55 protein-coding genes (1 of these 55 running past the window's edge) are annotated in these 54,512 nt (G+C 71.8%); 37 read left to right on the top strand and 18 right to left on the bottom strand.

Features of this window, described 5'->3' with window-relative positions:
* Window positions 1-201: 201 nt before the first annotated feature.
* Window positions 202-1,506, bottom strand: coding sequence for an ATP-binding protein (locus ABD709_RS17775; protein WP_344777897.1), 1,305 nt, complete (start codon window positions 1,504-1,506; stop codon window positions 202-204).
* Window positions 1,503-2,171: a response regulator transcription factor gene (locus ABD709_RS17770; RefSeq protein ID WP_344777903.1), complete on the bottom strand. Its 669-nt coding sequence runs from the start codon at window positions 2,169-2,171 to the stop codon at window positions 1,503-1,505. The genes ABD709_RS17775 and ABD709_RS17770 overlap by 4 nt, the downstream gene beginning before the upstream one ends.
* 207 nt (window positions 2,172-2,378) lie before the next feature.
* Between ABD709_RS17770 and ABD709_RS17765 the strand changes: the two genes are divergently transcribed.
* The 5 genes from ABD709_RS17765 to ABD709_RS17745 are packed head-to-tail and all read left to right on the top strand — an operon-like array spanning window position 2,379 to window position 10,112.
* On the top strand, window positions 2,379-8,060 hold the full coding sequence (locus tag ABD709_RS17765) for an Ig-like domain-containing protein (RefSeq protein WP_344777895.1): 5,682 nt from the start codon (window positions 2,379-2,381) through the stop codon (window positions 8,058-8,060).
* A gap of 26 nt (window positions 8,061-8,086) precedes the next feature.
* Window positions 8,087-8,587 (top strand): phage tail protein, encoded by a 501-nt coding sequence (locus ABD709_RS17760; protein WP_344777893.1) that lies wholly within the window; start codon window positions 8,087-8,089, stop codon window positions 8,585-8,587.
* A 9-nt stretch (window positions 8,588-8,596) separates the two neighbouring features.
* Window positions 8,597-9,118 carry a phage tail protein gene (locus tag ABD709_RS17755; protein ID WP_344777891.1) on the top strand — a complete coding sequence of 174 codons (522 nt, stop codon included), beginning with the start codon at window positions 8,597-8,599 and terminating at the stop codon, window positions 9,116-9,118.
* An 8-nt stretch (window positions 9,119-9,126) separates the two neighbouring features.
* Window positions 9,127-9,648, top strand: a complete 522-nt coding sequence (locus tag ABD709_RS17750; RefSeq protein ID WP_344777886.1) for a phage tail protein — start codon at window positions 9,127-9,129, stop codon at window positions 9,646-9,648.
* On the top strand, window positions 9,648-10,112 hold the full coding sequence (locus tag ABD709_RS17745) for a GNAT family N-acetyltransferase (protein ID WP_344777884.1): 465 nt from the start codon (window positions 9,648-9,650) through the stop codon (window positions 10,110-10,112). The genes ABD709_RS17750 and ABD709_RS17745 overlap by 1 nt, the downstream gene beginning before the upstream one ends.
* 17 nt (window positions 10,113-10,129) lie before the next feature.
* On the opposite strand, the gene ABD709_RS17740 is transcribed toward ABD709_RS17745, so the two are convergent.
* The gene (locus tag ABD709_RS17740) at window positions 10,130-10,444 is read right to left on the bottom strand and encodes a DUF6916 family protein (protein ID WP_344777882.1); all 315 of its coding nucleotides are present in this window, start codon (window positions 10,442-10,444) and stop codon (window positions 10,130-10,132) included.
* Between the two features lie 26 nt (window positions 10,445-10,470).
* Here ABD709_RS17740 and ABD709_RS17735 point away from each other — a divergent pair, with 26 nt between their 5' ends.
* The 7 genes from ABD709_RS17735 to ABD709_RS17705 all read left to right on the top strand — a co-directional run bounded on the left by ABD709_RS17735 (window position 10,471) and on the right by ABD709_RS17705 (window position 17,526).
* Window positions 10,471-10,902: a DUF6916 family protein gene (locus tag ABD709_RS17735; protein ID WP_344777880.1), complete on the top strand. Its 432-nt coding sequence runs from the start codon at window positions 10,471-10,473 to the stop codon at window positions 10,900-10,902.
* A gap of 155 nt (window positions 10,903-11,057) precedes the next feature.
* Window positions 11,058-11,867 carry an alpha/beta fold hydrolase gene (locus ABD709_RS17730; RefSeq protein ID WP_344777878.1) on the top strand — a complete coding sequence of 270 codons (810 nt, stop codon included), beginning with the start codon at window positions 11,058-11,060 and terminating at the stop codon, window positions 11,865-11,867.
* An 11-nt stretch (window positions 11,868-11,878) separates the two neighbouring features.
* Window positions 11,879-13,366, top strand: a complete 1,488-nt coding sequence (locus tag ABD709_RS17725) for a flavin-containing monooxygenase (protein WP_344777876.1) — start codon at window positions 11,879-11,881, stop codon at window positions 13,364-13,366.
* Window positions 13,363-14,322: an AurF N-oxygenase family protein gene (locus ABD709_RS17720; protein ID WP_344777874.1), complete on the top strand. Its 960-nt coding sequence runs from the start codon at window positions 13,363-13,365 to the stop codon at window positions 14,320-14,322. The genes ABD709_RS17725 and ABD709_RS17720 overlap by 4 nt, the downstream gene beginning before the upstream one ends.
* A gap of 7 nt (window positions 14,323-14,329) precedes the next feature.
* Window positions 14,330-15,751 (top strand): FAD-dependent oxidoreductase, encoded by a 1,422-nt coding sequence (locus ABD709_RS17715; protein WP_344777872.1) that lies wholly within the window; start codon window positions 14,330-14,332, stop codon window positions 15,749-15,751.
* A gap of 9 nt (window positions 15,752-15,760) precedes the next feature.
* Window positions 15,761-16,477 carry a TetR/AcrR family transcriptional regulator gene (locus ABD709_RS17710; protein ID WP_344777870.1) on the top strand — a complete coding sequence of 239 codons (717 nt, stop codon included), beginning with the start codon at window positions 15,761-15,763 and terminating at the stop codon, window positions 16,475-16,477.
* Entirely contained in the window at window positions 16,477-17,526 is a 1,050-nt protein-coding gene (locus ABD709_RS17705; protein WP_344777868.1) for a serine hydrolase domain-containing protein, read from the top strand. The genes ABD709_RS17710 and ABD709_RS17705 overlap by 1 nt, the downstream gene beginning before the upstream one ends.
* A 3-nt stretch (window positions 17,527-17,529) precedes the next feature.
* On the opposite strand, the gene ABD709_RS17700 is transcribed toward ABD709_RS17705, so the two are convergent.
* Window positions 17,530-17,898: a hypothetical protein gene (locus tag ABD709_RS17700; RefSeq protein WP_344777866.1), complete on the bottom strand. Its 369-nt coding sequence runs from the start codon at window positions 17,896-17,898 to the stop codon at window positions 17,530-17,532.
* A gap of 96 nt (window positions 17,899-17,994) precedes the next feature.
* Between ABD709_RS17700 and ABD709_RS17695 the strand changes: the two genes are divergently transcribed.
* Both ABD709_RS17695 and ABD709_RS17690 read left to right on the top strand, forming a co-directional pair.
* Window positions 17,995-18,864, top strand: a complete 870-nt coding sequence (locus ABD709_RS17695; protein WP_425575162.1) for an AAA family ATPase — start codon at window positions 17,995-17,997, stop codon at window positions 18,862-18,864.
* 4 nt (window positions 18,865-18,868) lie between these two features.
* Window positions 18,869-20,254: a vWA domain-containing protein gene (locus ABD709_RS17690; protein WP_344777862.1), complete on the top strand. Its 1,386-nt coding sequence runs from the start codon at window positions 18,869-18,871 to the stop codon at window positions 20,252-20,254.
* Here ABD709_RS17690 and ABD709_RS17685 read toward each other — a convergent pair.
* From ABD709_RS17685 to ABD709_RS17665, 5 genes are all read right to left on the bottom strand, one after another.
* Window positions 20,251-21,522 carry a hypothetical protein gene (locus tag ABD709_RS17685; RefSeq protein WP_344777860.1) on the bottom strand — a complete coding sequence of 424 codons (1,272 nt, stop codon included), beginning with the start codon at window positions 21,520-21,522 and terminating at the stop codon, window positions 20,251-20,253. The genes ABD709_RS17690 and ABD709_RS17685 overlap by 4 nt on opposite strands.
* On the bottom strand, window positions 21,519-22,448 hold the full coding sequence (locus tag ABD709_RS17680) for a hypothetical protein (RefSeq protein WP_344777858.1): 930 nt from the start codon (window positions 22,446-22,448) through the stop codon (window positions 21,519-21,521). The genes ABD709_RS17685 and ABD709_RS17680 overlap by 4 nt, the downstream gene beginning before the upstream one ends.
* Window positions 22,449-22,456: 8 nt before the next feature.
* Window positions 22,457-22,822 (bottom strand): putative T7SS-secreted protein, encoded by a 366-nt coding sequence (locus ABD709_RS17675; protein ID WP_344777856.1) that lies wholly within the window; start codon window positions 22,820-22,822, stop codon window positions 22,457-22,459.
* A 76-nt stretch (window positions 22,823-22,898) separates the two neighbouring features.
* Window positions 22,899-24,077, bottom strand: coding sequence for a pyridoxal phosphate-dependent aminotransferase (locus ABD709_RS17670; RefSeq protein ID WP_344777854.1), 1,179 nt, complete (start codon window positions 24,075-24,077; stop codon window positions 22,899-22,901).
* On the bottom strand, window positions 24,074-25,570 hold the full coding sequence (locus ABD709_RS17665) for an FAD-binding protein (protein ID WP_344777852.1): 1,497 nt from the start codon (window positions 25,568-25,570) through the stop codon (window positions 24,074-24,076). The genes ABD709_RS17670 and ABD709_RS17665 overlap by 4 nt, the downstream gene beginning before the upstream one ends.
* 73 nt (window positions 25,571-25,643) lie before the next feature.
* On the opposite strand from ABD709_RS17665, the gene ABD709_RS17660 reads away from it, so the two are divergent.
* A complete protein-coding gene (locus ABD709_RS17660; RefSeq protein ID WP_344777850.1) occupies window positions 25,644-27,149 on the top strand; it encodes a potassium/proton antiporter in 1,506 nt (501 codons plus the stop codon).
* Here the strand turns inward: ABD709_RS17660 and ABD709_RS17655 are convergent.
* The 3 genes from ABD709_RS17655 to ABD709_RS17645 are packed head-to-tail and all read right to left on the bottom strand — an operon-like array spanning window position 27,125 to window position 28,143.
* Window positions 27,125-27,628, bottom strand: a complete 504-nt coding sequence (locus ABD709_RS17655; RefSeq protein ID WP_344777848.1) for a LytR C-terminal domain-containing protein — start codon at window positions 27,626-27,628, stop codon at window positions 27,125-27,127. The genes ABD709_RS17660 and ABD709_RS17655 overlap by 25 nt on opposite strands.
* A 30-nt stretch (window positions 27,629-27,658) precedes the next feature.
* Window positions 27,659-27,955, bottom strand: a complete 297-nt coding sequence (locus ABD709_RS17650; RefSeq protein WP_344777846.1) for a type II toxin-antitoxin system VapB family antitoxin — start codon at window positions 27,953-27,955, stop codon at window positions 27,659-27,661.
* A 23-nt stretch (window positions 27,956-27,978) separates the two neighbouring features.
* Complete coding sequence (locus ABD709_RS17645) at window positions 27,979-28,143, bottom strand: hypothetical protein (RefSeq protein ID WP_344777844.1); 165 nt, start codon at window positions 28,141-28,143, stop codon at window positions 27,979-27,981.
* 160 nt (window positions 28,144-28,303) lie between these two features.
* Between ABD709_RS17645 and ABD709_RS17640 the strand changes: the two genes are divergently transcribed.
* The 6 genes from ABD709_RS17640 to ABD709_RS17615 all read left to right on the top strand — a co-directional run bounded on the left by ABD709_RS17640 (window position 28,304) and on the right by ABD709_RS17615 (window position 34,640).
* Window positions 28,304-29,104, top strand: a complete 801-nt coding sequence (locus ABD709_RS17640; protein ID WP_344777842.1) for an esterase/lipase family protein — start codon at window positions 28,304-28,306, stop codon at window positions 29,102-29,104.
* On the top strand, window positions 29,101-29,871 hold the full coding sequence (locus ABD709_RS17635; RefSeq protein WP_344777840.1) for a lysophospholipid acyltransferase family protein: 771 nt from the start codon (window positions 29,101-29,103) through the stop codon (window positions 29,869-29,871). Before ABD709_RS17640 ends, ABD709_RS17635 begins: the two co-directional genes overlap by 4 nt.
* Window positions 29,868-31,496: an AMP-binding protein gene (locus tag ABD709_RS17630; RefSeq protein ID WP_344777838.1), complete on the top strand. Its 1,629-nt coding sequence runs from the start codon at window positions 29,868-29,870 to the stop codon at window positions 31,494-31,496. The genes ABD709_RS17635 and ABD709_RS17630 overlap by 4 nt, the downstream gene beginning before the upstream one ends.
* On the top strand, window positions 31,493-32,923 hold the full coding sequence (locus tag ABD709_RS17625) for a wax ester/triacylglycerol synthase family O-acyltransferase (RefSeq protein ID WP_344777835.1): 1,431 nt from the start codon (window positions 31,493-31,495) through the stop codon (window positions 32,921-32,923). The genes ABD709_RS17630 and ABD709_RS17625 overlap by 4 nt, the downstream gene beginning before the upstream one ends.
* Complete coding sequence (locus ABD709_RS17620; RefSeq protein WP_344777833.1) at window positions 32,920-33,858, top strand: alpha/beta fold hydrolase; 939 nt, start codon at window positions 32,920-32,922, stop codon at window positions 33,856-33,858. Before ABD709_RS17625 ends, ABD709_RS17620 begins: the two co-directional genes overlap by 4 nt.
* Window positions 33,859-34,004: 146 nt before the next feature.
* Window positions 34,005-34,640: a CE1 family esterase gene (locus ABD709_RS17615; RefSeq protein WP_344777831.1), complete on the top strand. Its 636-nt coding sequence runs from the start codon at window positions 34,005-34,007 to the stop codon at window positions 34,638-34,640.
* Window positions 34,641-34,648: 8 nt separating this feature from the next.
* Here the strand turns inward: ABD709_RS17615 and arfB are convergent, their stop codons facing one another.
* Entirely contained in the window at window positions 34,649-35,104 is a 456-nt protein-coding gene (arfB, locus tag ABD709_RS17610; RefSeq protein ID WP_344777829.1) for an alternative ribosome rescue aminoacyl-tRNA hydrolase ArfB, read from the bottom strand.
* 45 nt (window positions 35,105-35,149) lie between these two features.
* Between arfB and ABD709_RS17605 the strand changes: the two genes are divergently transcribed.
* Window positions 35,150-36,217, top strand: a complete 1,068-nt coding sequence (locus tag ABD709_RS17605; protein WP_344777827.1) for a sodium:calcium antiporter — start codon at window positions 35,150-35,152, stop codon at window positions 36,215-36,217.
* 6 nt (window positions 36,218-36,223) lie between these two features.
* Here ABD709_RS17605 and ABD709_RS17600 read toward each other — a convergent pair whose 3' ends face one another.
* Window positions 36,224-37,648 carry a hypothetical protein gene (locus ABD709_RS17600; protein ID WP_344777825.1) on the bottom strand — a complete coding sequence of 475 codons (1,425 nt, stop codon included), beginning with the start codon at window positions 37,646-37,648 and terminating at the stop codon, window positions 36,224-36,226.
* A gap of 143 nt (window positions 37,649-37,791) precedes the next feature.
* On the opposite strand from ABD709_RS17600, the gene ABD709_RS17595 reads away from it, so the two are divergent.
* From ABD709_RS17595 to ABD709_RS17585, 3 genes are all read left to right on the top strand, one after another.
* On the top strand, window positions 37,792-38,304 hold the full coding sequence (locus ABD709_RS17595; RefSeq protein ID WP_344777823.1) for an RNA polymerase sigma factor: 513 nt from the start codon (window positions 37,792-37,794) through the stop codon (window positions 38,302-38,304).
* The gene (locus tag ABD709_RS17590) at window positions 38,301-38,996 is read left to right on the top strand and encodes a hypothetical protein (protein ID WP_344777821.1); all 696 of its coding nucleotides are present in this window, start codon (window positions 38,301-38,303) and stop codon (window positions 38,994-38,996) included. Before ABD709_RS17595 ends, ABD709_RS17590 begins: the two co-directional genes overlap by 4 nt.
* A 135-nt stretch (window positions 38,997-39,131) precedes the next feature.
* On the top strand, window positions 39,132-39,473 hold the full coding sequence (locus ABD709_RS17585; protein ID WP_344777819.1) for a YrdB family protein: 342 nt from the start codon (window positions 39,132-39,134) through the stop codon (window positions 39,471-39,473).
* A 7-nt stretch (window positions 39,474-39,480) separates the two neighbouring features.
* On the opposite strand, the gene icmF is transcribed toward ABD709_RS17585, so the two are convergent.
* Entirely contained in the window at window positions 39,481-42,633 is a 3,153-nt protein-coding gene (gene icmF, locus ABD709_RS17580) for a fused isobutyryl-CoA mutase/GTPase IcmF (protein WP_344777817.1), read from the bottom strand.
* 100 nt (window positions 42,634-42,733) lie between these two features.
* Between icmF and ABD709_RS17575 the strand changes: the two genes are divergently transcribed.
* On the top strand, window positions 42,734-43,231 hold the full coding sequence (locus ABD709_RS17575; protein WP_344777815.1) for a MarR family winged helix-turn-helix transcriptional regulator: 498 nt from the start codon (window positions 42,734-42,736) through the stop codon (window positions 43,229-43,231).
* Here ABD709_RS17575 and ABD709_RS17570 read toward each other — a convergent pair.
* The 3 genes from ABD709_RS17570 to ABD709_RS17560 are packed head-to-tail and all read right to left on the bottom strand — an operon-like array spanning window position 43,209 to window position 44,793.
* The gene (locus ABD709_RS17570; RefSeq protein WP_344777813.1) at window positions 43,209-43,724 is read right to left on the bottom strand and encodes a low molecular weight protein-tyrosine-phosphatase; all 516 of its coding nucleotides are present in this window, start codon (window positions 43,722-43,724) and stop codon (window positions 43,209-43,211) included. The two genes, ABD709_RS17575 and ABD709_RS17570, sit on opposite strands and share 23 nt — an antisense overlap.
* Complete coding sequence (locus ABD709_RS17565) at window positions 43,721-44,113, bottom strand: phage holin family protein (protein ID WP_344777811.1); 393 nt, start codon at window positions 44,111-44,113, stop codon at window positions 43,721-43,723. Before ABD709_RS17565 ends, ABD709_RS17570 begins: the two co-directional genes overlap by 4 nt.
* Window positions 44,110-44,793 (bottom strand): GntR family transcriptional regulator, encoded by a 684-nt coding sequence (locus tag ABD709_RS17560; protein ID WP_344777809.1) that lies wholly within the window; start codon window positions 44,791-44,793, stop codon window positions 44,110-44,112. Before ABD709_RS17560 ends, ABD709_RS17565 begins: the two co-directional genes overlap by 4 nt.
* Before the next feature lie 115 nt (window positions 44,794-44,908).
* Between ABD709_RS17560 and ABD709_RS17555 the strand changes: the two genes are divergently transcribed.
* From ABD709_RS17555 to ABD709_RS17505, 11 genes are all read left to right on the top strand, one after another.
* The gene (locus ABD709_RS17555) at window positions 44,909-45,838 is read left to right on the top strand and encodes a dimethylarginine dimethylaminohydrolase family protein (protein ID WP_344777807.1); all 930 of its coding nucleotides are present in this window, start codon (window positions 44,909-44,911) and stop codon (window positions 45,836-45,838) included.
* Window positions 45,839-45,856: 18 nt separating this feature from the next.
* A complete protein-coding gene (locus tag ABD709_RS17550; protein WP_344777805.1) occupies window positions 45,857-46,939 on the top strand; it encodes a histidinol-phosphate transaminase in 1,083 nt (360 codons plus the stop codon).
* A gap of 37 nt (window positions 46,940-46,976) precedes the next feature.
* Window positions 46,977-47,720 carry a hypothetical protein gene (locus tag ABD709_RS17545; protein ID WP_344777803.1) on the top strand — a complete coding sequence of 248 codons (744 nt, stop codon included), beginning with the start codon at window positions 46,977-46,979 and terminating at the stop codon, window positions 47,718-47,720.
* 40 nt (window positions 47,721-47,760) lie between these two features.
* Window positions 47,761-47,982 (top strand): hypothetical protein, encoded by a 222-nt coding sequence (locus ABD709_RS17540; RefSeq protein WP_344777801.1) that lies wholly within the window; start codon window positions 47,761-47,763, stop codon window positions 47,980-47,982.
* Between the two features lie 79 nt (window positions 47,983-48,061).
* A complete protein-coding gene (locus tag ABD709_RS17535; RefSeq protein ID WP_344777799.1) occupies window positions 48,062-48,916 on the top strand; it encodes an Rv0361 family membrane protein in 855 nt (284 codons plus the stop codon).
* Window positions 48,916-49,791, top strand: coding sequence for a fatty acid desaturase family protein (locus tag ABD709_RS17530; RefSeq protein ID WP_344777797.1), 876 nt, complete (start codon window positions 48,916-48,918; stop codon window positions 49,789-49,791). Before ABD709_RS17535 ends, ABD709_RS17530 begins: the two co-directional genes overlap by 1 nt.
* Before the next feature lie 51 nt (window positions 49,792-49,842).
* Window positions 49,843-50,595 (top strand): hypothetical protein, encoded by a 753-nt coding sequence (locus ABD709_RS17525; RefSeq protein WP_344777795.1) that lies wholly within the window; start codon window positions 49,843-49,845, stop codon window positions 50,593-50,595.
* 58 nt (window positions 50,596-50,653) lie between these two features.
* A complete protein-coding gene (locus ABD709_RS17520; protein ID WP_344777793.1) occupies window positions 50,654-51,595 on the top strand; it encodes a glutathione S-transferase family protein in 942 nt (313 codons plus the stop codon).
* Between the two features lie 127 nt (window positions 51,596-51,722).
* On the top strand, window positions 51,723-52,889 hold the full coding sequence (pdhA, locus tag ABD709_RS17515; protein ID WP_344777791.1) for a pyruvate dehydrogenase (acetyl-transferring) E1 component subunit alpha: 1,167 nt from the start codon (window positions 51,723-51,725) through the stop codon (window positions 52,887-52,889).
* On the top strand, window positions 52,886-53,863 hold the full coding sequence (locus ABD709_RS17510; protein WP_344777789.1) for an alpha-ketoacid dehydrogenase subunit beta: 978 nt from the start codon (window positions 52,886-52,888) through the stop codon (window positions 53,861-53,863). Before pdhA ends, ABD709_RS17510 begins: the two co-directional genes overlap by 4 nt.
* 17 nt (window positions 53,864-53,880) lie before the next feature.
* Window positions 53,881-54,512 carry the beginning of a dihydrolipoamide acetyltransferase family protein gene (locus ABD709_RS17505; protein ID WP_344777787.1) on the top strand. The gene runs 784 nt beyond the window's last position, so only the first 632 of its 1,416 coding nucleotides appear in the window; the start codon lies at window positions 53,881-53,883; its stop codon lies off the right edge, out of view.

The raw sequence follows: 54,512 nt of genomic DNA, 5'->3' as shown, positions 1-54,512 counted from the left end.
CCGCCTGGGTGAGGCCTTGGGTGGTGATGGCTGTGATGACCAGCCGCGCTCTCGACACGGGTGAGCATCACGGGCCCGTCTTGCAGATGTCGTGAGACATGCCTTGCAGATGTCCTGAACCAGCACACCACCGCCACCGCCACGATGTCGCAGGACGTCGGCAAGGTCCGGACCACGCACGAGGTCCGGACCTTGCTCGTCTCACCGTCTCGGCAGCCGTACGACGACCCGCGCGCCCGAGGCCCGGTCGGCGAAGGCCACGTCGCCTCCCGCGCTGCGCGCCACACGCCGGGCGAGCGGCAGGCCGAGGCCCGCGCCTCCGGTCGTCGTACGCCCGGGGAGGAAGCAGGCCTCCCGGTCCTCCGCCCCGACGCCCGGTCCGTCGTCGTCGACGATGATGTCGACCCAGTCGTCGACGGCGGCCGCCGTGATCCGGACGTGGCTTCCGTGCCGGGTCGCGTTGTCGACGACCGGGCCGATCGCCCGGACGGCCAGGGCGTCGTCCAGCGCGAGCCGCAGCGACTCGTCCACGTCGTAGGAGACCGCTCCCGGCCCGTGCGACCACGTCACCGCGTCCGCGAGCGCGTCCGCGAGGAGGCACGAGCCGCCCAGCGCCATCGGGAACTCCGCCCGAGCCAGCTCGAGCAGGCCGTCGATCGTCGCGCTCATCCGGCGGGCCGCGGCGAGCACCTCCTCCAGCGACTCCCGCGAGATCGGTCCCGCGTCGGCACCGGCGAGGGCGAGCTGGGCGTTCGCCTGCACCGATGCGAGCGGGGTCCGCAGCTCGTGCGCGAGCTCGGAGGTGAGTCGCTGCTCGGCGCGGATCGCCTCGGCGACCCGGTCCAGCAGCCGGTCGAGGGTGCGGCCGAGCTCGGTCAGCTCGTTGCCGCCCGGTCCGAGGTCGAATCGGTGGGTGAGGTCGTGCCGGCTCCAGTCATCCGCCGACCTGGACATCTCCACGACGGGTCGGAGCGCCCGCCGGCTCACCCAGGCCGACAGCCCGGCTGCGAGCAGCACCATCAGCGCACCGGCGCCGAGGCTGAGCCACAGTGCTTGGCGTTCGGCGCGCTCGTAGGGCCTCGCCGACTCCGTCACGACGACGGCGCCGCGGGTCCCGTCGGCGAGCGTGAACGGCCGCCCCAGGACGCGCGTCTCGTCGCCCACCTCGACCGAGCGGCTGTGGCTCGTCGTGGAGAGATCGCTGTAGACCTCGCGGAGCGACCGCGGTGCCGCTCCGGCCGCGAGCTCTCCCTGCTCGTCGTAGACAGCGACGCCTGCCTCGAGCTGCGCCTCGGGCACCTGCAGGTCGCCCTGCGGCCCGGTCGTCACGGAGCCGATGACCGCGTCGGCGTGGTCGGACAGCACGGTGTCGATGGTGCCCGCCGCCGAGCGCGCGAGCACCAGTTGGAGGACGAGGATCAGGACGACGACGCCGATGCCGGTGACGGCGGACGTCAGCACCACCAGCTGCGTGCGGAACGAGCCGCCCGAACGGAGGGCGATCACCGGAGCCGGTACCCCACGCCGCGCACCGTCTCCAGCGACAGCGGCGAGCGGACCTCGTCCAGCTTCTTCCGCAGCCGCCGGACGAAGGAGTCGACGGTGTTGTCGCTGACGATCGCTCCGTCCGGCCAGGCGGCTGCGACGACGGCGCGCCGGCGTACGACCTCGTCCGGCCGGGACGCGATCGCCGCGAGCATCCGGAACTCGGTGGGGGAGAGCGCGACCTCCGCGTGCTCGGTGCGGATGCTGTGCGAGGCGGGGTCGAGCTCCAGCCCGGAGCTCGGCCCGCCCCGGACCGCGCCCAGCTGCCGGCCGCGCCGTCCGAGCACCTCGACCCGCGCGACCAGCTCCTTGATCTCGAACGGCTTGGCCACGTAGTCGTCGCCGCCCGCCCCGAAACCGGCCAGCCGCTCGTGGGTGGCGTCGAGGGCCGTCAGGAACAGGACCGGCGCCTCCTGGCCGGCCGCCTTCAGCGCCTGGCACACGTCGCGGCCGTCGGCGTCGGGAAGCCCGATGTCCATCACCACGACCTCGATGCCGCTGTCCGGCCCGAACAGCCGCAGCGCCTCACCGCCGGTGTGGGCGAGCACGACGCGGTGGCCGGCGCCGCCCAGCGTCTGGTCGAGCACCCGGCGCAGCGCCGGGTCGTCCTCGCACACCCCCACCATGAACTGCACGGCCACATCGAACCACGCACCCGGGCGAGCGTCCTGGAGTGCGTTTCCCCAAAACCCTGCGGAGGTGCCGACGCCGTGCCAGTGTCATAGCGACCCATTGGGAGCGAGAGGGACGCGGCCGTGGTTACAGATTCATCTTGGCCGAGGCGCGTCGTTCCCGCGCTCACCGGAGCGGCGCTCTTCCTGGCGCTGTCGGTCGTGACCGTGGCCGCCCCGGCCGGAGCAGCCACGACGGACGACCAGCGGGCGGGTTGCACGCTCGTCGGGACGGGCGGCGCCGATCACCTCGTCGGCACCCCCGGCGCGGACGTCATCTGCGGCCGCGGCGGCGACGACGTGATCCGCGGGCGTGGTGGCGCCGACATCGTCCGCGGGGGCAGGGGCGACGACACGCTCAGCGGCGGCCGTGGCGATGACGAGCTCGTCGGCGGCAAGGGCGACGACGAGCTGCGCGGGGGCGCCGGCGACGACCTCCTGAAGGCCAAGGGCGACCCGGCGTACGTCGACCGCCTCGGCTGCGGCACCGGCACCGACCGGGCGAGAGCAGACAGCGTCGACGTCGTCGCCGCCAGCTGCGAGGACGACGGCACCCCCGGAAACACTGCACCTGTCGCGGTGGACGACAGCGTCACGGCGACCGAGGACACACCCGTGGACCTCCCGGTCGCCGGGCCGGGGAGTCCCGCGGCCAACGACACCGACGTCGACGGTGACACGCTCACGGTCATCGCGGTCTCCGGGGCGACGGGCGGCACCGTGGCGCTTGCTGGGGGCACGATCACGTTCACGCCCGATGCCGGCCTCTGCGGCAACGGTGCCGGGCGGTTCGACTACACCGTCGCCGACGGCCACGGCGGCGAGGACACCGGCACGGTCACGGTCGACATCACCTGCGTGGACGACCCGCCGCGCGCGGTCGACGACGCCAAGACCGTCGACCAGAACGACCCGTCCACGGCGATCGACGTGCTGGCGAACGACACCGACGCCGACGGCGGCCCGATCTCGATCGCCTCGGTCACCCAGCCGGCCCACGGCACCGTGGTGATCACGGGCGGCGGGTCCGGCCTGACCTACGAGCCGGAAGCCGGCTACTGCAACAACCCTCCCGGCACTGCGCTCGACACGTTCGGCTACACCCTCGCCCCGGGCGGCTCGTCGGCGACCGTCACGGTGACGGTGAGCTGCGTCGACCAAGCGCCGCACGCGGTCGACGACGCCGCCTCTCTCACCGAGGACGACCCTGCGACGGCGGTCGACGTGCTCGCCAACGACACCGACAGCGACGGTGGACCGAAGGCCATCGCGTCGGTGACCCAGCCCAGCCACGGCACGGCCACGATCGTCGGCGGCGGAACCGAGGTGACCTACGCGCCCTTCGACAACTACTGCAACGCTCCCGGCGGCCCGCTCGACACCTTCACGTACACGCTGTCGCCCGGCGGCTCGACCGCCACCGTCTCGATGACGGTCTTCTGCGTCGACGACCCGCCGCACGCGGCCGACGACGCGAAGACCGTCACCGAGGACGACGCCGCCACCGCGATCAACGTGCGCGCCAACGACACCGACGTCGAGGGTGACCCGATCTCGATCGCCTCGGTCACCCAGCCGACGCACGGGACGGTGGTGATCACCGGCGGCGGGACCGGGCTGACCTATGCGCCGAACGCGAACTACTGCAACACCCCGCCGGGCACCGCCCTGGACACCTTCACCTACACGGTCAACGGCGGCTCGACCGCGACGGTCAGCGTGGCGGTCACCTGCGTGGACGACCCGCCGCACGCCGTCGACGACGCGAAGACCGTGTCCGAGGACGACGCAGCGACGGCGGTGGACGTGCTTGCGAACGACACCGACATCGACGGCGGTCCGATGTCGGTGGCCTCGGTGACCCAGCCGGCCAACGGCACGGTGGTGATCACCGGCGGCGGGACCGGGCTGACCTACGCGCCGAACGCGAACTACTGCAACAACCCGCCGGGCACCTCGCTCGACACCTTCACCTACACCCTCAACGGTGGCTCGTCGGCGACGGTGGCGATCACGGTGACCTGTGTCGACGACCCGCCGCACGCGGTCGACGACACCAAGACGGTGTCGGAGGACGCCGGCGCGAGCGCGGTGGACGTGCTGGCCAACGACACCGACTCCGACGGTGGCCCGATGTCGGTGGCCTCGGTGACCCAGCCGGCCCACGGCACCGTGGTGATCACCGGTGGCGGGACCGGCCTGACCTACCAACCCTCAGCGAACTACTGCAACAGTCCGCCGGGCACCTCGCTCGACACGTTCACCTACACCCTCAACGGCGGCTCGACCGCGACAGTGACCGTGACCGTCACCTGCGTGGACGACCCACCGCACGCCGTCGACGACGCCCAGATCTTCACCGAGGGCGACGCAGCCACCGCGGTGGACGTCCTGGCCAACGACACCGACGTCGACGGCGGTCCGATGTCGGTGGCCTCGGTGACCCAGCCGGCCAACGGCACGGTGGTGATCACCGGCGGCGGGACCGGGCTGACCTACGCGCCGAACGCGAACTACTGCAACAACCCGCCGGGCACCTCGCTCGACACCTTCACCTACACGCTGAACGGTGGCTCGTCCGCGACGGTGACGATCACGGTGACCTGTGTCGACGACCCGCCGCACGCGGTCGACGACACCAAGACGGTGTCGGAGGACGCCGGCGCGACCGCGGTGGACGTGCTGGCCAACGACACCGACTCCGACGGTGGCCCGATGTCGGTGGCCTCGGTGACCCAGCCGGCCCACGGCACCGTGGTGATCACCGGTGGCGGGACCGGCCTGACCTACCAACCCACAGCGAACTACTGCAACAGCCCTCCCGGCACCACGCTCGACACGTTCACCTACACCCTGTCCCCGGGCACCTCGAGCGCGACGGTCACCCTGACCGTCACCTGCGTGGACGACCCGCCGCACGCGGTGGACGACGCCACGACCGTGCTGGAGGACTCCGGCGCCACGGCGGTCGACGTGCTGGCCAACGACACCGACATCGACGGCGGCACGAAGTCCGTCGCCAGCGTCACGCAGCCGACCGACGGCACCGTGGTCATCACGGGCGGCGGCACCGGCCTGACCTACGACCCCGACCCGAACTACTGCAACGACCCTCCCGGCAGCACGCCCGACACGTTCACCTACACGCTGAACGGAGGGTCGAGCGCCACGGTGGGCGTCACGGTCACCTGCGTCAACGACGCCCCGGTGGCCACCGACGAGTCGATCAACGGGACCAGCTCCGCGGTCGGCAACACGGTCCTGGTCGTCGACGACCCGACCGACGGAGCACCGTCGGCCGGCGGACCGCACAAGTCCGTCAGCGGTGACATCCTCGCCAACGACACCGACGTGGACGGCCCGGCTCCGCTGACGATCACAGCCGGCACCTTCTCGACGAACGACGGCGGATCGGTGACGGTCCAGGCGGACGGCGACTTCGTCTTCACGCCGGCGGCAGCCACCAGCTGCACCGACAGCTCCGACTTCTTCGACTACACCGTCGCCGACGCCGACGGCGCGAGCGACGTCGGCCGGGTGACGATCGCGATCGCCGGCTGCGTCTGGTACGTCTCCAACAACGCTGCCGGCAACGCAGGCACGTCGGACGCACCGTTCAACACGCTCGCGCAGGCCGACGCTGCCTCGGCCGCCAACGACACCATCTACCTCTACGAGGGCGACGGCACAACGACCGGCTACACCGCGGGCATCACGCTGAAGAGCGGCCAGAACCTGGTCGGAGACGGGGCGCAGCTCAAGGTGGGCTCCGACGTGCTGGCCGCCGGGACGGCGGGCAACCGTCCCACCATCACCAGGACCGGCGGCGACGTCGTCGTCCTCGCGGCCGGCAACACCGTGCGCGACCTCGCCATCGACCCGAACGGTGCGGGCTCCGGCATCGCCGGCGCGGCCTCCGCCGTCGCCGGGACGATCGCCGACGTGCAGATCCTCGACACCGGGACTTCGGGCACCCAGCCCGCACTCGACCTCGTCGGGACGTCCGGCACGTTCGCGATCTCGGACCTGGTCGTCGACAACACGGCCGCCACCGGCCAGACCTCCGGCTCGGAGGGCGTCCACCTGTCCAGCGCCGGCACCGTCACCTTCGACCCGACCAGCACGATCACGATCGCGGTCAAGGGGGCGAAGGGACTCGACGTCTCGAGCACCGCCCTCGGCACGAGCACGTTCGACAGCGTCACCGTCACCGGCTCGGGCAGCGGCGGTGTCTCCCTGGCGACCGTCACCGGGACGGTCACGTTCGGCGGCCTGGCGTTGACGACGACGTCCGGAAGCGCGGGCGGGTTCGTCGTCTCCAACTCGGGCACGGTCAGCGTGACCGGCACGACGAACACGCTCTCCAGTGTCGGCGGGCCCGCGCTGTCCTTCGCGCACTCGACGATCGGTGCCGCGGACCTCAACTTCCAGAAGGTCAGCTCGAGCGGCGCCAGCAACGGCATCGTGCTCGACACCACGGGCAACTCGGGCAGCCTGGTCGTCACCGGCAACGGCGGCACCTGCACCAACGCCGACACCAGCGGCTGCACGGGCGGGACGATCGCCGGCACGACCGGCGGCGACGACTCGTCGTCGCTGCCCGTCGGCACCGGCATCGTGCTGAACAGCACCCTCGCGCCGTCGTTCACCCGGATGTGGATCCACGACCACAGCAACTACGGCGTGCGGGGGACCGGCGTCAGCGGCTTCACGCTCGACACCAGCGTGGTGAACGGGAGCAACGGGACCAACACCGTCTCCCCGTACAACGACGCGGGCCTCGCCTTCGACAACCTCACCGGCTCGGCGTCGGTGACCAGCACCTACATCAGCGGCGGGATCGCCGACAACCTCAGGATCCAGAACACCACCGGCAGCCTCGACCGGCTGACCCTGACGAGCGTCACGTTCGGCACCAACGGCACCTCTCCCAACAACGACGCACTCGACATCGAGAGCTCGCCGGTCGCAGGAGCGCTCAAGGCCACCATCACCAACAGCACGTTCACCAGCGCGGCCGGCGACCTGATCGACTTCAACCACGACGGAACCGGCCTCGGCGACCTGGTGATCACCGGCAGCACCTTCTCCAACGCGCATCCGGCCATCGCCACGGGCGGCGGCGGCCTGTCGCTGTTCCAGGGCGGGACCGCCGGTGCCACGACCATGCAGATCAACGGCAACTCGTTCCGTGACGCGGTGGGCCCCGGCATCCTGGTGGCGAAGCTCTCGGGCTCGTCCACGCAGCAGGGCAAGTTCTACAACAACACGATCGGCGTCAGCGGGGTGGCCAATTCCGGCTCGCGCGAGGGCTCGGGCCTGAAGATCCAGGACGTGGGCGGCGGCACCGACGCCTGGTCGGTCGACGGCAACACGATCCGCGGCTACAACAACTTCGGGGTCGAGGTGCTGGCCGGCGGTGGCGGCAGCCCGGTGGGCGGCGCCTTCGACACCCGGGTCACCAACAACACGATCGCTGAGCCGGGCACCTACGCGGGCACGATCGCGATCGTGAAGAACGGCGTGCACTACAACATCGGCACCACCCCCGGCGACACCTTCGCGGCCTGTGCCGCGATCACGTCCAACACCCTCGACCAGAGCGGGGCCGACGGTGTGCCGGCGACGGGCTTCGATTCCGACATCCGGCTCCGGCAGCGGCAGGCGACCACCATCCGGCTGCCGGGCTACGGGGGTGCCAACAACGACAACACCGCGGTGCAGAACTTCCTCTCGGGCAACCAGAACAACTCCGGAGGCACGACGTCGCAGGCGTCCAACACGGTGCCCACCGGCGGCGGGTTCACCGGCGGCGCCGCGTGCTCGACGCCGACGGTGCCGTGACCGAGACAGACCGAGAAGGATGACCCATGGCTGACCCGTTCTACGGCGAGATCCGGATGATGTCGTTCAACTTCGCCCCCAAGGGCTGGGCGCAGTGCAACGGCCAGACCCTCCCGATCAACCAGAACCAGGCGCTCTTCTCGCTGCTGGGCACGAACTTCGGCGGCAACGGCCAGACGACCTTCGCCCTGCCCGACTACCGCGGGCGGGTCCCCGTCCACGTCGGGGCCGGCCACACGCTCGGCGAACGGGCCGGGCAGGCCAGCCACACCCTGACCATGGGTGAGACGCCGCAGCACCTCCACGCCGTCCAGGCCTCCTCCCAGGCCACGGGCGGGTCGGCGTCGCCGTCCGGTCGCTACCTCGGCGGCGCCAACAACGCCTACCGGTCCGGCGCGGGGACGACGACGCTTGCCGCCTCGACGATCGGCAACGCCGGCGGCAGCCAGGCCCACGAGAACAGGCAGCCGTACCTGGTCGTGAGCTTCTGCATCGCGCTCGTGGGCATCTTCCCGAGCCAGAGCTGAGGAGCTGAGATGGCACAGCCCTATACCGGCGAGATCCGGATGTTCGGCGGCAACTTCGCGCCGGTCGGCTGGCTGATGTGCAACGGTCAGCTGCTGCCCATCTCCGAGTACGAGGTCCTGTTCCAGCTGATCGGCACCACCTACGGCGGCGACGGCCAGGAGACCTTCGCACTGCCCGACCTCCGTGGCCGCCTGCCCGTCCACCAGGGCACCGGGTCGGACGGCACGACGTACGTCATCGGCGAGGCCGCGGGCGTCGAGTCGGTCACGCTGACGACCAACCAGATCCCCGTGCACACCCACGCTCTGACCGCCAACGACAGCCAGCCCGGCAACGCCGTGACGCCGGGCGGGAACCTTCCCGCGATGTCGTTGAACGTCGTCCCCTTCATCCAGGACGCGACGTCGGGCTCGTTCAACGCGGCAGCGATCGGGCCGGCCGGAGGCAGCCAGCCGCACACCAACCTGCAGCCCTACCTCTGCGTGAACTTCATCATCGCCTACGACGGCTTGTTCCCGTCCCCGACCTAGGAGCCACGGTGGCCGACCCCTTCCTGGCGGAGATCCGGATCTTCGCGTTCAACTTCGCCCCCCGCGGCTGGGCCTGGTGCGACGGCCAGCTCCTGCCGCTCTCGCAGAACACGGCACTCTTCTCCCTGCTCGGGACGACCTACGGCGGCAACGGGCAGTCGAACTTCGCGCTGCCGGACCTGCAGGGTGCCGCACCCATGCACCCCGGCCAGGGCAACGGCCTCAGCAACCACTCGCTCGGCGAGACCGGCGGCGTCGAGAACGTGACCCTGCTGACCTCGGAGATGCCGGTCCACTCCCACAGCATGTCTGCCGACATCATCGACCTCGCCGACACGTCCACGCCCGGGCCGGCCGCAGTCTACGCGCAGTCCGCCAGCGGCACCCTCTACCAGAGCTCCGCCGACACCCAGCTCGCCGCGACGGCGCTCGCCCCGGCCGGCGGCAGCCAGCCGCACAACAACATGCAGCCCTACCTGACCTGCAACTTCAACATCGCCCTCGAGGGCATCTACCCGGCGAGGCCCTGATGGAGACCCTCCGACCCTCGACCGAGGAGGACCTCCCGTTCCTCCGGGAGGTCTACGCCGCCTCGCGCGCCGAGGAGCTCGACCAGGTCGAGTGGCCGCCGGGCCAGCGCGAGGCCTTCGTCCGGATGCAGTTCGACCTCCAGGACGCCCAGTACCGCGGCGGCAACCCGGACGGCAGCTTCGACGTCGTCGAGGTCGACGGCACGCCCGCCGGCCGGCTGTACGTCGACCGCCGACCCGACGACATCCGGATCATCGACATCGCCCTGCTGCCGCGGTTTCGTGGCGCCGGCATCGGCGGGCGGCTGCTGCAGGCCCTGCTCGACGAGGCGGCGGCCTCACGCCGGACCGCCAGCATCCACGTCGAGGTGCACAACCGCGCCGCACGGCTCTACGAGCGACTGGGCTTCCGGCCCGCCGCCGAGCGGGGGCTCTACCGGCTGATGGAGTGGAGCGCCGCGTGACCCCTCAGCACCTGACGTCAGGCGAACACGGCCTCGTAGCGCACCCCGTCCGCGTCGGCCCCGATCGGCACCAGGAACAGCGCGAGGTCGCCGAGCGCGCCGTGGCTCAGCTCCTGGGTGCCCTGCCCGAGCAGCGGGTCGGACGGACCGAGGAAGACGACGGAGAACTGCTCGCGCGGGGTGCCGTCCGGACCCGCCCCGCCATCGCGACCCAGGGCGCTGACCTCCTCGACGGTCAGCGGCACCTTGCGACCGTCAGGCAACGCGAGGGTGAACACCTCGCCGACCAGGCCGGTGAAGTCCGCGTAGGTGAGCCAGGGGGTCGCTGCCACGACCCGATGCTAACGAGGAGGAGCAGATGAGCGACGTTTCCCGCCGCAGCGTGATCGCTGCCGGCGCCACCGGGCTGGTAGCGGGCGGTGTGCTCGCCCAGGGCGTCCCGGCCGACGCCGCGCCCAACGCGCTCCCTTCCGCCGCCCCTGCCCGACCCTTCACCACGAGCGGCCAGCTCTACTCGCGTGCGCGGTTCACATCGTTGCGGCACGCTCGCTTCTCCGTCCAGGGTCCCGGGGTGTCCACCACGATGGTGCTTGTCGCGATCGACGACCTGGTCGGCTCTCCCCATGGCGACAAGCACCACTACCAACTGACCTTCCGGGCGAGCTCGCGCGGCCCGGAGCAGGGCACCTACACGCTGCAGCGACGGCACTTCGACGCCACCTCGATGTTCCTCGTCCCCACCGACGAGGAGCGTCGCCGCTACCTGGCCATCGTCAACCGCGGCCACTAGCGCTCAGCGCCCCGCACCCGGAGCCGTGCGCTCCGTCACACCTCCGCGCCACGATCCGGCGAGGGGGTTTACACGAGCGCCATCTTTGTCCAGACTGCCTAGTACACAGTGTCGTGCTAACTATGGGCAGCAGTGCTCAGGTGACGGAGGTTCGGATGTTGGCTCACGAGCGGATGGGTGCGGGGGAGCCGCTGGTCCTCGTGCACGGGATCAGCCACCGACGCCAGGCCTGGTACCCCGTCGCCGAGCGGCTAGCCGAGCACCGCGAGGTGATCCTGTTCGACCTGCCCGGCCACGGCGAGTCGCCCGCGCTGGTCACGAACGGCCGTCCGGTCAAGGAGGTCCTCCAGGAGGTCCTTGTCGAGCTGTTCGACGAGCTCGACCTGCACCGCCCGCACATCGCCGGCAACTCGCTCGGCGGCCGGATCTCGCTCGAGGCGGCGGCCGACGGCCTGGTGAGCAGCGCGACCGGGCTCTCGCCGGCGGGGTTCTGGCAGGGCGACCTCGACTTCGCCTACATCCGGGCGCACTTCGCGGCCCTGATGACCACGGCGCGGGTGACGCGCCCGGTTGCTCCGACGCTCGCGCGCTCCGGCCTCGGCCGCAAGGTGATGCTCGGCTCGCTGATGACGCACGGCGAGCGGGTCGACCGCGACCACCTCCTGGGCGACCTCGAGCACATGGTCGCCGCGCGGCCCGCCCTGAAGACGATCATGTCCGCGGCCTACCCGTTCGTGACCGACATCCCCGCCGAGGTCCCGGTGACCATCGCCTGGGGCACCAAGGACCGCGTCCTGCTGCCCTACCAGGCCGAGCGCGCCCGCCGGCAGCTGCCCGGAGCCGAGCACGTGCGGCTCGAGGGCAGCGGCCACGTGCCCATGTCCGACGACGTCGACGGGGTGGTCGACGTCCTCCTGCGTGGATCCAGCCACGGCCTGCGCTCGGTCGCCTCGGCCGTCGCCTGAGGAGGAGCACCATGACCGAGACCGACTTCGACGTCCTCATCATCGGGGCGGGCATCTCCGGCATCGGCGCCGCCTGCCACCTGGTGCGCTCCGGGTCCGGCAAGACGTACGCCGTCCTGGAGCGGCGCGCCGCGGTCGGCGGCACCTGGGACCTGTTCCGTTATCCCGGCATCCGCTCCGACTCCGACATGCTGACCTTCGGCTTCGGGTTCCGCCCGTGGAACGGCACCAAGGTGCTGGCCGACGGCTCGAGCATCAAGCGGTACGTCGCCGAGACCGCCGAGGAGTACGGCGTCAGCGAGCACATCCGGTTCGGGCACCAGGTGACGAAGGCCAGCTGGTCGACCGCGGACGGCCGGTGGACGGTCGACGTGCTCGTGGACGGGCGGCCGGAGACCTACACCAGCCGCTTCCTCGTCGGCGCGACCGGCTACTACGACTACGACCAGGGCCACCGCCCGGTGTTCCCGGGCGAGGAGGACTTCGCCGGTCAGGTCGTCCATCCCCAGTTCTGGCCCGCGGACCTCGACCACACCGGCAAGCGCGTCGTCGTCATCGGCAGCGGCGCCACCGCGATCACCCTGGTGCCGACGATGGCGCCGGCCGCCGAGCACGTCACGATGCTCCAGCGCTCGCCGAGCTATGTGATGACGGTGCCGGCGACGGATCCGGTCGCCTCTCCGCTGGCGAAGGTGGGCGTGCCCGCCGGCCTGATCTACCGCAGCGGCCGGATCCGCAACATCCTGCTCCAGCAGGCGGTCTACAAGCTCTGCCGCACCCAGCCCGCCCTCGCCCGCAAGGTGCTGCTCCGGGCGGTCCGCGCCCAGGTCGGCCCCGACGTCGACATGAAGCACTTCTCGCCGTCCTACGACCCCTGGGACGAGCGGCTCTGCGTCGTCCCGAACGGCGACCTGTTCCGGGCGCTGCGCAGGGGCGAGGCCTCGATCGTCACCGACCACATCGACACCTTCACCGAGACCGGCATCCGCACGCGCTCGGGTGAGGAGATCCCGGCCGACATCGTGGTCGTCGCGACCGGGCTCAAGATCCAGCTGATGGGCGGCGCCGAGCTCGAGGTCGACGGCGAGCGCATCGACACCCACGACCGGCTGCTCTACAAGGGCGTGCTGCTGGAGGGCGTGCCCAACGCGATGTACGTCATCGGCTACACCAACGCGTCCTGGACGCTCAAGGCCGACCTCGCGAGCGAGTACTTCTGCCGCCTCATCCAGCACATGGACGAGCACGGCCACACGAAGGTCGTCGCCGTCGCTGACGACGACGACCGCACCGAGGTGTCCGTGATGGGCGACTCGATGCGCTCGGGCTACATCCAGCGCGGCGACGCCGTGATGCCCCGCCAAGGCCGGCGCGCACCATGGCTGATCCGCAACGACTACCTGCGCGACGCGCCGCTGCTCCGCCGCGGCCGCGTCGCCGAACCCGCCCTGCAGTTCACCACCGACCGGTCCGACGCCCTGACGGGAGCATCACGATGACTGCTGTGCAGACCTACGACGAGAAGCTGCAGACCCTGAGCGAGGGCTCGGTCCGGCTCTCGTTCAACGCCTTCAAGGACATCCCGTGGGACGACCCGGCCTACGCGATCGTGCCGAACGACCGCCGCTGGATCCTCCCGACGGTGGACCCGCTCGGCAGCCACGCCTGGTACCAGGGGTTGCCCGAGGAGCGTCAGATCGAGATCGGCATGGCCCGGATGGCGAACATCGCCAAGGTCGGCTGGCAGTTCGAGAACGTGCTCATCAAGGGCGTGCTCGAGTACCTCATGGACGTGCCCAACGGGACCCCGGAGTTCCGGTACCTCATGCACGAGGTCACCGAGGAGACCCACCACATCCAGATGTTCCAGGAGTTCGTGAACCGCACCGGCTCGGACATCCCCGGCGGCGCCCGCTGGTTCCGCGTGGTCCAGTCGGTGCTGCCCGTCTTCGGCCGGCTGCTGCCCGAGATCTTCTTCACCGGGGTGCTCGCCGGCGAGGAGCCGATCGACCACCTGCAGAAGAGCATCCTGCGGTCCGGCGACGACCTGCACCCGCTGATCGTGCGGATCATGCAGATCCACGTCGCCGAGGAGGCACGGCACATCTCCTTCGCGCACGAGTTCATAGCACGCAAGGCGCCGACGCTGGGCCGCGCGCGCAAGGCGCTGCTCTCGGTCGCCTACCCGGTGGTCATGCGGCTCCTCTGCGACGTCATCGCGACCCCCTCGCGGGAGTTCATCAAGCGCTACGACATCCCGAAGCAGGTGATCGACGACCTCTACTGGGACGCCCCGGAGTCGCAGAAGCTGCTGCGCGACCTGTTCGCCGACGTGCGGGTGCTCGCCGGCGAGGCCGGCCTGATGAACCCGGTCTCGCGCGTCCTCTGGAAGCGGCTGCACATCGACGGCCGTCCCGCCCGGTTCCGGAGCGAGCCGGCCCCGAAGGCCGCCTAGGACCGTCATGCCCTACGTCGTCACGCAGTCCTGCTGCAGTGACGGGGCCTGTGTCGTCGCCTGTCCCGTCAACGCCATCCACCCGGCTCCCGGCGAGCCCGGCTTCGCCACCGCCGAGATGCTGTACGTCGACCCGGTCACCTGCGTCGACTGCGGCGCCTGCGCGACGGCCTGCCCGGTGGACGCGCTCCTTCCGGACACCAAGCTGACCGACAAGCAGCTTCCGTTCATCGAGCTCAACGCGGCCTACTACCGCGAGCACCCGCACGCCGACCGCACACCGCTCGCACTCGTGCCCCCGCACCGCGAGTCCGACACCCTCGGGCTGCGGGTCGCGGTCGTCGGCGCCGGCCCGGCCGGCATGTACGCCGCCGACGAGCTGCTCAAGCTGCCCGGTGTCGAGGTCGACGTCTTCGACCGGCTCCCGACGCCGTACGGCCTGGCGCGGTTCGGCGTCGCCCCCGACCACCCGCGCACCCGCCAGGTGATCGAGCTGTTCGAGAAGATCGAGCGGGAGCCAGGGTTCCGCTACCGACTCGACGTCGAGGTCGGCTCGGACGTGAGCCTCGACGAGCTGCGCGTGGGCTACCACGCCGTCGTGTACGCCGTCGGCGCCGCGACCGACCGCCGGCTCGGCGTACCCGGCGAGGAGCTGCCCGGCAGCGTCTCCGCGACCGAGCTGGTCGCCTGGTACAACGGTCATCCCGACGCCGCCGAGCGCGACTACCCGCTCGACACCGAGCGCGCCGTGGTCATCGGCAACGGCAACGTCGCCCTCGACGTCGCGCGGATCCTCACCGCAGAGCCCGACCGGCTGGCGGAGACCGACATCTCCCGGCGGGCGCTCCTCGGGCTGCGGGGCAGTGGCATCCGCGAGGTCGTGGTCCTCGGCCGGCGCGGTCCGGCCGAGGCCGCCTTCACGCTGCCGGAGCTGGTCGGCCTGGCCGGGCTCGACGACGTCGACGTCGTGGTCGAGGGCGAGGTCGCCGTGACCGACGCCAAGACCGGGATCCTCGCCGACATCGCGCGGCGCACGCCCGTCCCCGGGCGGCGGCGGATCGTGCTGCGGTTCAACCGCGCGCCGGTCCGGGTGCTGGGGGACGACGTCGCGGACGGTCTCGAGGTCGAGCGCACCGAGGTCCTCGACGGTCGTGCCGTGCTGACGGGGGAGACCGAGCGGATCGACGCCGGTCTGGTCCTGCGCGCCATCGGCTACCGCGCGCAGCCGGTGCCGGGGCTGCCGTTCGACGAGCGGCGGGCGCTGGTTCCCAACGACGGCGGCCGGGTCGAGCCCGGCGTCTACGTCGCCGGCTGGATCAAGCGCGGCGCCACCGGCTACCTCGGCACGAACAAGACGTGCTCGAAGGAGACCGTCGACCGGCTGCTCGACGACCTCGACGCGGGACTGCTGCGAGTGCCCGCGCACTAGCATTCGGCCATGCCGCACGTCCCGCACGTCCCCCGGCCCCGCGTGCCGGGCATCGACGGGCGGAGCCTGCGCTGGGAGAGCCACAACGCCGAGCGTCGCGAGCAGGTGCTGGCGGCGGCCGTCGAGCTGCTCGAGGAGCAGCCGCCGGGCGCCGAGATCCATGTCCAGCAGATCGCCGAGCGAGCCGGTCTCGCCCGCACCGTGGTCTACCGGCTGTTCAACAGCCGGGCCGACCTCCAGCGCGCCGTGCAGCTGCGCGTGGTCGAGATGATCCGCGGCGTGCTCGAGGTGAACTTCGAGCTCACCGGCAGCGCCGACGAGATCATCCGCGGCATCGTCGGCTCCTACGTCGACTGGGTCGCCGAGCACCCGCAGCTGCACGACATGGCCGAGCGGGAGCTGGGCGACGGGGAACCCGGCGAGCTCGAGCGGGCCATCGACGTGCTCGGCAAGGAGCTCTCGGAGCTGCTGCAGGCGGGTGCCGCGCTGCTCGACAACGACCTCGACGACACCCTCATCGCCATGCTCGACCTGCTCGTCGTCGGCCTGATCGGGCAGGTGCGGGGCGCGGTCAACCAGTGGGTACGACGCCCCGACCGCACGCCGAGCGCCCGGACCCTGACCGGGCTCCTGAGCCGGTGGATCTGGTACCAGATCGACGGCCAGGCGCGCGAGCTCGGCGTCGTCGTCGACCCGACCCGACCGATCGAGCAGGCTCGGGTCTGATGCTGGAGCGGCTGCACCGGGAGGGCCGCGAGCCCGGTGGGGCGGTCTGCGTGATCCGCGACGACGTGGCCGAGGAGACCATGGTCGGCGACCGCGGCGACGGCACCCCCTGGACCTCTGACACCCTGGTGATGACCTACTCGTGCGGAAAGCCGATGGCCGCGCTCGCGGTGCTGTCGGCCGTGGCGGAGGGCGCGCTCGGGCTGGACCAGCCGGTGGCGGAGGCATGGCCGGCGTACGCCGCGAACGGGAAGGGCGCGACCACGGTCCGCCACCTCCTCAGCCACCAGGCCGGTCTGCCGTTGTACCCGGAGGCCGCGGCCGCGCTGGAGTACGACGACCGCGAGGCCCTCGTCGAGCTGCTCGCCGGCGCCGCGCCGGTCCACGAGCCGGGGACCCGGGTCGCCGAGCACGCGCTCACCTACGGCCACCTGTGCGACGAGCTGCTGCGGCGCACGGCCGGCGAGCCCGTCGACGAGCGGTTCGCCCGGATCGCTGCCGCGAACGGCTGGGATCTGCACCTGTCCGTGCCCGCCGACCAGCTGCACCGGGTCGCCGACGTCGTCCCGGTCGACCCGACCTGGCCGCAGCACTACCTGCAGGACCCTCGCTGGGGGCCGGCGCTCGGCCGGCCGCCCGGGCTGCTCGACCCCGTCGTGCTGAACTCCGAGCGCTGGCGGCGTACCTCGTTCGCGGCGATCTCGCTGCACGCCTCGGCGCGCGGCCTGGCGCGGTTGTACGCCGACCTGGTCCCGGCCGACGGGCCGGTCGCCGAGCTGCTCGGCCCCGACCTGCACGCCGAGCTGCTCCGCCCGCAGCGGACCGGGGTCGACGGCGTGATCGGCCGCGAGGTCACCTGGACCCTGGCCTTCCAGCGCGACGACCTGCCCGGCGGCCGCTCCGAGATCGGCATGGGCGGTGCCGGCGGCTGCAGCGGCTGGGTCTCGGTCGGGTCGGACGGCACGCCCGGGTACGCGGCGGCGTACGTCACCCGCGGCCTGGGCGACCACGACCGCGGCGACCAGGTGTGGCGCGCCCTCGAGCCGTGAGGCTCAGCGCGGCTGGCGGGAGCGGCCCAGGCAGACCGCGACCAGCTCGCCCGGCTTCTCGCCGTTGAAGACCTGCCAGCCGGCGTCGAAGGACACCAGCTCGGTGGTGCCGCTCGGGTGCCGGACGATCGCCTTGGCCGGGATCACCCCGGAGCCGAAGCCGGTCGTCGAGCAGTGCTGCCGCTCCAGCATCCGGTCCAGGCCGTGGGAGGAGAGGCCGAGGTGCTCGGTCGGAGGCGTCGCCTGCGGCTGGCCGAGGACGCTCATGGCGCCGAGCCCGACCAGCAGGGTGAGACCGCCGGCGGTCAGCGCGCTGCGGAGGGACATCACCGTGGTCTCCACGCGAGACCGCTCCGGAACTGCGACGGTCATCCAGTCACCCCCTTGGCTGTGCCGAGCACCGTCCTTCGATCTCGTCAACGAGACGCGCGGGATCTGGTCACGAGGCGGACGTGTGACGATGTGCCCATGACCTGGTTCGAGTCCCCGGCCGACGTCGCCACCCGGCTGCAGGCCGCCGGCTACCTCGCCGACGCCGCGACGGCGACCACCGCGTTCCTCGCCGGTGCGCTGGAGAAGCCGCTGCTGCTCGAGGGCCCCGCGGGTGTCGGGAAGACCGAGCTGGCCAAGGCCGTGTCCCGGGCGACGGGCGCCGACCTGGTCCGGCTGCAGTGCTACGAGGGCCTCGACGAGGCGCGGGCGCTCTATGAGTGGAACTACAAGAAGCAGCTGCTCCGCATCCAGGCCACCAACGCCGACGACCTCGACTGGACCCGGACCCACGACGAGATCTTCACCGAGGAGTTCCTGCTCACCCGGCCGCTGCTCACCGCGATCCGGCGCGACGAGCCGACCGTGCTGCTCATCGACGAGGTCGACAAGACCGACGTGGAGGTCGAGGGCCTGCTGCTGGAGGTCCTCTCCGACTTCCAGGTCACGATCCCCGAGCTCGGGACGGTGGCCGCCGTACGTCGCCCCTACGTCGTGCTCACCTCCAACGCCAGCCGCGAGCTGTCCGAGGCCGTCAAGCGGCGTTGCCTCTACCTGCACCTGGACTACCCGGACGCGGCGCGGGAGCGGGAGATCCTGCTGTCGCAGGTCCCCGACCTCGACGACCGGATCGCCGAGCAGCTGGTGGCGACCGTCGGCCGGCTGCGTGACCTCGAGCTGAAGAAGGCGCCGTCGATCGCCGAGTCGGTCGACTGGGCCCGCACCCTGCTCGCGCTCGAGATCCGCGACCTCGACGAGAAGGCGGTCGCCGACACCCTGGGCGTCGTGCTCAAGCACGCCTCCGACCACGAGCGCGCGGTCCGCGAGCTCAAGCTCGCGAAGAGCTGACCCGATGAGCTCCGGCCTGCTCGACCGGCACCTCGGCTTCGTCGAGGCGCTGCGCGGCGCCGGGCTGTCCGTCTCGCTCGCCGAGGACCTCGACGCCGTGGCGGCGCTCGGCACCGTCGGCTGGGGCGATCGCGACCAGGTCCGCGCGGTGCTGGCGGCGACGATGGTGAAGAAGCAGGCGCAGCGCACGACGTTCGACACGCTCTTCGACGTCTACTACCCGGCGATGGTCGGCGAGGGCGTCGAGGGCCGCTCCGACGAGGCCGACGAAGCTCCCGCGACCTCGCGTGACAACGCCGCTGCGCTGGAGGCGTTCCGCCAGCAGCTCACCGAGGCACTCGAGGCCGGCGACGAGCAGCAGCTGCGGCGGATGGCCGCGGAGATGGTCGCCCGGTTCGGGGCGATGCCCGGCCGCGGGCCGGGCATGTCGTCGTGGTCGGCGTACACCGCTCTCCAGCGGGTGGCACCGCAGGACCTGGTCGACAAGGTCGTCAGCGGCCTGCTCGCCGAGGGCGACCTCGACGCCGCCGACGTACGGCGGACCGTCGACCGCCGGGTCGGCGCGTTCACCGGGATGGTCGAGAACGACGCCCGTCGCCGGATCGCCGAGGAGAAGGGACCCGACCACGTCGCGGACGTGACCGTGCGGCCGAGCATCGACCGCCTCGCGTTCATGGCTGCGCGCCGCTCCGACCTCGACGAGATGCGGCGCGAGATCTACCCGCTCGCCCGGCGGCTCGCGACCCGGCTCACCAAGGAGCACCACGCGAAGCGGCGCGGGCCGCTCGACTTCCGGCGGACGGTCCGTGCGTCCGTCGCGACCGGCGGCGTGCCGCTGTCGACCTACCACCGGCCGAAGCGCGCGCACCGCAGCGACCTTGTCGTGCTCTGCGACGTGAGCGGGTCGGTCGCCAACTTCGCCTCGTTCACGCTGCTGTTCATGTTCGCGCTGCGCGAGGTGTTCCAGAGCATGCGCGCGTTCACCTTCATCGACCACGTGCACGAGGTGACCGGGCACTTCCGCCCGGGCGCCGACCCGGTCGACGTGCTCACCGACCTGGCCGCCGCGACCAGCCACGCGGCGCTGTGGGGCCGCACCGACTACGGCCGCGCGTTCACGAAGTTCGAGGAGTCGTTCGCCGACGCCCTCGGCCCCCGCACCACGCTGCTGATCCTCGGCGACGCCCGGTCCAACTACACCGACCTGTCCGAGGACGTGCTGAAGCGGCTGGCCGGGTCGGTGCGCCGGTCCTTCTGGCTGAACCCCGAGCACGAGCGCAACTGGGGCACCGGTGACTCCGCCGCGCCGACCTACGGGCAGGTGGTCCCGATGGTCGAGTGTCGCAACCTCACCCAGCTCAGCGACTTCGTGCACGACCTCGCGCTCTAGCTCGCGAGGTAGCCGAGCTCCCTGATCCGGTCGAGCTCGGCCCGCAGGTCGGGATGCTCGGACCGGTCGGCCGCGCGACCGCCGGCGACGTACGGCCCGACGCCGTCGGCGCCCAGCGCCGCCGCGTCGAAGACCACGGTCACCCGGTTGGCGGAGCCGGCGTTGACGAGCGAGCCGAACAGCGCGACCGGGTCCGAGCGGTCCTCGAGGGACAGGACCCGCACCTCGGCGGGCACGCGCGGGACCTGGGCCGCCGGCGAGCTCACGGTGACGACCTGGTCGACGACGACGCCGCCGAGGTCGCGCCCGGTCAGCGCGACGGCAGCCGCGCCGCCGACTCCGGCGCCGACGACCATCACGTGGGTGCCGGCGCCGAGTCCGGCGAGTACCGTGGCGATGTCGTCGACGTACGTCGAGAGGTCGCCGGACACGAGGCGCAGCTGCCCGGGCGCGGGCACGCCGGCGGGACACGTGAGGTAGACGATGTGGCGGCCGTCGGCCAGCCGCTGCACCCGGAGCGGGTCGGTGGTGGCGGCGAGTCCGGCCATCAGTGCGCCGAGGCCCTCGGGGGCGCCGTCCTCGGTCAGCGCCACCGGGAGCTCCTCGTCCTCGGAGCCGTCGTCGGTCGCGACCGCGGTGTCCCTCAGCGCCGCGCCGAACGACGTCTCGACCGCGGGCACGCCCGCCGCTCGCAGCCCGCCCGCGCGGGCCTGGCGACCGGAGTCGCCGGAGAGCACGCCGGCGGTGAGCAGCGCCCGCATCTGCAGGCTGTCGACCAGGCCGCCGCCGGTGGTGACGTGGTCGAGGAGGTCGGGGTTCGACTCGGCCAGCTCCGCGAGGTAGGCGGCGACGCCGTCCCGGTCGAGCGCGTCGGTCTCGATCAGGCCCGCGGACACGATCGCGCCGCCCAGCTCCACCTGCGGCGCGAGGTAGCCGATCGCCTTGCCGGCGATGCTGCCGAGGGTCTCGTACGCCGCGGCGCGCAGCTCCTCGATCCACCGGTAGGTCAGCACCGTCGCCCGCAGGACGAGTGCGTCCGCGTCGAGCTCGATCGACCGGCTGAGGAGTCCGTGCCGCCCCGAGATCGCGGCACGGATCTCCTCCTCGGCCTCGCCCCAGGTCTGCGGGCTGAGCGGCGCCGACTCGTTGACGGCCGGGTCGGCCAGCACGTCGCCGCCTAGCTTGGCCCAGGCACGCATCTGCGCCCCGGCGTCGTCGAACAGTTCGGCGAGCCGCAGCATCTCCTCCAGCGTCGCCTGGTCGGTCATGCCTGCACCTCCGCCAGCAGCGGGGCGAGCACGACGGCCAGTGCCGACGGCTCTGCCCGCGAGACCTCGACGCGCAGCCCGCTCCGGGCCCGGTGCGGTCGCAGCGCGTGCCAGCCGTCGGCGAGCAGCGTCCACGAGACGACGCCGACCGCGGCCGGCACCCGCTCCACGGGCACGTCGGCGACCATCGCGCGCAGCCGGCCGCGGGCCTCGGTGCTGAGGGCGGTGATGACCCGGGTGACCTCGTCGTCGGGGAGCGCGCGGCCGTCGGCACCGCGCACGTCGCCGGAGTGGCGGCCGGCGAGGACCGGCAGCAGGTCGTTGCGGTTCGTGCGGATCGCCTCGGCGCCGGCGTCGGCGAGCTCGAAGGGCAGGTCGACGTACGCCGGGACGGCCGAGTCGTCGAGCGTGAGCTCCTCGGAGATCGCGGCGACCCGGGCGAGCTCGGCGGGCCAGGCCTCGGTCCCGAACCAGGCGAGCTCGAAGACGATGCCGTCGACGGTCGCGAGCGAGGCGACGGCGCCGTCGGCCTGGCGGTACCACGCCTTGGCCTGCACGTCCCCGAACGCGATGTCGATGTCGAGCGCCAGCCGTGGCGTGGCCAGCAGTCCCACGGCGCCCGCGATGTTCGCGTCGAGGACGCCGTCGGACACCAGGCCCCGGCGGTAGAGCGCGGCGACCGGGTTGGGCAGGCCGTCGACGACGGCGCGGTAGGCCTGGTCCGCGGTGGTGGTGCGGGACTGTCCCAACCGGCTCTCGAGGCCGCCCGACTCGGCCGGGGCTGCGACCTCGAACGGCAGCGGTGCTCCGCCGGCGAGCTCGGCGACCACGCCCAGCTCGGAGAGGGTCAGGCCGATCCGGCGCGGCGCGGCGTCCAGGGCGCTCGTCACCACCGGCGGGGCGGGGGTCAGGTCGATGGTCGGCACGTGTCTCCTCAGCGACCCGGCAGCTCGGCGGACAGCCAGTCCTTGTGCCCCGGCGCCGGCGGCACGAAGCCGTCCCGGGCCTCGGCACCGGCGGACGCGGCGCGGCGCTCGGCCTCGGAGATCTGCTCCTTGGCCTCGTCCACGGCAGCCGCATGGCGGTCGAGGGCGTCCGCGCCGCGGTCGTGCCGGTCGGCGGCACCCCACAGGTGCGTCGCTCGATCGGCGACCCGGACCTGCATCGCGTCGGCGGCCCGTCCGGTCCAGCCGAGCGCCTCGGTGCGGGCCACCAGCTGGTCCGCCAGCGCGCGCACGTCGGCGGCCTGGTCGCGGAGCTGGTCCACCCGCTTCCGGATGACGTCGCTGTCGCCGTACACGCTCGATGCCCTCCTCGGCCCGATCCGACAGGTCATCAGGTCGGGTTCCCTGGGAGCGGGGCGCTAAACGTCCGGGCTACAGATACTTACCCAGTCGCGCGAGGGCCTCCTCGATCTCGGCGGCGGTGCCGGCGAAGCTGAACCGCAGGTAGCGCCGGCCGTCGACGGTGTCGAAGTCGATGCCGCTCGCGACGGCCACGCCGGTCGCGGCGAGCAGGTCGCGGGCGAAGGCCATCGAGTCGTCGGTCAGGTGGCCCACGTCGGCGTACGCGTAGAACGCGCCGTCGGCCGGCGCCAGCCCGGTGATGCCGAGCTCGGTCAGCCCGTCGAGCAGGATCGCGCGGTTGTGGGCATAGCGCTGCACGTGGCCGTCGAGCTCGGCGTACGCCGCGTCGTCGAACGCCGCGAGCGCCGCGCGCTGTGCCAGGACGGGCGGGCAGATGCTGAAGTTCCCCGTCAGTACGTCGACCGCGCGCACCAGCCGCTTCGGTGCGAGCATCCAGCCGAGCCGCCAGCCGGTCATCGAGAAGTACTTGGAGAACGACCCGAACACGATCGCCTCGCGGCTGGTCTCCCAGGCGCTGCGAGCCATGCGCGGGTCGCCGTACTCGATGCCGTGGTAGATCTCGTCGGAGATCAGCTGCACGCCGGTGTCCTCGCAGAACCTGGCCAGCCCCGCCAGCTCGGAGGGCAGCAGCATGGTGCCGGTCGGGTTCGCGGGGCTCGCCACGATGAGGCCCTTGAGGCCGCCCGGTCCGGCCGCCTCGTGCGCGGCCGCGACCTCGTCGACGGTCGGCTGGAACCGGTTGGCCGGCCCGGTGGGGATCTCGACCACCTCGCAGCCGAGCGCGGCCAGGACGTTGCGGTAGCAGGGATAGCCGGGCCGTCCGATCGCGACCTTGTCCCCGACCTCGAACGCCGCGAGGAACGCCAGCAGGAACCCGCCGCTGGAGCCGGTGGTGACGACCACGTCCTCGGCCGATACGTCCACGCCGTGCGCGCGGCGGTGGTGGTCGGCGATGGCCGCACGGAGCTCCACGATGCCGGTTGCCGGCGTGTACCCGAGCGGGTCGCCGGAGCCGAGCAGCCGGATCGCCTCCGCGTTGACCGGCCCGGGAGCGCCGCTGCTGGGCTGGCCCGCGAGCAGGTTGACCACGTCCCCGTGCGTCCGCTGCCGCTCGGCCGAGAGCGCGAGCAGGTCCATCACGTGGAACGGTGGGACGTTGGCGCGCTGGGCGGCGGCGAAGCGGTTCACCTCGACATTGTCGCGCCCGACGCCACCTTCGCCGCGTGGGCTCCAGCCCGCCTGCCGAAGTAGGAGCCCTCGCCCAGCTGGGTGCCGGAGCAGTAGCCCGCACCGTCCTGGGCGATGTTCGAGGCGCACGCGCCGACGGCGTACAGTCCGCGCACGACCGAGCCGTCGCCGCGCAGCGCCTCGCCGTCGACGGAGGTACGGATGCCGCCGATCGTGAACCCGGCGTAGAGCGCGACGCCGAGGGAGAGGTCGAGGACGGCCCACGGTCCCTGGTCCTGCGGCTCGAGCCAGTCCGGGTGCTTGTGGAAGTCGGGGTCCTCGCCGCGGGCGGCGTGCTCGTTGTAGCGGTCGATCGTCGCCCGCAGGGTCGCGACCGGGATCCCCAGTCCCTCGGCCATCTCCTCGACGGTCTCGTAGCCGTCCTTCAGCGGGACCAGCGGCATGTGGTCCTCGCCGAGGTGCTCGCTGTCGACGATGAGGTACGCGACCGAGTCGGGCTGCTTCAGCACGTAGTAGGAGGTCCGCGCGTGGTAGCTGTCCTCGGCGACGAACCGCTCGCCGTGCTTGTTGACGATCAGCCCCTTCACGCGTGAGGACGGGGGGTAGAACGGCGCCGTGATGAACGGCTCCTCCATGTGCTCGAGGGCCGCGCCGGCCGACTCGCCGAGCCGGATGCCGAGCCCGTCGTCGTACGTCGACCCGAGCGTGAAGAGCTTGGAGCCGAGCGCGGGGGTGTACCTCGCGACCATGTCGGGATTCATCACGAAGCCGCCGGCGGCGAGCACGACGGCGCCGGCGCGGACGACGCCGGTCTCGTCGAACGACTTCCAGCCGACGCCGACCACGTCGCCGTCGCCGTCGACGACGAGCTGTGCGGCGCCGGTCTCGAAGCGGACCTCGACGCCGGCCTCCTCGACCCGCTCGCGGAGCAGGTCCATGACGATCCGCGTGCCCTCGGTGTCACCGGGCACCGGCACCTTGTGGCCGCGGGGAGCCGGTGCCACCTGGTCCCGGTAGGGGAAGACCTTCTCGTTGCCGGTGAACATCAGCCCCTCGGTACCGGGCTGGATCACGGCCTTGCCGGGGAAGTAGGACCGCTCGAACTCGAAGCCCAGCGCCTCCAGCCAGTCGAAGTGCTCGACCGACGCCTCGCAGTAGGCGCGGATCTTCCTCTCGTCGGGATCCTTGGTGCTCGCCATCAGGTAGGCCGCCATCGCCTCGGCCGTGTCCTCGTGGCCGGTGGCGCGCTGCACGGCGGTTCCGCCGCCGAGGTAGAAGTGCCCGCCGGACATCGACGACGTACCGCCGTGGACCGCGGCACGCTCGAGCAGGAGCACCCGGCCCCCGTCGCCGAGCGACCGCGCGGCCTCGAGCGCTGCGCAGCCACCGGCGATGCCGAAGCCGACCACGACGACGTCGTAGGACGGCGCGTCGTCGGGCACCTCGGTCGCCGGGATCGTCTCCGGGATGGTCAGGCCGGGTGGTGTGCTCACGAGCCAATGCTAGAACACGTTCTAGTCGGGCGGGCCGATAGACTGCGGACCCGCGCCCCGACGACCAGCCGAGGTGACTGTGAGCTTCGACGTCCACCAGCTCGACACGTTCGTGCTGGTGGGGTCCGCCGTCACGCTGCTCGCGGTGCTCGCGGTGCGGCTCTCCTCGCGCGTGGGGCTCCCCAGCCTGTTGATCTACCTGCTGATCGGCGTGCTCCTCGGCGAGTCCGTGATCGGCATCCAGTTCGACGACGCCGAGGTGGCCCACGCGATCGGCTTCGGGGCGCTGGCGATCATCCTGGCCGAGGGTGGTCTCACCACGAGCTGGCGCGAGATGCGCCAGTCGGTCCGGCTCGGCCTGTCGCTCGCGACGATCGGCGTCGCACTGTCGGTCGGGATCGTCGCGGTCGCCGGCCACCTGCTGCTCGGGCTGCCGTGGTCGGCGGCGGTGCTGCTCGGAGCGGTCACCTCGCCGACCGATGCGGCGGCCGTCTTCTCGGTGCTGCGCGTGGTGCCGCTGCCGAAGCGGATCACCGGCACGCTGGAGGCCGAGTCGGGGCTCAACGACGCACCGACCGTCGTCCTGGTGACGCTGGTGTCCTCCGGCGCGGCCGCCGACCACGGCGTCCTCGCCACCGGGGGCATCGTGGCCTACGAGCTGGTCGCGGGCGTGCTGGTGGGGCTCGCCGTCGGATTCGCCGGCGCCTGGGTGATGCGGCGTGCCGCGCTGCCGGCCTCCGGCCTCTACCCGATCGCTGTGCTCGCGCTCGCGCTGCTCGGGTACGGCGGCGCCGCCGCGCTGCACGCGAGCGGGTTCGCGGCGGTCTACATCGCCGCGCTCGTGCTCGGCAACAGCGACCTGCCGCACCGTGCGACGAGCCGGTCGTTCGCGGAGGGCCTGGCGTGGATGGCGCAGATCGGGCTGTTCGTCATGCTCGGCCTGCTGCTGTCACCGGGTCGGATCGGCTGGGGCACCGTGGCCTCGGCCCTGGTCGCCGCGGTCGTCCTGACGGCGATCGCGCGACCGGTCTCCGTCGCGGTCAGCGCCCTGGTGCAGCGGCTCCCGTGGCAGGAGCTGGCGTTCGTGTCGTGGGCCGGCCTGCGCGGTGCGGTGCCGATCGTGCTCGCGACGATCCCGCTGGCCGAGGACGTCCCCGACGCGACCCGGCTCTTCGACATCGTGTTCGTCCTGGTCGTGATCGACACCGTGCTGACCGGTCCGACGCTGCCGCTGGTGGCGAAGTGGCTCCGGGTCGCCCGCCGGTCGGAGCCGCGCGGGATCGACATGGAGATCGCGCCGCTGGAGCGGCTCGGCGCGGACCTGCTGCAGGTGACGATCAGCCCGCGGTCGCGGCTGCACGGCGTCGAGGTGGGTGAGCTCCGGCTGCCCCAGGGCGCCTCGGTGTCGATGGTCGTCCGCGAGGGCCAGGCCATCGTCCCGGAGCAGCGGACCGTGCTGCGCACCGGGGACGACCTGCTCGTCGTCACCCCGCGCAAGCTCCGCGAGGCGACCGAGGAGCGGCTGCGCCGGGTCAGCGCGGGCGGCCGCCTCGCTCAGTGGCTGGGGGAGCAGACGTAGGTGTCGTCGTCGACGGCCTCGTCCGCCGCGCCCTTGAGGACACCGGTGAAGTCGTCGTTGACGACGACCGTGATCCCGGGCTTGGAGCTGTCCTGGTCGACGATGGGAACCCGCTTGCCGAGGTAGGACGCGACCAGCCGGGCCGCCGGCGCGTTCGGGTCGGGCGCCCAGACCTGGGCCGGGACGCGGATGCGGTCGGTGTCGCCGATCTCGCCCTTGCCGAAGCCCATCCGCACCAGGTGGCTCATCGTGTCGCTCGCCAGGCCCGACCGGTCGCCGGCGTTGAGCACGCTCACGAGCACGTCGCCGGGGACGATCTTGTCGCCGGCCGCGAACAGGGTGTCGTTGCACGCGGGGTCGGAGGCCTTGTCCGGGAACGGCTCGGTGACCTTCCCCCACGCCCAGGCGAGCCCAGCCACGAAGATCACGGCGAGCACGAGGAGCGTGGCGGCGGAGCGGGCGCTGCGGGTCATGTCCATGGCGCCGCCGAGCCTAAGCCATGCCCGGGATCAGCCGTCGATGCGCACGACCCGGGCGTGCAGCACGTTGCGCTGCTGCAGGGCGGCGCGCAACGCGCGGTGCAGCCCGTCCTCGAGGTAGTACTCGCCCCGCCACAGCACCACGTGGGCGAACAGGTCGCCGAAGAACGTCGAGTCCTCGTCGAGCAGCGCCGCGAGCTGCAGGGTGTCCTTGGTCGTGACCAGCTCGTCGAGGCGCACCTGGCGCGGCGGGACCGCGGCCCACGCCTTCGCCGTGAGGCCGTGCTCGGGGTAGGGGCGCCCGTCGCCGACCCGCTTGAAGATCACGGGCCGGAGTGTAGTTGCGCGGTTCAGGCCGTCCAGCGCACGGCGTCGTCGACGAAGTCGGCGAGGGCGTGCACGCCGCGGAGGTCGGCGCGCTCCTCCATCAGTCGGGTGAGGCCCTGCGCGTGGCGGGTGCGGAGCGCGGCGCGGCGCTCGAGGCGCCGGTCGATGTCGTCGGGGTTCTGGTCCATGGCTCCACTGTCTGCGACCGACGTCGCGCACAGGTTGACCGCCGGTTACGCCTCGGTGACCGAGCCCGTGATTGCGGTTACATCCGCGCTCGAGCGCTGGCATCCCGGGCGCGGGCCGCGCATACTCGGTGAAAAGTAGAACGTGTTCTAGGGAGTTCCCGTGTACGACTTCGAGGCCGAACGAGAGGGCCAGGCCGGCCCGTCGCCGGTGGGCGCGCCAGCGCGAGCACTGCTCTACCTCGAGCTGCCGCGCTGGATCGGCGAGTACGCCGCCTCGCGCACCCTCGACCTGGTCACGCCTGCGCGCGACGTCGGAGGCGGCCGGCCGGTCCTGGTGCTGCCGGGGTTCTCCGCGAACGACGCGATGACGGGCCGGCTCCGCGGTCACCTGCGGCGGCACGGCTTCCGGGTCCACGGGTGGAAGCTCGGCCGCAACCACGGCCTCACCGACCGCCTGGTCGACGGTGTCGAGGACCGGTTCACCGCTGTCGCGGCGCAGTACGACGAGCCGGTCAGCATCGTCGGCTGGAGCTTCGGCGGGCTGCTGGCCCGCTGGCTGGCGCACGAGCACGCGGACGGCGTACGCCAGATCGTGTGCCTCGGATCGCCCTGGCGCGCCGAGGGCGAGCGCACGCGGGCGACGGCGATGTTCGAGCGGTCCCGCGAGCGGCACGGCATCTCCGAGCGCGCCCGCGAGATCGTCGAGACCGCGCGCGGCCCGGTACCGGTGCCGACGACGGCGATCTGGTCGAGGACCGACGGGATCGTGCCGTGGAAGGGCTGCCGCGTCGACGACGCGACCGACCCGGCGCCGGCCGAGAACGTCGAGGTGCTCAGCTCGCACGTCGGCATGGTCGCCAACCCGCTGGTGCTCGCGACCGTGGTCGACCGGCTGGCGCAGGACCCCGCGCACTGGCGGCCGTTCAGCTGGAAGGGCCTGATCCCGGGGGTGGCCTCATGAGTGCGCTCGAGGACCGCGACCCCGGCTACATCGCGACGGTGCTGCCCTTCCTCAAGCTCGCGATGAAGGGGTACTTCCGCTCCGAGGTGCGGGGCATGGAGCGGGTGCCCGAAGGCGGCGCGCTGATCGTCGGCAACCACTCCGGCGGGCTGATGGCGATGGACGTGCCGATCATCGCGGTCGCGTTCGCCGACACCTTCGGTGCGGACCGGCCGCTCTACTGCCTCGCCCACGACATGCTCTTCACCGGCGTCGCCGGGCCGTTCTTCCGCAAGTTCGGGTTCGTGCCGGCTCACCGCGGCAAGGCGCTCGAGGTCCTGCGGTCCGGGGCGGTGACGATCGTGTTCCCGGGCGGCGACTACGACACCTTCCGGCCGACCCTCAAGGCGAACGTCATCGACTTCAACGGCCGCACCGGCTACGTCAGCACGGCGCTCGAGGCGGGCGTGCCGATCGTGCCGGTGGTCAGCATCGGGGGGCAGGAGGCGCAGTTCCACCTGACCCGCGGGCAGTTCCTGGGCCGGCTCTCGCCGCTGCGCAAGCTGATGCGCAGCGACCTCCTCCCGCTCACCATCGGCTTCCCGTTCGGACTGACGGCCGCGGGCGTGCCGAACCTGCCGCTCCCCACCAAGATCGTGACCCAGGTGCTCGACCCGATCGACCCGGCCGGCATGGAGGTCGCCGAGGCCGACGCTCTGGTCCGGGCCCGGATGCAGGCCGCGCTCGACGACCTGGCGCGCAAGCGGAAGATCCCGGTGCTCGGATGAGCTGGCTGACCAGCCTCCGCCTGCAGCTCTGGGCGTTCCGCCAGCTGGTGTCGAGCGGGATGCTCACCCTGCTGCGCCCGGACAAGTACGTCGGCATGGCCCGCGTGGTGCGGCGCTACGGCACCAGCGCCACCACGGGCTTCGCCCTGGCTGCGGTACGCCGACCGGACGGCACGGCGATCGTCGACGAGCGTGGCTCGATCACCTGGGCGGGGCTGCAGCAGACCTCGGCGGCACTCGCCGTCGGCCTCGCCGACCTGCCCGGCCCGCCGATCACCTCGGTCGCGGTGCTCGCCCGGAACCACCGCGGCCTCATCCAGGCGCTGATCGCGAGCGCCCGGCTCGGCGTACCGACCCTGCTGCTGAACACCGGCTTCTCCGGCCCGCAGCTCGCCGAGGTGATGGAGCGCGAGGGCGCCGACCTGGTGCTCTACGACGAGGAGTTCGCCGGCCTGCTCGACGACGTGCGGGCGCGGGTCCCGGGCCTGCGCGAGGTCGTGGCGTGGACGGACACCGGCGTCCCCGGCACGACGACCGTCGACGGGCTGATCGCCCAGTACCGCGGCCAGGAGCCGCCTCCGCCGACCGGACCGGGCCGTGTGGTGCTGCTGACCTCCGGGACGACCGGTACGCCCAAGGGCGCGCGGCGCAGCGGCGGCGGGACCCCCGAGCTCGCCGCGATGCTCGAGCGGATCCCGTGGCGCGCCGAGGAGACCGTGGTCGTCGCCGCGCCGATCTTCCACGCCTGGGGCTTCGGCCAGGCGGTGGTCGCGGCGACGATGACCTGCACGATCGTGATGCGCCGCCGGTTCGACCCCGAGACGACGCTGCGCCTGGTCGACGAGCACCGCGCGACCGGGCTGGCCGTCGTGCCGGTCATGCTCGAGCGGATCGTGGACCTGCCCGAGGAGGTGCTCGCCCGCTACCCGCTGCGCAGCCTCCGGTTCGTCACCGCGAGCGGCTCGCGGATGCGCGGCGACGCCGTCCTCGCGTTCATGGACCGGTTCGGCGACGTGGTCCACAACAGCTACAACGCCACCGAGGCCGGTCAGATCAGCGTCGCCCGGCCCGCCGACCTGCGGGCCGCGCCGGACACGGCCGGGCGCCCGGTGACGGGCACCGACGTCGTCCTGCTCGACGACGACGGCCGGCCGGTGCCCACCGGCGAGGTCGGCCGGATCGCCGTCCGAGGGGCCTCGCCGTTCGACGGCTACACGCACGGCGGCAGCAAGGACTTCGTCGGCGAGCACATGGTCTCCGGCGACGTCGGCCGCTTCGACGAGGACGGCCGGCTCTACGTCGTCGGTCGTGACGACGACATGATCGTGTCCGGCGGCGAGAACGTGTACCCGATCGAGGTCGAGCGCACCATCGGCGAGATGCCGGAGGTCCGTGAGGTCGCCGTGGTCGGCGTACCGGACGACGCCTACGGACAGCGCCTCGCTGCGTACGTCGTCCGAGCGCCCGGCGCGGACCTCGGCGTGGACGCCGTGCGCACCCGGGTACGCGACCAGCTCGCCGGCTACAAGGTCCCGCGGGACGTGGTGTTCCTCGAGGAGCTGCCGCGCAACGCCGCGGGCAAGGTGGTCGCGCGCGAGCTCCCGGCTGCGGGGAGCTCGCGATGACGCGCCGTACCGAGGCCCCCCGGATGAGCGGCGGCGACGCGAGCTTCCTCTACCTCGAGACGCCGTCCGTGCACATGCACACGCTCAAGATCGCGGTGGTCGAGCCCAACCCGGACATGACCTTCGACAACCTGGTCGCCGGCACGGTCGCGCGGCTGCGCCAGATGCCGGCGCTGCGGCGGCGGGTGGTGCCGGTGCCGTTCCGGCTCAACCACCCCGTGGTGGTCACCCAGCGGCGGATCGATCCAGCGCGGCACTTCTTCCGTCACGACCTCGGTGGGGACGCGACCTTCCGTGACGCCGAGGTCGAGATCGGACGGATTGCCGGTACGCCGCTGGACCGCGACGTCCCGCTGTGGCAGATCCACATTCTCGAGGGACTCGCGGACGGCCGGGTGGTGATCGTCGGCAAGATCCACCACTCGCTCGCGGACGGCAACGCGGCCAACGCGATGCTCGGCAACCTGACCGACCTCCGCCCGGCCGACGGCTCGGCCGGCCGCTGGGAGGACCCCGCCGGCACGACCGCGCTGCCGTCCCGCGCCCGGCTCGTCGTCGAGGCGCTCCGCGACGCGATCCTGCAAGTCGGGCTGCTGCCGCGGTTGCTGCTCGCGACCGCGAGCGGGCTCACCTCGATGCTGCGCTACCGGCGCAGCACCACGACCGGCGTACCCCTCCCGGTCGCGCACGCGCCGCGGGTCTCCTTCAACGGGCCGCTGACGCCGCGCCGCTCGTTCGCGACGGTGACGCTGCCGCTCGAGGCTCTCAAGCAGGTGCGCCGGGAGCAGGACGTCACCCTCAACGACGTCGTGCTCGGGGTCGTCTCCGGCGCGCTGCGCCGCTGGATGGCCGAGCACGGCGAACGTCCCTCCGCATCGTTGACCGCCGGTGTGCCGGTGGGCCTCGACACCGGCGACGGCGGCCCGCGGCTGACCGGCAACGCGGTCTCCAACCTGTTCACCACGCTCGCGACCGACGTCGAGGATCCGGTCGAGCGGCTGCACCGGATCTCCCGGACGACGGCCCACGCCAAGGAGCTGAACCGTCGCCTCGGCAGCAGCATGCTCACCCAGTGGAGCCAGTTCGCCCCGCCGGCGCCGTTCTCGTTCGCAGTGCAGCTGTGGAGCCGCTACCGCCTCACGCGCTTCCATCCCTCCGCGTTCTCCGCGATCGTCTCGAACGTCCCGGGGCCGCGGCAGCGGATCAGCATCGGCGGGGCCCGCCTCTCCGACATCTTCAGCGTCGGCCCGCTCGTCGAGGGCATCGGCCTCAACGTCACCGTCTGGTCGTACGTCGACCGGATGAACTTCTCGCTGCTGGCCTGCCCGGACCTGCTGCCGGACGTCGACGTGCTGGCGTCCTACCTCCCCGCCGCCCTCGACGAGCTCCGCGGGCACGAGCCTGCCGAGCACCAGGAGACCGCATGACGTTCCGGAGGATCGGCCGCGTGGCCCTGCCGCTCGTGGTCCGGGGGGTCGCGCTGCTCGCCGGCCGCGGGCGGCCGATGCCGGACGTCGGGCCGGTCCCCGCCGGGACGGTGGTCGACCTGCCCGGACGTGGGAAGACCCACGTCGTCGACCTCCCGGGGCCCCGCCCCGACGCGCCAGTGATCCTGCTCCTGCACGGGATCGCGACCACGGGCAGCCTCACCTGGTTCTCGGTGATGGCCGAGCTGGCGCGGGACTACCGGGTGATCACCTACGACCAGCGCTGGCACGGGCGCGGGATCCCGTCGGAGACCTTCCTGCTCGACGACTGCGCCGACGACGGAGCCGCCGTCCTCGACGCCCTCGGAATCGATCGCGCCGTCGTGGTCGGCTACTCGATGGGCGGGGCGACCGCGCAGGTGCTGTGGCACCGGCACCCGGAGCGGGTCGCCGGGCTGGTGCTCTGCTCGACGGCTGCACGCTGGCAGGGCCACCTGGGGGAGCGGGCCTTCTACGCCGTGCTCTCGGGCGTCAACAAGCTGTTCCTGTCCGGCGTCCCCGACCGGGTGCGGCTGCACGCCGAGGACCTCCCCGAGCTGCCGCTGGACAGCCCGCACCTTGGGGCCTGGGCGCTGGCCGAGCTGCGCAGCACCAGCCCGTGGGTGCTGCCGCACGTGCTCTCCGAGCTGGGCCGCTTCGACGCGACGCCGTGGATCGGCGAGGTCGCCGTACCTACCGGGATGGTCATCACCGCCAGGGACCACGCGATCCCCACCGCCCGCCAGCGCCAGCTGGCCGAGCTGCTCCCGAACGGCTACGTCCGCGAGGCACCCGGCGGCCACGCCTCGCTCGTCTTCGACCGGGAGCGCTGGAAGCCGGTGTTCCTCGAGGTGGTCGGCGCCGTCGCCCGGGCCGCGGCTCAAGCCGCGGCCTGACAGGCGAGGGCTCTCGCGAGCCGCGGGGCTTCCGGCCGTGCGGGGTGGGACCAACGACCGGTGTGCGACCGGACTGCTGCCAACTAGCGTCGATCTCGTTGCCGGACGGGCGCACCTACGTCGCTCGTGTGCCCACGTGCTCGCCCGTGGGCAGCGCGGAGTGCGCCGACGTCCTTGCCAAGCCGCGAACGGTGATCTTCTTCCTCCACGGCGCCGGCGGCCTCGAGGACCCCGCCACGAGCGCGTACTGGCTCGGGGCGTTCCACGCCATCGCCCCGGACGCGATCCTCGTCTACGGCATCAGCAAGGACGGCTCGCGGCGTTGGGACGCCGGTGTGTGCTGCACGACCGCACCCGTGGACGATGTCGGCTACCTGGCCGAGGTCGTCGACGACCTCGCTGCGTCGTGGTCGATCGCCCGTGCCCGCGTGGGTGCGCTCGGCGTCTCCAACGGCGGGATGCTCGCACTCCGCGCGACGTGCGAGCGCCCTGACCTTGTCACCGCCGTGGCGGCGCTCTCGGCGACCTACGACGGCGCCTGCGACCGGGGAAAGGTGCGGGTCGCGCAGTGGCACGGCGCTCTCGACACCGTTGTGCCTCTCGACGGTGGGGCGGTGCCGCTGTACGGAGCGGTCCGGAACTTCCCGCCCGTCGCCTCGATCGCGAAGCGCATGACAGCAGGATCGGTCTTCGTGGTGAGCATCCTGCCCGGCCGGTCGCACGCGATGACCTGGGCGGAGTACCGCCCCGCGATGCTCTGGCTGCTCGGCGTCCTGCGCTAGCAGCGCGGCTACTCGTCGCGGACGCGGCCCCGCAGGGCCTTGGTGCGGCCCGCCTTCTTCTTCTCCTCGACGCGTCGACGCTGGGAGCTCCGGCTGGGCTTGGTCGGGCGCCGCGGCGGTGGCGGCGGCGCCAGCGCGGCGTGGAGGAGGGCCACCAGGCGCTCGCGGGCCGCGACGCGGTTGCGGTGCTGGGACCGGTGCTCGGAGGCGACGACCGACACCTGTCCGGCGGAGTCCAGGCCAGGCAGCCGGCTTACGAGGCGGGTGCGCTGGTCGTCCGTGAACGCCGAGGAGGTCGCGGGGGTGAAGAGCAGCTCGACGCGCGAGTCCGTGGTGTTGACCGACTGGCCGCCCGGACCGGGCGACCGGGAGAACCGCTCGGTGAGCTCGGCCGCAGGGATGGTGGCGCCGGACGGCAGCCCCGGGCCGGGCGGCACCACGAGGTCCTGGCCTGGCTCGGTCACCCGTCGACCGTAATAGCCGGGCACCGGATCGGGTACCGCGTCCCCGTGTCGGAGCTGTCGCTGCCTGTCCTGCTGATCATCTTCGCGGCCGCTGCCGGGGCGATCTGGGTTGCGGGGATCCAGCTCTCCGACCAGACCGACGTGCTGTCCACGCGGCTGCACCTCGGTGCTGCGCTCGGCGGGTTGATCATGCTGGCGATCGCGACGAACCTGCCGGAGATCGCGATCGTCGCCAGCGCGGCGACGTCCGGGAGCATCAGCGTGGCGGTGGGGAACATCCTCGGCGGCATCGCCATCCAGACGGTGGTCCTCGTGGTGCTCGACGCCTTCGGGGTGCGGGGGGAGCGGCCGCTCACCCATCAGGCGGCGTCGTTGGTGCTGGTCCTCGAGGCCGCCCTCGTGGTCGCCATGCTCGGGGTGGTCGTTGCCGGCAGCCAGCTCCCCGGCGGGCTCATCGTGTGGCGGCTGACCCCCGCGCCGGTCCTGATCGCGGTCCTCTGGGTCGCGGGCCTCCTGCTCCTGCAACGAGCGGGGAAGGGGCTGCCGTGGCACGAGTCCGGAGAGGCTCCGGACAACCAGGTCCCACCGAAGGGTCATTCGCAGCAGAAGACCGAGCAGGACGCATCGGCCAGGGGAGTGAGCACCGCCAGGTCCGCGGCGATCTTCGCCGCCGCGGCCCTCCTCACCCTGGTCGCAGGCGTGTTCCTGGAGCTCAGCGGCGACGCGATCGCCGGGGACGTCGGCCTGTCCGGTGTGTTGTTCGGTGCCACCGTGCTGGCCGCCGCGACCTCGCTTCCGGAGGTGTCCACCGGCCTGACCTCCGTCCGGCAGGGGGACTACCAGCTGGCGGTGAGCGACATCTTCGGCGGCAACGCGTTCCTGCCGGTCCTCTTCCTGCTCGCCACCCTGCTCTCGGGTCAGGCGGTGCTGCCGCAGGCGCACGACACCGACATCTACCTGACCGCGCTGGCGATCCTGCTCACCATGGTCTACGCGGCGGGGCTGCTTTTCCGACCCGAGCGACGGGTGGCCCGGATGGGTGTCGACTCCCTGGTCGTGCTGGTCCTCTATGCCCTCGGCGTCGCCGGGTTGGTCGCCATTGCAACTTCCTGAGCGGGATCAGGCGGCGTTGAACCCGGTCACGTCGATCGCGGTGCCTCGGATGAACTGGGCCTCGAGGGAGCCCAGCATCGTGGTGCCCTTGGTGGTCACCAGGCGGTAGAGGCCGTGCGGCGTGCCCCAAAGCCACTTGTCGGGTCCGAGCTGCAGGACCGAGTAGCCGAGGTGGGTCTTCGCCCGATGAGCCTGGCGGGTGAGCGGAGCGTCGTTGTGATCGCCGGTCTGGCCGGGCGGACCGTGCACGTCGAACGGCGTCGGATGGTCGTGGTCCGGCGAGCGGCCGGCATGGTTGATCCTGGTCGAGGAATGCGGGAAGACCTCACCACCCGTGCGCAGCTCACTGCGCAGCTTCACCTTGGTGGGGTGCTCGTAGGCCTTGGTGGACCGTCCCGCGTTGAGGTCCACGACCGGGGTCAGGAACACCTGGTGATGGCTGAGCAGGTCGCGGAGCTGGGACAGGAGCCGCGGGCCGAGTCCCTCGACCCGCGCCACTCCGTTGACCATGCCGAGCAGGACCTCGGCGTCGATGTGGGCATAGATCCGGGCCTTGTCGGGCATCGGTCGCTCGGCGGTCGGCGCAGGCGGCTCGTCCTCCGGTTGCGGGTCAGTGGCTGCGAAGAAGTCGAGCACCGCCTTGGGGTCGGCGAGCATCGCCAGCGCCTCGGCTCGGAAGTGGTCGATGCCCAGCGCACATCCGCCGGCATCGGTGGTGGTCTCGGCGTTCTCTGCCAGCTTGTTCGCCAGCTCCTCGACCACGGCGTCGAGTGCACTCAGGTCGCCCTCGTCGAGCCGGGCGAAGATCATGCCCGTCCCCGGCTCACCCGCCTCGTCGTCCACGGCATCGCCGGGCTCGGTGTGGCGGATCCACACGCCCTTGTGCTGCTTGGCCTTGCGGACCCGCTCTTCGTGGGCCTCGAGGTCGGCCTCGATGATCTTGGCCTCCGCGATCTGGAGCAGCACGGTGGGAGGCTCATCCGCCGCTTCGGCGAGCGCGGCGTCGACGAGCTTGACCTGGTCGGCGTCGAGCTTGCGACACATCATGGCGATCTTGCGCGCGACCCACATCTCGACGCGGAGGTCGGAGACGGCCTGCCAGAGCTCCGGCAACCGGTGGCGGAGGTCGAGCCCGTCGGCGATCGCGCGACGGGTGCTGAACAGGCTCTCGCAGCGCGCGACAGCGAGCTCCAGCAGCGCGAGGTCCTGCACCTTGGGCGTCCCGTCACCGCCGAGCCGGACCAGCCGAGGACCGCCCTTGCTCGCCTTGCGCCGGAAGCGTGGGTCGTCCTGCGGATTGCCGGAAAACGTGTCAGCCCACGCGAGCACGATCTGCATCGTCCGCAGCTCGCTCCGCCGACGTACGACGATCTCGGACTCCGCCGCAGCCAAGAGCTGCTGCGGTGTGTGATCTGAGTACGCCGAGGGCATGTATTGATGATAATCGAACACACATCCGATAACCAGGGGTGGCTTTCGCCGATCATCGATGGCGTCGAACGAGTCTGATCCGCCGGTGACACACGTCGACCTCCCGGACGTTTCATAGTGTGAGGTCAAGGAACGGAGCCCCCGTGGACACCGCGCAGTTCGAAGCGTGTTGGCACACCCACATCCGACGAATCGTCGCCTACGCGGAACGTCATGTCGGCCGGGATGTCGCCTGCGACATCGGTTCTTCTACCTTCCTCACCGCGTGGCGGACCTGGGACGTTGTCCCGCCCGAACCTCTTCCCTGGCTGATTTCGGTGGCCCGCGGACACGTCCGCAACCATCAGCGCTCCCTCCGACGCCGGGGCAGCTTGGAGCAACGGCTGGCGTTGCTGGACGAGTCGGCCTTCGCGGGACCAGACGCGAGCGTCACCGCAACCGAGCGAGCAGAAGCGCTCGCGGTCCTCGCCGCCATGCCCGAACACGACCGGGAGGCACTGCTTCTGGTCGCCTGGGATGGCCTCACGACCGAGCAAGCAGCACAGGTGCTCGGATGCCGCCCCGGGACCCTAAGGATGCGACTCCACCGGGCTCGAGCCCGCATCGAATCCACGTCAACCGGCCCCGCTTTGCCGATCGCAAGGAGCGCACAGTGAACGTCCTCGACGAGATCCGACCCCGCGCCGAACACCTCACCGACGAGCGCTCCCGCCAGATGCTCACCGCCGTTCTGGCTTCGCCAGAGCGCCGACCCAAGCCTCGGTGGATGAACAGGGCCGCCGCCTTCGGGTTGTGCGGTGTCATCGTCACCGGCGGTGCCACCGCCTACGCGACCGGCCTCGTCCCCGACATCGTCGCCGATCGCTTCCAGCAGATTCGTGGCGGGCAGGACGGCTGGCCCGACCCGATCTACAACGAGCGCCTGATCGCTGATGTCCCGCTCAGCAACGGCAAGCAGGCCCGTGTCTGGTACGCCGACACCACCGACGGCCAGTGCGTCATCCGAGACATGACCGGAACCGTCACCAGGCCCGGAGACTTCGGAGTCGGATGTGCACGCTGGGGCTACGGCTCGGAGCAGACGGACCTGCGCCGCGGAATCCACTGGCAGACCTCCGCCGACGGCCCGGCAGTTGTCTACGGCGACTTCAGAGGCATGACGGCCGACGTAGCGCGCGTGCGAGTAGCCGGGCCGGGCTGGACCAAGTCGTTCCGCGTACGCAACGAGGCCTTCGGCGGGGAAGTCCCCGCGGGAGTTGATGGGGACCGCATCCGCTTCACCTACCTCGACGCCCGAGGAGAGGAGATCGCCAGCAACGTCACCATGGTCACGATCGAATCCGAGTAGCCGGTCGCATCCCTTCGCCGAGAGGGTGGCGCGAGGTAGTCGCGATACAGGCGACCTGGAGCCAACCACTCGCCGACGTAGTGGTGTTCACGAACGACGTCGCCAGGCGGACCAGCCCACGGCATGATCTGCGCCGTGGCGATCTTCGGATGGACGGTCCTGGCGCTCGTGTTCGTCGACGAGCTGCTGGCGGTGGCGGCGTTCGGCGTCTGGGGCTGGGACAACGACCCGCGGTGGCTGCTGGTCTGGGCGCTGCCTGCCGTGGCGATGGCGGCGTGGTTCTTCTTCGCCTCGCCCAAGGCGGCGTACGGCGGAGCGGTGGTCCGGCCGGTCGCGAAGGTGATCGTCTTCGGCCTGGCGTGCCTCGCGCTGGCCGACGCCGGCCACGGCGGCTGGGCGGTCAGCCTGCTGGTCTTCTCGGTCGTCGTGAACGCCCTCGCGCTGCTGCCGAGCATCAGGGTGCTCGCAGACGGCTGAGCCGGTCTCAGACGTTGCGGCGGTACTGGCCGCCGACCTCGAAGAACGCCTCGGTGATCTGACCGAGGGTGCACACCCGCGCGGCGTCCATGAGGACGGCGAACACGTTCTCGTCGGACGTCGCAGCCTCCTTGAGCCGGGCCAGGGCCGTAGGGGCGTCGGTGGCGTGCCGCTCCTTGAAGTCGCGGAGCCGGCGCAGCTGCGACTGCTTCTCGTCGTCGGTGGCGCGGGCCAGCTCGACGTGGTCGGGGGTGCCGTCGTCGGCGCCGTCCTTGCGGAAGGTGTTGACGCCGATGATCGGCAGCGAGCCGTCGTGCTTCCTGTGCTCGTAGAGCATCGACTCGTCCTGGATCCGGCCGCGCTGGAAGCCGGTCTCCATCGCGCCGAGCACGCCGCCGCGCTCGGAGATCCGGTCGAACTCGTGCAGGACGGCCTCCTCGACGAGGTCGGTGAGCTGGTCGATGACGAACGAGCCCTGCAGCGGGTTCTCGTTCATCGCCAAGCCCCACTCCTTGTTGATGATCATCTGGATGGCCAGCGCGCGGCGTACGGAGTCCTCGGTCGGCGTGGTGACGGCCTCGTCGTAGGCGTTGGTGTGCAGTGAGTTGGCGTTGTCGTAGATCGCGATCAGCGCCTGCAGGGTGGTGCGGATGTCGTTGAACGCCATCTCCTGGGCGTGCAGGGACCGCCCGGAGGTCTGCACGTGGTACTTCAGCCGCTGCGAGCGCTCGTTGGCGCCGTAGCGCTCCTTCATCGCGACGGCCCAGATCCGGCGCGCGACGCGGCCGATCACCGAGTACTCCGGGTCCATGCCGTTGGAGAAGAAGAACGACAGGTTCGGCGCGAAGTCGTCGATGTCCATGCCGCGCGCGAGGTAGGACTCGACGTAGGTGAACCCGTTGGCCAGGGTGAACGCGAGCTGGCTGATGGGGTTCGCCCCGGCCTCGGCGATGTGGTAGCCCGAGATCGAGACCGAGTAGAAGTTGCGGACCTCGTTCTGGATGAACCACTCCTGGATGTCGGCCATGCAGCGCAGCGAGAACTCCGTGGAGAACAGGCAGGTGTTCTGCCCCTGGTCCTCCTTGAGGATGTCGGCCTGCACCGTGCCGCGCACCGTGCGCAGCGCCTCGGCGGGATCGATGCCCGACTCCTTGGCCTGGTCGATCGCGGTGTTGAGGAAGAACGCCAGCACCGTCGGCGCCGGGCCGTTGATCGTCATCGAGACCGACGTCGTCGGAGCGAGCAGGTCGAAGCCGTCGTAGAGCGCCTTCATGTCCTCGAGGGTGGCCACCGAGACACCCGAGGTCCCGATCTTCCCGTAGATGTCCGGCCGCTCGTCGGGGTCGTTGCCGTAGAGCGTGACGGAGTCGAAGGCGGTGGAGAGCCGGGTCGCGTCAAGGCCGTGGGAGAGCAGCTTGAACCGCCGGTTGGTGCGGAACGGGTCGCCCTCGCCGGCGAACATCCGCGCCGGGTCCTCGCCCTTGCGCTTGAACGGGAACACCCCCGCGGTGAACGGGAAGTAGCCCGGGAGGTTCTCGCGCCGCCAGAACCGCACCAGCTCGCCGTGGTCCTCGTAGTGCGGTACGGCGACCCGCGCGACCCGGTTGCCGGACAGCGACTCGCGTCCGTGCTCCTCGGTGTCCTTGCGGTAGTCCTCGACGATCCCGGGCCAGGCCCCGAGCTGGTCGCGCACCTCCAGCGGCACGTCGGCCTCGGCGCGGGTCGCGGCGGTGCGCACGTCCTCGACGTCGATCTCCGCGGCGACCTCGCTGAACCGCTGGGCCCGGCGCGCCTTCGCGACCAGGTCCTCGGTCTCGCCGTGGTAGCCACGCACCGTGCGGGCGATCTCGGCGAGGTAGCCGGTGCGATCGGCGGGCAGCACGTGCTGGATCCGCGTCGACTTCCGGCCGCCCACCGGCGCGAGGGTGCCCTCGCCGACGTCGAGGCCCTTCTCGGCCAGGAGCCCGCGCAGGTACTGGTAGAGCGCCGTCACCCCGTCGTCGTCGAAGGTCGCGGCAGAGGTCCCGAAGACCGGCATGTCCTCGGGCCGCGCGCCGAACGCCTCCCGGTTGCGCACCAGCTGCCGGCCGACGTCGCGCCAGGCGTCCTCGGCACCGCGACGCTCGAACTTGTTGATCGCGACCGCGTCGGCGAAGTCGAGCATGTCGATCTTCTCCAGCTGCGAGGCGGCGCCGAACTCCGGCGTCATCACGTAGAGCGAGACGTCGACGAACGGCACGATCGCCGCGTCGCCCTGGCCGATGCCGGGCGTCTCGACCACGACCAGGTCGAACCCGCCCGACTTCACCACGGCCAGCACGTCCTCGAGGTGCTCGGGCAGCTCGTGCGCGCCCCGGGTCGCCAGCGACCGGAAGAACACCCGGTCGCGGTCCATCCCCTCGCCGGACAGGTCCAGGCTGTTCATCCGGATCCGGTCGCCGAGCAACGCGCCGCCGCCCTTGCGCCGGGTGGGGTCGACCGCGACCACCGCGACCCGGACCTTGTCCTGCTGGTCCACGCGGAGCCGGCGCACGAGCTCGTCGGTCAGCGAGGACTTCCCGGACCCGCCGGTGCCGGTCAGGCCGAGCACCGGGACCCCCGCGCCCGCCTCGCGCAGCCGGTCGAGCACCTCGGGCGCGAGCCGTCCGGTCTCGGCGCCGGTCACCGCCCGTGCGAGCGCGGCCCGGTCGCCGGCGAGCACCTCGTCGGCGGAGACCTCGTGCATCGACCACAGGTCGACGTCGCAGTCCTCGACGACGGTGTTGACCATCCCCGGCAGGCCCAGCCGCTGGCCGTCCTCGGGGGAGAAGATCCGCACACCGGCCTTCGCGAGCCGGTCGATCTCGTCGTGCACGATGACACCGCCGCCACCGCCGACCACCTTCACGTGGCCCGCACCGCGCTCGCGGAGCCGCTCGACGAGGTACTCGAAGTACTCCACGTGCCCGCCCTGGTAGGACGAGACCGCGACGCCCTGGACGTCCTCCTCGATCGCGGCCTCGACGATCTCGGCGACCGACCGGTTGTGCCCGAGGTGGATCACCTCGCAGCCCTGGCTCTGGAAGATCCGCCGCATGATGTTGATCGCCGCGTCGTGGCCGTCGAACAGGCTCGACGCGGTCACCACGCGGACGGGGTGCTGCGGCCGGTACAGCGTCATCGCTAGCCCTTCAGATAGTCGGACATCCGAGGAAAATGATAGGACATCCGACCAACCGCGCCAACAACGCACGGCGCGGGTGCGATTACGATCTCCGTCCATGGCAGAGAGGCCCCGCCTGCCGTTCGACCCCATCGAGCGCGCGGGCGAGCTGTGGGGCGAGCGGATCGGGGACCCGTCGGCGATGCGGCTGGCCACCTCGATCATGCGCGTGCAGCAGCTGCTGCTCGCCGAGTTCGACCGGGTGCTGCGGCCCTTCGGCATCACCTTCGCGCGCTACGAGGTGCTCGTGCTGCTGTCCTTCAGCCACGCCGGGGAGCTCTCGCTCAGCAAGATCGGCGAGCGGCTGATGGTGCACCCGACGTCGGTGACGAATGCGATCGACCGGCTCGTCGACGCCGGGCTGGTCTCGCGCACGGCCGACGGTGTCGACCGCCGGCGGGTGCTCGCCTCGCTCACGGCCGAGGGGGAGCGGGTGCTCAAGGACGCGACCAAGGCGCTGACCGACATCGACTTCGGTCTCGCGTCGCTCGACGACGCGGACCGGGAGCGGGCCTACCAGCTGCTGCGGTCGGTCAGGTCGGCCGACTTCGAGTGAGCGCGGCGACGATCTCGTCGGCGGTCCGCTCCACCATCGCCAGCACCTCGGCGAACCCCTCGTCGCCGCCGAAGTAGGGGTCGGGCACCTCGGCTCCCGGCGACACCGGGTCGAAGTCGCCGTACAGCCGCACCCGCTCGTCGTCGACCTCGCTCGCGAACAGCTCGCGCAGGTCCCGCAGGTTCTGCGCGTCCATGGCGAGGAGCACGTCGTGCTCGCCGGCCCAGTCCGCCGTGACCTGCTGCGCCCGGTGCCGGCTGCCGTCGTAGCCGGCCGTGCGCAGGGTCGCGGCCGCGCGCCGGTCCATGCCCTCGCCGACGTGCCAGTCGCCGGTGCCGGAGCTCACGACCTCGACGTGGTCGAGGCCGGCCGCGGCGACCCGGTCGGCGAGCACGACGTGCGCCATCGGGGAGCGGCAGATGTTGCCCAGGCAGACCACGGCGATCCGGTAGCGCCGGGGGTCCCGTGGCGCCGGCAGGTCGGGTCGGCTCACTCGTCGGGACCGACGAGGGCGTCGAGGATCCAGGTGACGATGCTGATGACGACGGACCCCCAGACAGCCGTCCAGAACCCGTTGACGTGGAAGCCGAGGTCGACCAGCCCGGACAGCCACGCCACGAACTTGAGCATCAGGGCGTTGAGGATCAGCAGGAAGATCCCGAGCGTCAGCAGGATCAGCGGGATCGACAGGACCGTGAGCACCGGCTTGACCCACGCCGTGACCACGGTCGCGAGCGCCGCGACGATCAGCAGCGGGATGATCTTGTGCTGCAGCTCGGCCGTCCCGTGGGTCGGGCCGCGGAACCAGATGCCGTCGAAGAGCCAGGCCGCGAACGCGATCGCGGCGGCGGTGATCGCCCAGCGGGCGAGGATGCGGGTCAAGTGAGCTCCAGGGCCTCGATGATCTCGTCCGCGGCGTCGTCGATGTGCCGCCGCAGGAACTCGTGGGCAGCGTCGATGTCGGCCACCTCGAGCAGTCTTACCAGGCCCTCGTGGGAGTCGGCCTGGTCGTGGGCGTTGCGGCGGATCCGGTCGACCTGTGCGAGGGCGAGCTTGAGCTCGTCCATCAGCGCCTCCGCCATCTGCACCAGCCGCGGGCTGCCGGTCAGCTCGACCAGCGACACGTGGAAGGCGAGGTGCCGCTCGTTGAGCTCCTCGTAGGACGCCTGCCCGGTCCGCACCGCCGTCGTGTAGGCCTCCAGCGTCGACCGCACCCGCTGGCGGCGTACGTCGTCCGCGGTCGCCCACGCAAGGACGCCCGCACCCTCGAGCACCCAGCGCGCACGGCACACGTCGCGCACCGAGTCGGCGCGCGGCGTCGCGACGCTCACGCCGCGGTGCGGCTCGCGGGTCGCGAGGCCCTCGCCCACCAGCACGGTGAGCGCCTCGCGCACGGTCGGCCGCGAGACGCCGAGCGACTCGGCCAGGGCGATCTCGCGCAGCGGCGTGCCGCTCTCCAGCTCGCCCTCGAAGACCGCTCGCCGGAGCTCCGCGGCCACCCGCTCGACCGTCGAGGCGTGCTCGACGCTCAGGCCGGCGAACGCGGTGGCGGGACGGGACATGGCCCCATTGTGCCGGTCCGGACCCCCGGCTGGCGGATGGCGCCGCCATCTGTCACACTCCGCTTTGTCAGATTGTCAGACAAAAGCAACGCTTCTTCGTCAAGGGAGGGATCCAATGGACGAGCGCGCTCTCGAGTGGGGCCACCGCTACGCGATGGTCGACCCGTCGCAGTTCCGTATCGACTACGCCATCAACCCGTTCATGGATCCCGCCGTCCAGCCCGACCACACGCGGGTGGCGGAGCAGTGGGACGCCCTCGCCACCGCGCTGCGCAGCGCCGGCGCGAAGGTCGACGTCATCCCCGCGCGTGCCGACAGCCCCGACATGGTCTACGGGATGAACCTCGGCCTGGTCGTGCACCGCCCCGAGTGGAGCGGCCCCGGCCGGCAGTCGGTCGTCATGTCCCACATGCGCTACGAGCAGCGCCGCCACGAGACGGTGTCGGCCGAGGCGTGGTTCCAGAGCCGCGGCTACGCGGCGTCGTACGTCGGGCGCGGCGGCATCGGCCCGCACTTCGAGGCCGGCGACGCCTTTCCGTGGCGCGGCGAGCTGGTCATCGGCTACGGCCCGCGCACGGAGGAGCTCGCGCTGAAGGCCGTCGCCGCCGACCTCGGCGTCCAGGTCCGCGGCCTGCGGATCACCCACCCCGGGATGTACCACCTCGACCTGGCGTTCTGCCCGCTCGACGAGCGCCGCGCGATCGTCTGCCCCGACGCGCTCGACCTTCCCTCGGCCGAGGCGCTGCTCGCGCTCGTCCCCGAGCCGCTGGTGATCACCGAGGAGGAGGCGATCGAGACCTTCTGCGCCAACTCGGTCGTGATCGGCCGGACCGTCGTGATGCCCGCGTGCCCCGACCGGGTCCGCGCGCAGCTGGAGGCCTGGGGCTTCGACGTCCTCGTGGTCGACGTCTCCGAGTTCCACCTCGGCGGCGGGTCGGTGCGCTGCCTGACCAACCCGCTCGACATCACCCGGGGGCGCGACCTGGAGCCGGTCCTCGGCGGCCGGGTGCTGCTGCCCGAGCTCGACGAGGAGCCGGCCGCCTAGGCACATAGGGTCGGCATCGTGTCCGGTCCCCAGCCGCTGCCGCGCGTCAGCGCCATCCCGCCCTACGTCCCCGGCAAGCCGCCGGTGGCCCGGGCGGGGCTGACGACGTACAAGCTCAGCTCCAACGAGAACCCCTACCCGCCGCTTCCCGGTGTCATCGAGGCGGCGCACGCGGCGGTCGCGGAGATGAACCGCTACCCGGACATGGGCTCCGCGGCGCTGTACGCCGAGCTGGCCGCGCGGCTCGGGTGCCCCGAGGAGGAGCTGGCCGTGGCGACCGGCTCGGTCGCGCTGATCTTCCACCTGCTCACCGCGTTCTGCTCCGAGGGCGACGAGGTCGTGCACGCGTGGCGCTCCTTCGAGGCCTACCCGATCGCGGTCGCGGCGAGCGGCGCGACCGGCGTACCGGTCCCGGTGACCACCGGTGCCGACGGCGGCAGGCACGACCTCGACGCGATGGCCGCCGCGGTCACCGACCGCACCAAGGTGGTCCTGCTGTGCACGCCGAACAACCCCACGGGACCGGCCCTCACGCACACCGATGTCGAGCGGTTCCTCGCGCAGGTGCCGCCCCACGTCCTGGTCGTGGTCGACGAGGCCTACCGCGAGTTCGTGCGGATGGCGGACCCGGTCGACGGCGCGGCCCTGCGTCGCCGGCACGAGAACGTCGTGCTGTTCCGCACCTTCTCGAAGGCCTACGGGCTGGCCGGGCTGCGGGTCGGGTACGCCGTCGCCGCGCCATCCGTCGTGGCGGCCGTCCGCGCCGTGTCCACGCCGTTCGGGGTGTCCTCGATCGCCCAGGCCGCCGCGATCGCCTCGTTGCGGGCCGAGGACGAGCTCCTCGAGCGGGTCGCGACGCTCGTCGCCGAGCGGGACCGGATGCTCGCCGGCATCCGCGCGGCCGGCTGGACGGTGCCCGAGGCGCAGGGGAACTTCGTGTGGTTCGACCTGGGCGAGACGACCGGGCCGTTCACGGCCGCCGCGGGAGACGCCGGCCTGAGCGTGCGGCCGTTCGCGGGCGAGGGCGTCCGGGTCACGGTCGCGGAGCCGGCCGCGACGGACCGGCTGGTGGAGCTGCTGGCCCGCGTGTCGCTACGGTGAGCGCAGCGCCCGCCGACCTCACGTTCCGGAGACCCCGATGAGCTACAACCAGCCTCCGCCGCCGCCTCCGCCTCCGCCGGGACAGCCCTACGGCGCGGTGCCACCCCAGGCGCCGCCCCCGCAGTCGCCGCCCCCGTGGACCCCCGGCGCCCCGCCGCCGAGTGGCGGGTCGGGGAAGAAGGGCCTGTGGATCGCCCTCGCCATCGTCGGCGTGCTGGTGCTCATCGGTGCAGCGGTCGTCCTCGGCATCGTCGTCTTCGGCGGTGACGACTCGGGCGACTCGGGATCCTCGTCCTCCGGCTCGGCGGCGGGCTCCTCCGACGAGGACGCCGTCGACGCCGTGGTCGCGCAGTTCCTCGACGCCGCCAAGACCAACGACTGCGACGCCATCCAGGACATCGTCACCGACCACTTCAAGAACATCATCGGCGAGTGCGACACGATGAGCAGCGACACCCTGGACAGCTACACGATCGACGACACCCGGGTGGACGACTCGGCGGGGACCGCCGAGGTCGACGCGACCGCGACCGACAGCGGCGAGGACCTGCCGCTCACCTTCAAGCTGGTCGACGAGAGCGGTGACTGGAAGATCGACGACTTCGACTTCTCCGGCACCGACATCCCGTCGGCGTCGGTCCCGACGGACATCCCGACGGACTTCCTCAGCGACTTCCCGACGGACTTCCCCTCGGGATTCCCGACCGACTTCCCGACCGACCCGTCGGAGCTCGAGAGCTACATCGAGTCCTACCTCGGCTCGCTCACCGCGTCGCCGTGATCCGCTGCACGGGCCGGGGGGCACGCCTAGGCTGTCCGGCATGACCCAGCCGCCGCCGTACGGCGTGCCGCCGCAGCAGGGCTACCCCCAGCAGGGTTACCCGCAGCAGCCCCCGCCCGGCTACCCGCCCCAGCAAGCCGCCGGATTCCTGCCTCCGCCGCCGCCCTCGAAGAAGCGGACCATCGGGTTCTGGATGGGGCTGCTGACAGCCGTCGTGCTGGTCCTGCTCGTCGTCGTGGTCTGGCTGATCACCGGCAGCTGAGCAAAGCCCGCGTGCGAGAATGCGCCCGCACCGTTGCCGGCCGAACCCGGTCCGACCGAACCCGAACTGAGGAGTCGTCATGTCCGACCCGAACCAGCCCACGACCCCTCCCGGCTGGTATCCCGACGGACAGGGCGGCCAGCGCTGGTGGGACGGCCAGCAGTGGACCGAGCACACGCAGCCCGGCGACGCCGGTGGTCAGCGCCCCACGCCCGGGGCGCCCCAGGCGCCTCCTTCCGCGGACGCCCCGACGCAGGTCGCGCCCAACCGCGCGGCGGACTACCCGGCTCCGCAGCAGCCGCAGCAGCCCTACGGCGCGCCGGCCCAGCAGCCCTACGGCGCCCAGCCGTACGGCGCTCCGCAGCAGCCCGGCTACGGCGCTCCCCAGCAGCCCGGCTACGGCGCTCCCCAGTACGGTGCGCCCGCCAAGTCCGGCGGCAAGAAGGGCCTGCTGATCGGGGCCATCGTGGCGGTCGTGCTGGTGCTGCTGGTCTGCGGCATCGGCGGCTTCTTCATCCTCAAGGGCGGTGACGACCCGAAGAGCGTGGCCGACGACTACCTGGGCGCGCTCGCCGACGGCGACTTCAACAAGGCCTGCGACCTGTCCTCGGGCGACGCGCAGAAGAAGATCTTCGACGACTCCGGCGCGAGCAAGTGCAGCGAGGTCGAGGACAAGTACGACGAGCTGCTCGCCTCCTCCGGCCAGGACGGCAGCTTCAAGGACTTCTTCAAGGACCTCGACGTCAACTACGACATCGGCGACGTGAACGAGAACGGCGACAAGGCCACCGTGAAGTACACGATCGAGGTCAAGTACACCGGTGACGACGAGACCCTCGGCCAGGCGTTCGAGCAGCCCAAGTCCGACGAGACCCTGACCATGGTCAAGGAAGACGGCGACTGGAAGGTCGACTCCGACACCGGCGACATGTGATGCGCGGCGCGCTCGCCGCCACGCTCGTGCTCGTGGCGACGATCCTGTCGCCGTTCGCGATCACCGCCGTGTGGCTGTCCTCGACGGCCGACAGCACGGACGCCTACGTCGACACCGTCGCGCCGCTGGCCGACGACCCGACGCTCCGCGCCGAGCTGGCCAACCGGATGAGCCAGGCCGCCGTGGCCGAGCTGCAGCAGCGGCTTCCGGTCGCGGTGCCCGACGGGATCGACGAGATGACCGGGGCCGCCGCCCGCCAGGTCGTCGCCGACTCCGGGTTCCCCGACTTCTGGCGGGAGGCCAACCGGGACGCGCACCGCGAGTTCCTGCGCGTGATGAACGAGCACGGCGGCAACCCGAACGGCTGGGTGACCGTGGATCTCTCGCCCCTGATGGTGGACGTCTACCAGCACCTCGGCGACGCGACCGGGCTTCCGGTCGCGGGCATCCCGACGCCCGAGCTGCGCGTGCCCGTGGCGCGCGAGTCCCAGCTCGCGAAGTACCGCACCGCCTACCGGGTGCTCGACGGGGCGGGGCTGGTCCTCGCCGTCACCTGGGTCCTGCTGGTCGGCCTCGCGGCGCTCGTCGCCCGCGGCTGGCGTGGCCGGCTCCGCGCGATCGGGGTCGCGGCGCTCGGGCTGGCCGTGGGCGGCCTGCTGGTGCGGGTGGGGACCCCGCCGGTCGTGCACGCCCTGGCCCACCAGGCGGACCCCGGGCAGCGCGCCCTGGTCCAGCTGATCCTCGGCGTGGTCGGCGACTCACTCCGGTCCCGGGCGACGATGGTCGCCGTCGCGGCGGCCGTCGTGGGGCTGGGGCTGGTCGTGGTCACGCTGCTGCCCGGGCGACGTACGTCCTCGGCTCAGTCCTGGGGATGAAACTTCGGTGATCCGCGTTTGGGCGGGCCGCTTCTGCCCTACCTTCTCTGCGTGAGCAATCCCTACCCCCCGCCGCCGGGCCAGCCCGGCGAGCCGGCGCCGACGCAGATCGTCCCCCAGGGCGGGGTCCCGCCGCAGGGCTACCCGCAGCAGCCGCCCCAGCAGCCGTACGGCAGCGCCCCGGGCGGTGGGGGCTACCCGCCGCCGCCGGGTGGCGGCTACCCGGCTCCGCCGACCGGGGGCGGTGGCGGCGGCAAGGGCCTGATCATCGGGATCATCGTCGCCGTGGTCGTGCTGGTGGTCCTCGCCGGCGTGGGCGGCTTCTTCCTGCTGAGCGGCAACGACGATGACTCCAAGGCGTCCGACGACACCAGCTCGCAGACGACCGAGGCCAGCACCCCGGACTCCTCGAGCGCGTCCACCCCGACGGACACGTCGACCGCCCCGTCCACCACGGACACCACGGCGACGACCCCTGGCACCGAGCCGTCGATCAGCGCCCAGGCGTTCCTCGACTCCTTCTTCGAGGGCAACTGCCAGGCCGTCGAGGGCCTCTCGACGCCGGAGTTCTGGCAGTCGAACTTCGGCAGCCAGAAGTCCTGCAAGCAGGCCTCGCCCAACCTCGCGATGTCCGACGTCCAGTACACGTTCTCCGACCCGACCGACAACGGCGACGGCTCGGTCACGCTGGCCGCCGACGTCTACGCGCCGGAGACCGACAAGACGTTCTCCTGCACCTGGACCCTGGTGCCCGACCCCACCCTCGACTGGCTGATCGACGACTTCACCTACCAGGACAAGTGACGCGCGCCTGACGACGCAGCCGTGGCCCCGCCTTGGAGCACGTTCCTAGGGTGGGGTCATGGCTGCGTACGTCGCGGAGACCGACTTCAAGCGGGACACGATGTATGTCCCGGACCGGATCACGCGCGGTGCCCGGACGCCCGAGCACGGCCCGGTCGACGGCGAGCTCTGGCCCGTCGAGCCCGGCCGCTACCGGCTGATCGCCGCGAAGGCGTGTCCGTGGGCGAACCGCTCGATCATCGTCCGCAACCTGCTCGGGCTGGAGGACGTCATCTCGCTCGGGATGCCCGGGCCCGTGCACGACCAGCGCAGCTGGAGCTTCGACCTCGACCCCGGCGGCCGTGACCCGGTGCTCGGGATCGAGCGGCTCCAGGACGCCTACTTCGAGCGGTTCCCTCACTACGACCGCGGCATCACGGTCCCGGCGATCGTCGAGGTCGACAGCGGCCGGCTGGTGACCAACGACTTCCCGTGGATCACCCACGACCTTTTCCACGAGTGGCGCGACTTCCACAAGGAGGGTGCGCCGGACCTGTGGCCCGAGGGGTTGCGGGAGGAGATGGACGCGGTGATGGAGCGGATCTACACCGAGGTCAACAACGGCGTGTACCGCTGCGGGTTCGCCGGCTCCCAGGACGCGTACGACGCGGCGTACGACCGGCTCTGGACGGCGATGGACTGGCTCGAGGAACGTCTCGCGTCGCGCCGCTACCTGATGGGGGAGGCGATCACCGAGGCGGACGTCCGGCTGTTCACGACCCTGGCGCGGTTCGACGCGGTCTACCACGGCCACTTCAAGTGCAACCGGCAGAAGCTCGTCGAGCTCCCGAACCTGTGGGCCTACGCCCGCGATCTCTACCAGACGCCGGGCTTCGGGGAGACGATCGACTTCGACCAGATCAAGGCCCACTACTACGTCGTCCAGAACGACATCAATCCCTCCGGGATCATCCCGAAGGGACCGGCCGTCGAGGCCTGGGAAGAGCCGGTCATGCGGTAGGTTTGCCCGCACCGACGATGTGTTCCGGATCACGTCGCGCCACCCCTGTGACGGGCCGGACATCTCGACCCGACACCGGGAGCGCGGCTACCCCCGCCGACCCGGCGACGCAAGGAGTGGGAAGACCATGACCGACCCCGAAGCCACCTCCGGATTCGGACCCGACCTGGCCGACGTCTTCGGCCCCCGGCCCAGCGATGGCGGCACCGAGCTGATCCAGCTCCTCACCCCGGAGGGCGAGCGGGTCCACCACCCCGAGTTCGACCTCGACTTCCCTGAGGAGCAGGTCCGCGGGTTCTACCGCGACATGGTGCTCGCCCGACGCCTCGACGTGGAGGCGACGGCGCTGCAGCGGCACGGTGAGCTCGGCCTCTGGGCCCAGCTGCTCGGCCAGGAGGCCGCGCAGATCGGCGCCGGCCGCGCGCTCGCGCCGCAGGACTTCGTCTTCCCGACCTACCGCGAGCACGGCGTGGCCTGGTGCCGCGGGGTCGACCCCGTCAAGCTGCTCAGCCTGTTCCGCGGCGTCGACCAGGGCTCGTGGGACCCGGCGGAGCACAACTTCCACCTCTACACGATCGTGATCGGCGCGCAGACCCTGCACGCCACCGGCTACGCGATGGGCGTGCAGCGCGACGGCCTGGTCGGCACCGGCGACCCCGACCGCGACGTGGCCGTCGTCGCCCACTTCGGCGACGGCGCCTCGTCGCAGGGCGACGTCAACGAGGCGTTCGTGTTCGCCGCGTCCTACAACGCGCCGGTCGTGTTCTTCTGCCAGAACAACCAGTGGGCGATCTCCGAGCCGATCGAGCGGCAGAGCCGGATCCCGCTCTACCAGCGGGCTCGCGGGTTCGGCTTCCCTGGGCTCCGCGTGGACGGCAACGACGTGCTGGCGACGTACTCCGTCATGAAGGCCGCGCTGCAGCGGGCTCGAGAGGGTCAGGGTCCGACGCTGGTCGAGGCCTACACCTACCGGATGGGCGCGCACACCACGACCGACGACCCGACCCGCTACCGGCTGATCGAGGACGTCGAGCACTGGAAGCTCAAGGACCCGATCGCCCGGGTGGAGGCGTTCCTGCGCCGCAAGGGGGTGGCTTCCGACGAGTTCTTCGCCGGCGTCGCCGCCGAGGCCGACGACCTCGGCGAGATGCTGCGCCGCGAGTGCCACGCGCTGCCCGATCCCGACCCGAGGGCGATCTTCGACCACGTGTACGCCGAGCAGACCGCCGAGCTGCAGGCGCAGCAGGACGGCTTCGCGGCCTACCTCGACTCCTTCGAGGAGGCGGCACGATGACGCAGCTCACGCTCGCCAAGGCGCTCAACGCCGGGATCCGCCGGGCGATGGAGGACGACCCCAAGGTTGTCGTGATGGGCGAGGACGTCGGCCGGCTCGGCGGCGTCTTCCGGATCACCGACGGGTTGCAGAAGGACTTCGGCGAGGACCGCGTGATCGACACCCCGCTCGCGGAGTCCGGCATCGTGGGCACGGCCGTCGGCCTCGCCCTGCGCGGCTACCGCCCGGTCGTCGAGATCCAGTTCGACGGGTTTGTCTACCCGGCCTACGACCAGATCGTCTGCCAGGTCGCGAAGATGCACTTCCGTAGCAAGGGCAACCTCCGGGTGCCGATGGTGATCCGGATCCCCTACGGCGGCGGCATCGGCGCGGTCGAGCACCACAGCGAGTCCCCCGAGGCCCAGTTCGCGCACACGCCCGGGCTCAAGGTCGTCACCTGCTCCAACCCCGTTGACGGCTACTGGATGATCCAGCAGGCGATCGCGTCCGACGACCCGGTGATCTTCCTCGAGCCCAAGCGGCAGTACCACGCCGCGAAGGCCGACGTGGACGAGAGCGCCGATCCCGCGCCGCTGTTCTCCTCGCGCGTCGTCCGGGCCGGTGGCGACCTGACCCTGATCGCCTACGGGCCGACCGTGAGCACCTGCCTCGACGTCGCGTCGGTCGCAGCCGAGGAGGGCCGCTCGCTCGAGGTGATCGACCTGCGCACGCTGTCGCCGCTCGACATGGGGCCCGTCGTCGAGTCGGTGCGCCGCACCGGCCGCGCGGTCGTGGTCCACGAGGCACACGCCAACCTCGGCCTCGGTTCGGAGCTCGCGGCCCGGATCAGCGAGGAGTGCTTCTTCTCGCTGGAGGCCCCGGTGCTGCGGGTGGGCGGGTTCGACACGCCCTATCCGCCCGCGCGGGTGGAGGACGCGTTCCTCCCCGACCTCGACCGGGTGCTCGACCACGTCGACCGCGCGCTCGCCTACTGAGAGCTGGAGGAGCCTTCGTGCCCGAGTACAAGCTGCCCGACGTCGGTGAGGGACTGACCGAGGCCGAGATCGTCGCCTGGCGGGTCAAGGTCGGCGACGAGGTCGCGATCAACGACATCGTGGTCGAGATCGAGACCGCCAAGTCGATCGTCGAGCTCCCGTCGCCCTACGCCGGCACCGTGACCGCGCTGCTGGTCGGCGAGGGCGAGATGATCGCCGTCGGCACGCCGATCATCGCGATCGGCGCCGCGGGCGAGGCGGGCGCCGATCGAGAGGCCGCCCAGGAACGAGGCGGCGCACCGAGGTCGTCGGCGCCGATCGACACCAACGTCCCGCCCGAGGGCCAGGCGACCCTGGTCGGCTACGGCCCGAAGGAGACGGCGCTCCAGCGCCGTCCGCGCCGACTGCCGACGCCGGAGATCGCCGCCCGTGCGCAGGCGCAGGCGTCCTTCATGCCCGGCGCCGCCTCGCCCATGGTCGAGGCCGAGGAGCCGTCCGACGAGAGCCGTCCGGTGCCGCACCACCCGCGCGGCCGCCGGGAGGCTGCCACCCACGCCCACGTCCTCGCCAAGCCGCCCGTGCGCAAGCTCGCGAAGGACCTGGGGGTCGATCTGTCGGTGCTGACGGGTTCGGGTCCGGAGGGTCAGGT

It is taken from the genome of Nocardioides panacisoli (assembly GCF_039537325.1).
Classification (GTDB): Bacteria; Actinomycetota; Actinomycetes; order Propionibacteriales; family Nocardioidaceae; genus Nocardioides; species Nocardioides panacisoli.
This window is presented reverse-complemented; position numbering and strand designations above follow the sequence as displayed.

Bases quoted from the DNA above. Each gene is read 5' to 3' on its own strand.
- ABD709_RS17735 (WP_344777880.1), top strand. From the start codon at position 10,471: ATGAGCGACGTTTCCCGCCGCAGCGTGATCGCTGCCGGCGCCACCGGG.
- ABD709_RS17745 (WP_344777884.1), top strand. From the start codon at position 9,648: ATGGAGACCCTCCGACCCTCGACCGAGGAGGACCTCCCGTTCCTCCGG.
- icmF (WP_344777817.1), bottom strand. From the start codon at position 42,633: ATGACGCTGTACCGGCCGCAGCACCCCGTCCGCGTGGTGACCGCGTCG.
- ABD709_RS17700 (WP_344777866.1), bottom strand. From the start codon at position 17,898: ATGACCGTCGCAGTTCCGGAGCGGTCTCGCGTGGAGACCACGGTGATG.
- ABD709_RS17555 (WP_344777807.1), top strand. From the start codon at position 44,909: ATGGACGAGCGCGCTCTCGAGTGGGGCCACCGCTACGCGATGGTCGAC.
- ABD709_RS17655 (WP_344777848.1), bottom strand. From the start codon at position 27,628: ATGGACATGACCCGCAGCGCCCGCTCCGCCGCCACGCTCCTCGTGCTC.
- pdhA (WP_344777791.1), top strand. From the start codon at position 51,723: ATGACCGACCCCGAAGCCACCTCCGGATTCGGACCCGACCTGGCCGAC.
- ABD709_RS17760 (WP_344777893.1), top strand. From the start codon at position 8,087: ATGGCTGACCCGTTCTACGGCGAGATCCGGATGATGTCGTTCAACTTC.
- ABD709_RS17635 (WP_344777840.1), top strand. From the start codon at position 29,101: ATGAGTGCGCTCGAGGACCGCGACCCCGGCTACATCGCGACGGTGCTG.
- ABD709_RS17600 (WP_344777825.1), bottom strand. From the start codon at position 37,648: ATGCCCTCGGCGTACTCAGATCACACACCGCAGCAGCTCTTGGCTGCG.
- ABD709_RS17510 (WP_344777789.1), top strand. From the start codon at position 52,886: ATGACGCAGCTCACGCTCGCCAAGGCGCTCAACGCCGGGATCCGCCGG.
- ABD709_RS17545 (WP_344777803.1), top strand. From the start codon at position 46,977: ATGAGCTACAACCAGCCTCCGCCGCCGCCTCCGCCTCCGCCGGGACAG.
- ABD709_RS17535 (WP_344777799.1), top strand. From the start codon at position 48,062: ATGTCCGACCCGAACCAGCCCACGACCCCTCCCGGCTGGTATCCCGAC.
- ABD709_RS17710 (WP_344777870.1), top strand. From the start codon at position 15,761: ATGCCGCACGTCCCGCACGTCCCCCGGCCCCGCGTGCCGGGCATCGAC.
- ABD709_RS17625 (WP_344777835.1), top strand. From the start codon at position 31,493: ATGACGCGCCGTACCGAGGCCCCCCGGATGAGCGGCGGCGACGCGAGC.
- ABD709_RS17690 (WP_344777862.1), top strand. From the start codon at position 18,869: ATGAGCTCCGGCCTGCTCGACCGGCACCTCGGCTTCGTCGAGGCGCTG.
- ABD709_RS17520 (WP_344777793.1), top strand. From the start codon at position 50,654: ATGGCTGCGTACGTCGCGGAGACCGACTTCAAGCGGGACACGATGTAT.
- ABD709_RS17630 (WP_344777838.1), top strand. From the start codon at position 29,868: ATGAGCTGGCTGACCAGCCTCCGCCTGCAGCTCTGGGCGTTCCGCCAG.
- ABD709_RS17770 (WP_344777903.1), bottom strand. From the start codon at position 2,171: ATGGTGGGGGTGTGCGAGGACGACCCGGCGCTGCGCCGGGTGCTCGAC.
- ABD709_RS17620 (WP_344777833.1), top strand. From the start codon at position 32,920: ATGACGTTCCGGAGGATCGGCCGCGTGGCCCTGCCGCTCGTGGTCCGG.
- ABD709_RS17685 (WP_344777860.1), bottom strand. From the start codon at position 21,522: ATGACCGACCAGGCGACGCTGGAGGAGATGCTGCGGCTCGCCGAACTG.
- ABD709_RS17645 (WP_344777844.1), bottom strand. From the start codon at position 28,143: ATGGACCAGAACCCCGACGACATCGACCGGCGCCTCGAGCGCCGCGCC.
- ABD709_RS17725 (WP_344777876.1), top strand. From the start codon at position 11,879: ATGACCGAGACCGACTTCGACGTCCTCATCATCGGGGCGGGCATCTCC.
- ABD709_RS17560 (WP_344777809.1), bottom strand. From the start codon at position 44,793: ATGTCCCGTCCCGCCACCGCGTTCGCCGGCCTGAGCGTCGAGCACGCC.
- ABD709_RS17705 (WP_344777868.1), top strand. From the start codon at position 16,477: ATGCTGGAGCGGCTGCACCGGGAGGGCCGCGAGCCCGGTGGGGCGGTC.
- ABD709_RS17540 (WP_344777801.1), top strand. From the start codon at position 47,761: ATGACCCAGCCGCCGCCGTACGGCGTGCCGCCGCAGCAGGGCTACCCC.
- ABD709_RS17530 (WP_344777797.1), top strand. From the start codon at position 48,916: ATGCGCGGCGCGCTCGCCGCCACGCTCGTGCTCGTGGCGACGATCCTG.
- ABD709_RS17755 (WP_344777891.1), top strand. From the start codon at position 8,597: ATGGCACAGCCCTATACCGGCGAGATCCGGATGTTCGGCGGCAACTTC.
- ABD709_RS17720 (WP_344777874.1), top strand. From the start codon at position 13,363: ATGACTGCTGTGCAGACCTACGACGAGAAGCTGCAGACCCTGAGCGAG.
- ABD709_RS17730 (WP_344777878.1), top strand. From the start codon at position 11,058: ATGTTGGCTCACGAGCGGATGGGTGCGGGGGAGCCGCTGGTCCTCGTG.
- ABD709_RS17695 (WP_425575162.1), top strand. From the start codon at position 17,995: ATGACCTGGTTCGAGTCCCCGGCCGACGTCGCCACCCGGCTGCAGGCC.
- ABD709_RS17575 (WP_344777815.1), top strand. From the start codon at position 42,734: ATGGCAGAGAGGCCCCGCCTGCCGTTCGACCCCATCGAGCGCGCGGGC.
- ABD709_RS17715 (WP_344777872.1), top strand. From the start codon at position 14,330: ATGCCCTACGTCGTCACGCAGTCCTGCTGCAGTGACGGGGCCTGTGTC.